Here is a 57671-nt window from a genome sequence, read left to right as displayed (position 1 = left end):
TGACGGCCGGGTGGCCGGCGGGCTCGAGGAGGAGTTCGGTGCCGTCGGGCTCGTCGGGCGAGACGACGGTCAGCCACCGGTCCTTCTCGCCCACCGGGACGTCGTGCTTCTTCACGAAGCCGAGGATCTCGGTGTAGAAGTGCTCGGCCTTGGCCTGGTCGTCGACGAAGACGCTGGTCAGATGAATCTTCATGGGGTGCTCTTCTCCGGTCCGGATGTGTCGGGCACGAGCCATCGCGCGGTGATCTGCCGCAGTGGGGCCGTGTTCAGGTCGTGGAACTTGTAGCGGCCCTCCCGCCTGGTCTCGACGAGCCCGGCGGCCTCCAGCACGGCGAGGTGCTGGGAGACCGCCTGGCGCGAGATGCCGAGCTGGTGCTTCATGCTCAGTCGGGAGCAGATCTCGAACAGTGTCTGTCCGGACTTCTCAGTGAGCTCGTCGAGGATGGTGCGGCGGGTGGGGTCGGCCAAGGCTTTGAAAAGGTCGTCGGCCACGACCACATGATAGGTAACTACTCACTTGCCTATCAAGCCGAGGTGCGTCTCGTAAAGCGCTCAGTCACATGCATGGTCACGGACGTCAACTGCCCGATCGACCCAACGTCGACTGGGGACCGGACGGCCGGCTGTACGTCTCCTGGGGCTCCTGGACCGGCTCGGGCACCTTCATGCACGTCCTGGACCAGTCCACCGGCAAGCTGTCCACCACCGACCACAACCTCTGGCGCATCGCCGTCAACATCGAGAACCCGACGATCATCCTCACACCGTGGTCGGCCGGTCCACCAGCGTCACGGGGCCGTACCTCGACCAGAACGGCACGGACATGGCCTTCCGGCGGCGGAACCACCGTCCTCACGGGCGCCTACCCCAAGGTGGCCGTCGGCGGTGCCGACGCCTACGACGACGGCACGTCGAAGTTCCTCGCCTACCACTACTACGACGGTGACAACTCCGGGCAGGAGACCCTCGACATCCGTCAGGTGACCTTCGCGAACGGCTGGCCCGTCATCGCCGGTCCGCTGGGCGCTGCGAACAACCACCTGCTCGGCAACTGCAACTCCGGCGCCTCAACCGCCGAGGGCGCGGTGGCCGTCCAGTCAACGTGCACCGGCGCCTCGCACCAGCTGTGGACGAAGACAGCGATGACCGGCGGCTACGTCACCTTCACCAACGTCAACAGCGGCAAGTGCCTCCAGGTCGCCGGGGCGTCCACCGCCAACGGCGCGGCCCTGGACCAGTCGACGTGCACCTCCGGCGCGAATCAGCAGTGGATGATCGTCTGAGGCTGCGCGGAGGCATTTCCTCACCGAGAGCGTGAAGAACCCGGGCGGACGAGGCGTGTCTCGGCCGCCCGGGCGAGCAGGAAGCGGCCGCCGACGAAGCCGAGGGACACCGCGACCGACTGCTGCGCCGGGAGACGTCCCTGCTGGTCGAACGGCTGGCGCGCCGTGACCCCGCCGACCACAAGTACATCGCCGGTTCAAAGCACATGTCTTCGAGGGCATGGCCGCCGTCGCCAGGACACGGCGGACTGGGCCCGCGAAGGGCAGCGCCTGCTCGCCACCCGGAAGTCGTCCGACAGCGACTGATCCCCCGGCGCCGCGTGGGGCTTCGGGTGTGCGCGTCGATCACGTCGCCGACGCAGGCGTGCAGCCACAGCGGCCTGCCCCCCACCCACCGTTGTGCCGGGGCGGGCCGGCCCGGCGAACGGCAGACCTCCTCAGCGGTCCGCTCGCAGGACGCGGCGGCGCAGCTCCGCGTACCACCGCGTCTCCGCCGCGGCCACCGCCGCCAGGATGACGACGACGCCGGCCAGGGCGGCCACCGGTGGACGACAGCCGCCGCCGGTACCCCGGCGAGGAACAGGCAAAGTGCCGTCAGCCGGAAGCCGCCCCACACCTTCAACATGATCCGGCCGAAGAGGAGCAGCCCGCCTACGTACAGGGCTGCACCGCCGCACAGTGCCCAGGCGTAGAAGGTGCCGAGCGAGTTGCCGTCGTCCGCGTGGGCGACCACTCCTTCGACGCCGAGGGCTGTCACGACGATGCCCGCCGTGATGGGGAAGTGGGCGTAGCCGTAGGCGTGGACGGCCAGGGTGAGGCGGGCCTGGCCGTGGGCCTTGTCCAGCTGGCGTTCGCCGATGTGGGTCGCCAGGTCGAAGTACAGCCACCACAGGCCCGTCGCGGTGGCGACGCCCAGGACGCCGGCGGCCAGCAGAGGAGTGCTGACCGGATGGCCGACGGAGCCCGCCCCCATCGCGAGCAGGGACTCGCCGATCGCGATGATGACGAACAGCTGGTGGCGCTCGGCGAAGTACGCGGCGCTGTGGATGCGCCAGCTGCCGCGGCGGGATGTGGCGTACACACCACCCCAGTCGACGGCGATGGCCGCCGCGAACAACGCCGTCTGCCACCGGCCTCCGACCACCGTGCCCGCGATCAGCAGGGCCGATCCGCCCAGGACCGGCGGCCAGGAGACGGCGATCTGCCGCATCAGGCCGTGGTCGCCGCGCGCGAGCCCGCTGTAGAGGAACAGATGCACGCTGCGGACGAACAGGTAGGCGCACGCCAGGACCAGGGGACCGTGCAGGCCGCCCGACAGGTCGTGCCATGACTCCGGGACCGCCAGCGCGACGACGAAGACGCCGGCCATCGCCAGGGCCATGCCCACGCGGACCACGGCGAGGTCGGTCCGGGCCTGGTTGCCCAGCCAGGCGTAGGCCGACCAGGAGAACCACACCAGGGCCAGGAGCAGCATCCCCCGCAGGGCGCCTGCGCCCGTGTGTTCATGGGCCATGTACTCGGTGATCTGGGTGAGTGTGAAGACGTAGACCAAGTCGAAGAACTACTCGAAGGTCGTGACCCGGCCGGTCCGGAGTGCGCTCAGCACGCCCGTCAGTGACCCGCTCCCGGATTGTCTGCCGTCCTCGTCCGTCTTTGCCATCCGCACGTCGTCGTTCCTCCGGGGCGGGTCGTGGTGTGGTCGTAGGGATCAAGCTGACCGCAGGGGCGGCTTCGGCAACGAGCGGTGGTCAGCAGGGTGACGAAGGGCCCGGTCCCAGCCGAGTGACGTGGGATCACCAGGTGGTGGCGACTGCCCGGAGGGCGGTCCAGTTGTCGCCTTCGCGGGCGTAGTCCATGGTCAGCCGCAGACGCCGGTCGGCGCGCGTGCCGTAGACCGTCGCGTCCGTGATGATCTGGCCCACGAGGTGTGCTTGTGACGAGGTCTTCCACCGCCTGCGTGACTCCATCGTGCGCGGCGAACTCGTCCCCGGCGAGAAGGTCAAGGACGGTGAACTCGCCGAGCGCCTCGGCCTCAGCCGCACCCCGGTGCGCGAGGCACTCGCCCGGCTCGCCGACATCGGCCTGGTCGAAGCCAAGCCCGGCGTCTACACCCGCATCACCACCCTCAGCCGCCGCGACGTCGAAAAGACCCTCGCCGTCCTGCGCTCCCTCGACCAACTCGCCATCGAGACGGCCGTGCCGGTCATGACCGAGCAGGACCTGCAACACATGCGAGAGGCCAACCGCGACTTCGAACGGGCCGTCGCCGCCAACGACACCGCCGCCGCACTCGCCGCCGACGACCGCTTCCACGCCGTCCCCATCACGGCCGCCGACAACCCCGTGCTCAGCCGGATCGTCGAGCAACTCCACCCGCAGATCCACCGCATCCTCTACCGCAAGTTCTCCACCCTGCTCGGCGGCCGCAACACCATCGAACACCACGACCAGCTCATCGACGTCTGCGCCGGCGGCGACGCCCGCGCCGCAGCCGAACTCTCCGGACACCGCTGGTCCGAACTCGGCGGAGACATCAACCAGCTCTTCGACACCAACCAGTTCGCCGAGGCAGCCATCGGTTAGGACGCCAGTCTCCGCCGGCGATGGCCGGGCTCCGTACGGACAACGCGATTGCCGGAGCGTCCCCAACGAAGGCCCGACCGGAATCCGGTCGGGCCTTCGTTTGCCCAGCTGGGCGGCTGCGGAGGACGCGTCGGCGGCGAGGTCACGGTTACCCGGATGCCTGCCGACGGCGCCCACAGCGCCCGATGACACCGAGCTCGGTGTCCGACATCCGCCCTGTGATCATCGTGGCCCTGGCACCGAGACCTTCGGCGGGTCGGCGATCCGGCGGTCCTCGGCGCGGTCCCGGCCTTCGTCCTGATCGCCTCCGCGGAGCCGCTGTCCAGCGTGGTCGCGGGCAACGCGGTCTGCGGTGCGCCGGGTGCGCTGCTGATGTCCGCGACGCTGCTGTCGTCCGCGCCGACGCTGATCCCGATTACCCGCGTCGGCAGACATCCTGGTCCGTCCGGCGTCTCACCAGGGTTCGGGAACGTCGGACAGGGCGCGCGGGTGGATGCAGGAGGGGGCAACGACGGTTGGCTCTCGGACTGGTGGCATCTGCTGCGGAACCTGTCCGCCGCGGTGGAGGAGACCTGCCACCAGCACCGCGTGGTTGCGCAGGCCCCTGACGGGCCGTACCGCACTGGACATCGCGCATCGGCTGTCCACCATTCACGATGCCGACCAGATCCCTCGTCATCGACGAGGGGCGGATCCACGGGGGATCCACGACCAGTTGCTCACCGGCGGTGAGCTCTACGACGAGTTGTACCGCACGCGGTTCGCCCAGCAGCTGGACCTCGGCGCCGAACCGGTCAAAAGTACGGTCGCCGACAACGGGAACCGTGCTTTGGGTTGGTGCTGGGAAGGACGTGGTCTTCCAGGATGAGGTCATGCCAAATGCAGACTCTCCTCCGGCATTTCATGCAGAGGGCTTGACGAAGAAATACGGTCGCCGCGGCAAGCCGGCCCTGAGCGACGTGAACCTCGCTATCCCCTCCGGCCGTGTCATCGGTTTGGTCGGCCCGAACGGAGCCGGCAAATCGACTCTGCTGCATCTGGCCTGCGGGCTGATCGAGCCGACGTCCGGCTCGTTGACCGTGCTGGGGTCACGTCCGGCGGCGAACGCGTCACATCTGGCCCGGGTGGGGTTCGTCGCGCAGAGCACTCCGGTGTACAGCTCGTTCACCGTGGCCGAGCACATGAAGCTCGGCGCGAAGATGAACCCGGCGTGGGACCCCGCCCTGGCCGAGCGGCGTATCCGCCAGGTGGGGCTGAACCCCGCGCAGAGGGCGGGGCAGCTCTCGGGTGGCCAGCGCGCGCAGCTGGCGCTGACCATCGCGGCGGCCAAGCGGCCCGAGCTGCTGATCTTCGACGAGCCGGCGGCGGCGCTGGACCCGCTGGCCCGCAAGGGGTTCCTGCAGAACCTGATGGAGTTCGTGCTTGAGCTCGGCGCCAGCGCCGTGCTGTCCTCGCACCTGCTCGGCGACATCGAGCAGGTCTGCGACTACCTCATCGTGCTGTGTGACTCGCGGGTGCAGGTCGCCGGCGAGACCCGGGATCTGCTGGCCGGGCACGCGCGACTCGTCGCACCTCGCGGCGAGTTCGACCGGCTGCCCGCCGGAGTCGAGGTGATCTCGATGGAGCACAGCGGCGAGCACAGCAGCGCGGTCGTCCGCACCGACGCCTCGCCCGCGTCACTGCCGTACCCGGTCGAGCCCGTCTCGCTCGAAGAACTCGTCCTCGGTTATATGACCCGGGCGGCCGCGGTGCCCGCCGCCCGGGTCGAGGCCGCGGCCTGGGGGTCGCCGCGATGATGTGGCTGAACTGGCGGCAGTTCCGCGTCCAGGCGCTGGTCGGCGTCGGCGCGCTGGCCATTATTGCCGCGTATTTGGTGTACTTCGGCGCGGACATCCGCGATGGCTACGACGTCTACCAAGCCCATTGCCAGGGCGTGGCCGACTGTGCCCAGGCAAGGAGCCAGTTCCTCAGCGCCTACAAGAACACGCTGTTGTTCCTCGCGGCGGGGCTCGGTCTGATCCCCGTCGTCCTCGGCACGTTCTGGGGCGCGCCGCTGATCGCCCGGGAGCTCGAGAACGGCACCCACCGGCTGGTGTGGAACCAGAGCATCACCCGCCCGCGCTGGCTCCTCACCAAGGTCCTGCTCGTCGGCCTGGCCGCCATGTTCCTCACAGGCGCGTCCGCGGCCCTGCTCACCTGGGCGGCCCACCCGTTCGACGGGGTCATCAAGAGCGAGTTCAGCACCTTCGAGTTCGGCGCGCGCAACATCGCCCCGATCGGCCATGCCGCGCTGGCCCTCACTTTCGGCACCGTCGTCGGGCTCCTGCTGCGCCGGAGCCTGCCCGCGATGGCTGTGACGTTCGTCGTTTTCCTCGCCTTCCAGTTCTTCTTCCCCAACGTGGTGCGGCCCAGCCTCATGCCGGCGGAGAGGGCCACGTTGCCGATGACAGCCGAGGCCATCAACGAGGCGCAGAGCCTGGGCAGCATCGGTGGTGGCTCCGTCATCAGCGGGGTGAAGATCCCGGGCGCGCCCGACGCGTGGATCGCCGAGACGAGCCCGCTGCGCACCGCGAACGGCAAGGCCCTCGACGGGACGAAGTTCAACGACTGTATCGACGCTCCGCCCAAGACCGGCGCGGGCGGCACGTTCGGTGACGCGGCGGTGTGCCTCGCCAAGTACGATCTCCATGTCGACATCCGCTATCACCCCCGCAGCCGCTATTGGGCGTTCCAATGGCTGGAGACCGCGATCTACCTGACACTCAGCGGGATCCTCACCGCGTTCGGCCTGTGGCGGATCCGACGCAGGGTGAGCTGACCCCCGTCTCAACCGGCGCTGTCCGGGGGCCGCCGGGACTTTCCTGGCGGCGCCCCTCATGCGCGAACGGGGCCTGCTGTCACTGCCCCGCGCGCCAACTCAACCCGACTGTGCGGGAACTGGCGGTCGTGCTGAGGGAGTGAGCGGTTTACTCGGAGGTGCTCTCGACGATGCGGTTCTCCCAGGCCCAGACGGCGATCTCGGTCCGGTTGCGCAGCCCGAGCTTGGTCTGGATCCCCGACAGGTGACTCTTGACCGTGCTGAGCGAGATGAACAGCTCGGCGGCGATCTCCTGGTTGGTGCGGCCGCGTGCGATGGCCCGCACGACCTCAAGCGCGCGTCCGGACAGCGGTGGCGACTGACCAGCGCGGCCGCGGGGCGCCGCCTCGGCCTCGTTCAGGTGCTTCAGCAGCCGGAGGGTGACCGACGGCGAGACCAGCGCCTCGCCGTTGTAGGCGGCGCGGACTGCTTCGATGAGCAGGGCGGGTCCGGCGTCCTTGAGGACGAACCCCACCGCACCGCCACGCAGTGCCCCGTACACGTACTCGTCGAGGTCGAAGGTGGTGACCACGATGACCTGTATCGGATCGGTCACCCCCGGGCCGGCCAGCGCGCGGGTGACGTCGATGCCGTCGAGCTTGGGCATCCTGATGTCCACCAGGCACACATCCGGCCGTAGCCGCCTGGCCAGCGCGATCGCCTCGGCGCCGTCCTCGGCTTCCCCGATGACGGCGATGTCGGGCTGGTCCTCCAGGATCAGCCGCAGGCCGCGGCGGATCATCGCCTGGTCGTCGGCGAGCAGGACCTTGATGGTCATCCGGGCTCCCTGGTGGGGACGGGCAGGGTCGCCCGCACGGACCAGCCGGCGCCGGGCCGGGGACCGGCGCACAGCGAGCCGCCGAGCGTCTCGACGCGTTCGCGCATACCGACCAGACCGTACCCCCCGCGGTGATGGGGCCGGGCGGAGTGCGGCGGGGCGTCGTCGGCGACCTCGACGGTGACGGCCTCGGTGTCACGGCCGACGGTGACGTCGATGGAGCGGGCGTGTCGCGCGTGCCGCAGGACGTTCGTCAGCGCCTCCTGGACGACGCGGTACACGGTGCTGCTCACCTCCGGCGGCCAGTCCGTGTCGTCGTCGGGCACGCTCAGACGGACCTGCGGGCCCTGGCGGCTGAAGCGCTCGACCAGCGTCCTCAGCCCCTCCGGCCCGGGCGAGACGGGCGCCGCATCGTCGGTGTCGCGCAGCAGCCCGACGACACGGCGCATCGCGGCCATGGCTTCGGACCCGGCGCTCTCGATCTCGGTCAGCGAGTCCGACACCTTCTCCGGGGCCCGCCGCGCGACGATATGGGCGGCCTGCGCCTGAATCAGCATCCCTGTGATGTGGTGGGCCACGATGTCGTGCAATTCCCGGGCGAGCTCCAGCCGTTCAGCCCGGCGCACCTCTTCGGCGGCGGCTTGCGCCCGGCCGTCGAACATGCGCAGCGCCAGCCCGATGCCGACGGCGGCCAGCCAGGCCGCGGCGGCGATGGCCGGAACCGCCGACGGCGGCCGGACGGCGAACTGGGCGGCGATCACCAGCAGCCCGGCGCCCGCGATGGCCCCGGCCCGCACCGTCGGCAACGCCCTGACCGCGGATCCGGTGAGCACGGCCAGGCCCAGGGCGACGGCGGGTCCGAGCCCGGCGGGAAACCGGGTGCCCGGCAGCAGCGGGACGAGGACCGCCAGCGCGGTTACGACGAGGCCCGCGGCAGCCGTCCAGGTTCGCTCCCGATGGCGCATCAGCGCGAGGGCGCACACCAGCACGGCGGTGGCGGCGCCGGGGGCCCAGGACGCGGCCCCCCAGGTCTGCGCGAGGGCGAAGGACTGGATGGCGATCGCCGCGAGAAACGCGACACCGAGCCCGACGGTGGAGACGGCCCCGACCCATCGCTCCGGAATCACGTTGATCAGATTACCGAATCCTCGCCCGCGATCCGCGCCGTTCGGCGGAGCCTCGGGCGGGGTGACGGGCGGCTCCGCGGTCCTTGCGGCGGGCTGGGCGGCGCCCACCGCGTCCACCAGATCTGCGGCCACACTACGACCGCGGGAGGTTCGCCCAAGGCCCGTGCGGTGCCGGGGCGTTGACGTTCTGCTTGCGGTCGAGGCCGCGCAATACCGGCCCCATCACGAGGGCGGCGACCATCCCCATGGTGGCCAGGTTCGTCACGCCGCTCCATCCGGAGAACCAGGCGACCCCGGTCACCACGACGCCGCCCACGGCGATCCCGGCGGCCGGTCCCATCGGCAGCGTCCTGATCGCGGAGCCAACGAGCACCGACAGGGCCAGCGCCGTGATGGGCGCGGGCTCCTGCGGCAGCTCCTTTCCGGTGATCAGGGACACCACGACGGCGACGACCGTCACGGCCATGCCCGCGACCGCGGTCAGTACCTTCTGCCGCTCGCGCATCAACGCGAGGCCGCCCACGATGACTGAGACGGCGGAGCCGGACACCCAAGACACGCCACCCCAGCTGTCCATGAGCATGAATCGCGACGGGCGACCTGGCCACTGCCGAGACCTACCTTGAGGGTGATCTGCGTGGCTGGGCCGGGAAGTTCGGCAAACCGATCATCATGAGCGAGTACGGAGCGACACCCCTGCGGCCACCCGCTGCCACAGCCGCACGCCGGGGATGCCCCCGCCGTAGCCGGTGCCCAGGGCGTCCCGGCACTCGACGGCGCCCTGAACCAGACGCTCGACCATGGCCCTCGGCCGGGGATCGTCCGTCACCGCGCTCATGAGAGCGGCGCCCGACAACGCGTGCCCGACGGTGTGGCCGTCGAGACCGGAGCTCTCCCAGTTGCCGTAGGACTCGGCAACCGGCGGTAGGCCGACCTCGCGCCGCAAGGGCGCGAGCAGCCGGTCGGCGTCGAGGGACAGCAGCTAGTCGAGGGCGGTGGCCCGCGCGTCCAGGAACGGGCCCGGAAGTAGGCGTACCGCGTTGCGGGGGAGTGCCTGCATGACTGCTTGTTTCGTTAGTTCGAACGCTTCGCCCCTGCGGGGAAGCGGCGTCGTGGTGCAAGGCCCCCGTGTCACCGGTCAGGCCCTGCGAGAGGGAGGATGGGGGCCTCAAGGGCTTCGTCGCGGTCGCACACGAGGGTGTCTCCGCTCATCCGCAGGCGGGCGACCTGGATCGAGCTCCGGCGGTCGTCGTGGCCGCTGTGGTGTCCGGGGCCGTCGTCGGATCGCCTGGGGTGTGAGAAATAGAAGATGAACGCGCCGAGTTCGCTGGTGACGACATCGGCGTGGTAGCCGTACCCCCCGTCGTCCGGGCCCTGCCCGGGACGATCGAGGATGAGCCCTCGCGGTTCCCATGTCTCCAGGTCCCGTGAGTGAAGAACCCGCTGTCCATGCCATTCGTCGATGAGCATCCAGTAGCTGCCGCCGAACTCGAAGACGTTCGGGCCTTCGTGCTTCGAGCACTCGACGGCGGGCCCCCGGACGGTCCACCGCGCCAGATCGTCGCTGTCCGCCGCGTAGGTGTGCGAGTGATCGGCCTCGTCCTTGTACCACATGCGGTAGCCGCCTGTGGGGAGCCGCAGGACGCAGGCGTCGATCACTCTCTCGGACGAGAGCGACAAGGTGGAACGGTAGGTCCATGAGAAGAGGTCGTTGCTCGTGTAGTGACGGATCACGCGTGCATGGCCCGCCCACTGGGTCGGAACACCGCGGATCACGCTGACGAACATGTGGTACTCGGTTCCGTCGTCGACGATCTCAGGCGCCCAGTAGGTATGCCGCCCGGGCTCGATGTCCAGCCCCTCGGCGATTCCCCGGTACAGCCAGCTGGCTCCGCCGTCCGCGGAGGACGCGATCCCGATGTCGGTCCCGTGTACCCAGCTCACGTCGTTCATCGGCGGCGCGTCGGCGCGTCGGCTCGTGTAGAACATCCACCACTCGCCGGCCTGCCGGTTCCAGATGACAGTGGGGTCGGTCGCGCCGTCGTGCATGGGGTCTCGGAACAGAGGTCGGGCAACGGTTGTCATCGGTTCTTCCCAGGCGTGAGTGTGTTGGTGCCGCATGCGGGCCCATGAGCCGGTGTCCGCGACGTGGACGACGGCGGTGTCAGCGGCCCATGGGCAGTCGGTACGTCGGAGTGGTCAGTCCTGCCGGCCCGTCAGCCGGATCATGTTCCAGGAGAGCGGTTCGAGTTCGGCGTGGAGGACGCCGTCGGTGACGGTGGTGCCGGTGGCGGGGTGCGGGGTGACCCGGTCGGGCCGGTCCGCGGTGTTGGTGGCCTCCGGGTCGCTGTCGGCCAGGACCAGGTGCTCCGCCACGGTGTGGGCGCCGACGCCGCGCAGGTCGATTTCCAGAGGCAAAGCCTCTGTCTGGCCGCGGTTGACCGCGAAGACGGTGATGTCGCCGGTCTCGTCGTCCATGACGGCGGTGGCGTGCAGCAGCGGTACGTCACCGAAGCGGGCGGTGGGGTACGTGGGGCTGTCCACGTCGACGCGCAGCACCCGGCCGCGCCCGTACGCCGACGCCTGGGCGAAGGGGAAGAAGGTGGTCTGCCGCCAGGCGGGCCCGCCCGGCTCGGTCATGATCGGCGCGATGACGTTGACGAGCTGGGCCAGGGAGGCGGCGGTCACCCGGTCGGCGTGTCGCAGCAGGGCGATGAGCAGCGAGCCGAAGACCACGGCGTCGGTGACGGTGTAGACGTCCTCCAGCAGGCGCGGTGCCTGCTGCCAGTCCTCGACCTGGTGGGGGTTGGGCCGCTTCTGGTACCAGACGTTCCATTCGTCGAAGGAGAGGTTGATCCGCTTCTTCTCCTTGAGCCGCGCCCGGACGTGGTCGCAGGTGGCGACGACCGACTCGATGAAGTGCTCCATGTCGACGGCGGAGGCCAGGAAGGAGTCGCGGTCGCCGTCGGTCTCCTCGTAGTAGGCGTGCAGCGAGATGTGGTCGACCAGGTCGTACGCGGCTTCCAGGACGGTCGCCTCCCAGGAGCCGAAGGTCGGCATGGAGGACGCCGAACTGCCGCAGGCGACCAGTTCCAGGCCGGGGTCGATCATTCTCATGGCGCGGGCGGTCTCGGCGGCGAGCCGTCCGTACTCCTCCGCCGTCTTGTGCCCGGTCTGCCAGGGCCCGTCCATCTCGTTGCCCAGGCACCACATCTTGATGCCGTACGGCTCCTTGGCGCCGTGGGCGGCACGGCGGTCGGACAGCTCGGTGCCGCCCGGGTGGTTGCTGTACTCCAGCAGCCGCAGGGCGTCCTCCACCCCGCGGGTGCCGAGGTTGACGGCCATCATGGGTTCCGTGCCGGTCTTGGCGCAGAAGTCCATGAACTCCCCGAGGCCGAACTCGTTGGTCTCGGTGCTCTTCCAGGCGAGGTCCAGCCGGACCGGGCGTTCCTCGCGCGGGCCGACGGAGTCCTCCCAGCGGTAGCCGGAGACGAAGTTGCCGCCCGGGTAGCGCACGGTGGTGACGCCCAGCTCCCGGATCAGCTCCAGAACGTCCCGGCGCAGACCGTCGGCGTCGGCCTGCGGGTGGCCGGGCTCGTAGATGCCGGTGTAGACGCAGCGGCCCAGGTGCTCGACGAACGATCCGTACAGCCGGGGGTGGACGGCGCCGATGCCGAACGCTGAGTCGAGGGTGAAGCGTGCGGGGGTGGTGGGGCGGGACATGACTGCCTTTCGTTGGCTGTTTTCAGGCTGTCCGGCGTTCGGGGACGAGTCCGTTCGAGCCGAAGCGGGGGTCTGGGGGATCTGGGGGCGCAGCCCCCTGGGCGGAGGCCGGGGCGGCAGGCCCCGGCGACGGGAGGGGCAGGGGTGGCGGGGCGGAAAGGGACCGAAGCGGCCGTGTCAGAGGACGAGCGCGCAGACCACCGACGGAACGGACATCGCCGGGCCCGCCTGCCGCAGCGCCCCGTCGTCCAGGACACGCAGCGCGACGAGCGTCCCGCTGTGCTGGTTGGCGACCAGCAGATGATCGTCCGCGTAGGCCAGGCCGCGCGGCCACGTACCGCAGGCGGACATCTCGTCGATCGGTTCCAGTGTTGTGCCGGTGACCCGGAACGCGGCCACCGTGTCCGCGCCCCGATTGGTCACCCACACGAAACGGCCGCAGGGCGAGGCGACGATGCCGCCCGGCTGGTTGGTGACGTCCCGGACCGCTGTGGCGGGCACTGAGGAGAGGCCCGTCAGGGTGCCCGTACCGGCGTCGTACCGGTGGCAGGTGACGGTCGAGGACAGTTCGTCCGCGCTGAACACCAGCTCACCGCCAGGAGCGAAGGCGAGGTGGCGAGGACCGGACCCCGTGCGCAGCCGGTTCACGGCGACCCGCTCCAGGGTGCCGGTCCGGGTGTCGAGCCGGTAGGTGAAGACCGTGTCCGCGCCCAGGTCGGTGGCCAGGACGAAGCGGCCCGCCGGGTCGACGAGCACCTGGTGGGCGTGGCTGCCCTCCTGCCGGCCGGCGACCGGGCCCGCCCCTTCGTGGACGGCGACATCGGTCAGCTCCACCGGACGCCCGTCCGTGTCGAGGCGGTGCACGGCCACGCTGCCGGGCGCCGTGTCGCTGCCGTAGTTGGCGGTCAGCAGCCAGCCCCTGTCCGGGTGGACGGTGAGGTGGCACGGGTTGGCGCCGCCGCTGCTCAACGGGCCGTCCAACAGGGACAGTTGGCCGTCGCCGTGCCGGACCAGGGCGCTGACGGTGCCTGGATCGGTCTCGTTCGTGCTGTAGACGACGTCGAGCGAGGGATGCGCCGCCAGGAAGGACGCCCCGTTGACGCGCAGCGGCGGCACTCCGGTGTCGTGAGCCAGGCGGCCGGTGCCCGGGGTGAGTCTCAGGGCGGCGATCCCGGCGCCGTCCCCGCCGGACTCGGGTGTGTAGGAGCCGGTGAGGACAGCGACCTCATCGGCGGAGGAACGCGTGGGCATGGGTGTGTTCCCTGGAATTCTGTGAGCAGGTGGGTACTTGAGCGGAAGCAGTGCTGGGAAGGGCTCAGCGCACGATGTCGTCGTAGTGCTCCAGCAGCCCCAGTTCGGAGCGTCGGGGCAGGCCTTCCCAATCTCCGGTGGTGCTCACCGCGAAGGCGCCGAGCAGGGCCGCCGTCCGCAGCCGCCGCTCCGGGGGCTCACCCGCGAGCAGTTCGGCGAGGTACCCGGCGGCGAACGCGTCTCCCGCTCCCACCGAGTCGAGCTTGGTGACGGGCACGGCGGGCTGCCGGTACGACCGTCCGTCGAGGAGGGCGTACGCGCCCTCGGCGCCGAGTTTGATCACGGCTCCCGAGGGGCCGAGGTCGCAGATGCCCTTGGCGAGCTCCTCCGGTTCGTCGGCGTCGGGAGCCATGAGCCTGCCTTCGTGCGCTCCCGCGAAGACCAGGTCGCTTCTGCGCAGCAGCGGCAGCAGCGTGCACCCGGCCTCCTGCTCGTTCCACAGCAGCGATCGGAAGTTGATGTCCAGTGAGACCGGTACGCCGGCGTCGACGGCGATGTCCACCGCCCGGGTGACGGCACCGGCCGGACCTTCGCCCAGTGCCGGGGTGATCCCGGTGATGTGCAGGACCGCCGCGCCGGCGACGAGGTCCTCGGGGATGTCGTCGGCGGACAGCCGGGCCCCCGCCGTGTGGGTGCGGTAGTAGCGCGTACGGCTGTGCGTGGCCGTACGGCGTTCGCGCAGCAATAGCGAGGTGGGGGCGGGGTCGCGGGCGGCGGCCGTGGTGACGCCTTCCGCGCGCAGTTCGCGGAGGATGAGGTCGCCGAGTGCGTCGTCGCTGACACGGCCGATCCAGGTGGCTGCCCCGCCGAGCCGGCTGACGCCCACGGCGACGTTCGACTCCGCTCCGGCGAGCCCGAGACGCAGGTCGGAGCCCAGGGCCAGCGGGCCGGTGTCCGACGCGGCCAGGACCGCGAGGACCTCGCCGACAGTCACCAAGTAGCGTTGTTGGCAAGGGCCGTTCACGGACCCACCTCCTGATGACTGGACGCGGCCCGGATCGCGTCGAGCAGCGTGCGGGTCCTCTCCGTGAGGGCGTCCAGGGTCTCTGTCGCCGGGTTCCGGTCCGCTCCCCGCAGCAGCGGCGAACCGATGCCCACTGCGAGGGCGCCCGCGTCGAGGTAGTCGCGCGCCTGGTCGACGCCGACCCCGCCGACGGCGATGAGCGGGACGTCCGGCAGCGGCGCCCGCAGCTGCCGCAGGTGGGCGGGGCCGCCGGTGCTCGCCGGGAAAAGCTTGACGGCGGCGGCACCCGCCCGCCAGGCGGTGGACACCTCGGTGGGTGTCCAGGCGCCCGGGTAGAACGGGATGCCCCTGCCGACGGCGTCGCGGATCACGTCGGTGTCCACGGCCGGGGCCACCAGGAACTCGGCCCCGGCCGCGAGCGCTTCCCGGGCCTGCTCGGTGGTGATCACCGTGCCGGCGCCGACCGCAACCTCGGGCCCGAGCTCGTCCCGGATGGCGGCCAGAGCGTCGAGGGCACCCGATGTGGTGAGGGTGACCTCCAGGCAGGTGATGCCACCGTCCGCGAGGGCCCGGGCCACGGCGGGCAGTCCCGTCGCGTCGGCCGACCGGAGGATGGCCATGACCCGGGTCCCGCTCAGCTGCGGGGTGAGTGTGGGACGCTCCGTCAAGACCTCACCGCCGCGGACGACGTGCCGGAGCGCTGGGTAGTGGTCATGCGAAGTTCCTTTGCAAGGTGGTGCGTTGGTAAACAGCGTTACTTGAGTCCGGAGGTGGAGATCCCGGCTACGAAGCCGCGCTGCAGGATCAGGAAGAGCGCCAGCACGGGCACGACGTACATCACGGTGCCTGCCGCGACGAGGTTGCTGAGCTGGGCGCCATGCGCGTTGACGTAGCCGGTGGTGAGCTGGACAGCGAGGGTGGTGCGGCTGGTGTCCAGCAGCAGCGCGGGCGCGATCCAGTCGCCCCACGTCCAGCTGAAGGACAGGATCAGGCTGGCGGCGATGACCGGCCACGACTGGGGCAGGAAGATCCGCCAGAAGATCCGGATCTGCCCGCATCCGTCGACGATCGCCGCCTCCTCCAGTTCCTTGGGCATGTTGCTGAAGAACTGCCGGAACAGGAAGATCAGATACGGTGCGCCGCACAGCCCCCACAGCACCCACGGCATATAGGTGTTCAGCAGGTTGACCTTGGCGAACAGCAGGTAGGTCGGGATGAGGGTGATGACCTGCGGCAGCATCATCGTCGACAGCAGCACACCGAAGATCACCCGCTTTCCCGGCGCTTCGAGCCGGGCGAAACCGTACCCGGCCCAGGCTGAGGCGAGTGTCGCCAGGACCGAGTAGATGACGGCGATCGTCAGGGAGTTGCGGGCGTAGCCGAAGTAGTCCCAACTGGTCAGCGCCTCTACGAAGTTCCCGGGGCTCGGATGGTGCGGCCACCAGTGGATGGGGAAGGCGCGCAGCTCCGACGGGTCCTTGAACGCGGTGATCACGAGCCAGGCGAACGGGCTGAGCAGCAGGACGAGGACGCTCACCAGGAGCATGTAGACGACACTGCGCCGGGGGAGCACCATCACGCGCCTCCGATCGTGCGGGTCTTGGTCTTCACGCGCTCCGGTTCCACGGAGTAGAAGACCGCGCCCTTGCTGAGTTTGAAGACGAGGAAGGTGACGGCGACGATGATCAGGAAGAGCACCCACAGCAGGGCGGAGGCGTAGCCGTAACGGCCGTCGACGAGGTACTGGTTGAGGACGTGGATCATGATGAAGGAGTTGCTCTCCGGGACTGATCCGAGGCCCTTCGGGGTGGGGTCGAGCGAGATGAGCAGCGGTGCGAAGGTCTGCAGCGCGGCGATGATCCCGGTGACGACCTGGAAGAAGAGGACGGGGGAGAGCAGCGGCAGGGTGATCCGGGTGAAGGACTGCCATGGGCTGGCGCCGTCCACCCGGGCCGCCTCGTGCAGTTCCTTGGGGATGTCCTGCAGTCCCGCCAGTGAGATGATCATGACGTTGCCCACGCCCCACAGGGTCAGGACCATCAGCACCCAGCGGGCGTAGGGATCCGCCAGCCACGCGAGCCCGTTGATGCCGAAGAGGTCCAGAAGGCCGTTGGCCGACCCCGAGTCACGATCGAAGATCATCTTGAAGGCGAGGGCGGCACCGACCGGCGGCACCACGGCGGGCAGGTACAACAGCGTGCGGAACAGGCCGCGGCCCCGTATCGGCTGGTTCACCAGTACCGCCAGGAACAGCCCCGCCACGATTGTCAGCGGAACGGTCATCGCGGTGAACACCCCGGTGCGGGCCAGGGAGTGCAGCGTCTCCGAGTCGGAGAAGACCTCCATGTAGTTGTCCAGGCCCACGAAGCGGGAGTTGTTCGACAGTCCGTCGGAGTTGGTGAAGCTCAGCCACAGGGCGTAGCCGAGCGGATAGGCCGTCAGTGCCAGAAACCCCAGCACCCAGGGACCGGCGAAGGCATAGAAGGCCCAGGCCCTGCGCGTCGTCAGCGAGCGCCGCCGGCGCGGCGGCGGTGAGGCCGCCACGCCGGCCGGGCGCTTGGCACCCGGCCCGGCAGTCGTCTCGGTGAGCTGTCCGGTGCTCACCCCACCAGCTCCTTGCCCTTGGCGAGCTGGTCGTTCATCTGCTTGTTCAGCTCGTCCGCGACCTTGCCCGCGGAGGTGCCGGACTTGACCGCACCCGGCAGCACCTTGCTGATCACTCCGTCCAGGGATGCGATCTGGGCGTACGGGGTGAAGGTCAGGGCCGAGAAGTGGGCGAGCTCCTGCTCCTGCACCTTGAAGGCCTGCTTCTGGTACGGCTTGTCCTGCGGCATCTTCGCGCGCAGCGACTTCAGGGTGGGAATGCCCCAGCCGCCGGCGGCCCGGCCCTGGGCGGGCTCTCCACCGAAGAACCACTCGAAGAACTTCCAGGCAGCGTCCTTGTTCTTGGCGTCCCTGGGCATCCAGAAGCCGGTGGCGCCGAAGCAGGGGCTGACGCGGTTGCCGCCCAGCTGGGGCGCGGGGGCGAGGCGCGAGACCTCGGCGACCTTGGGATCGCCGGAGATGGCTCCGCCGAACCAGTAGCCGTCGGTGGCCATCGCCATCCGTCCCGCCTGGAAGGTCGGCCAGTCCCAGCCGTCCGGGTTCGGGTTGACGACGCTCGGGCCGATGTCGGCCTTCGTGTAGTCCAGGTACCACCGCAGCGCCTTGAGCGCCTCGGGGGACGAGAAGTCCACCGAGGCCAGGTCCTCGGCGAACAGGCTGCCGCCGGCAGACGCGGTCATGCCCATCATCTGGGAGAAGGAGCCGAGTCCCGTGGCGTTCAGGCCGTACACCTTCACCTTGCCCAGCCGGCGCTTGGTCAGGCGCTTGCCGAGGTCCAGCCACTCGTCGTGGGAGAGCGGCTCGGTCTCGCTGGGCAGGTCCAGCTTCGCGGCCTCGAACATGTCGGTGCGGTACCAGAACATCTGGTCCTGCGAGTAGTCCTTGGCCATGCCGTAGCGAGGGCCCGCGCCCTGCTTGCTGCCGTCGTAACGCCACAGGTCGTTGACCGGGTCGAGGTCGGAGGGCTTGAGCACTGCGCTCTTGGCGAAGTACGGGTCAAGGTCGGTCATCAGGCTGCGCGCGGCGAAGTACGGGGTTTCCAGAGCACCGAGCCCGCGCACCAAGTCCGGCGGGGTCTTGCCGGCCAGCATGGCGTTGAGCTTGGTGGGGTCGGTCTTGAGGAGCCTGATCTTCACGCCCAGTGCCTGCTGGGCGGCCTTGATGTCGAAGTCCTCCTTTTCGCACATGACCGTGAGCGTCGTGCTGCCGCTCTTCGAATCGCCGCCGCCCGAGCCGTCGTCGACGGAAGCGGCGCAGCCGGACAGCGCGGCGGCGCCGAGCGCGGCACCGGAGAAGGTGAGGAAACGACGTCTGTCGAGAGACCCTGTGGTCGGGACGGACATAAGTGGACAGCCTTTCGTGCGGGACGATGGGGAATGCGGAGTTGCCGCGGGGAGGGGCGGCAAAGGGGCACGGGGGAGGGGCGTGGGGACGGATCGGGCGGGAAGCGCCGGGCTCACTCAGCCCTGGCGCGAGATGTCCCGGACCGGGCGGGCACACGGCTGTCGTGCACGAGTGTCGGCACCGCATCGTCCGACCGCGACTACGACGGTGGTCGCGTCCGCGGTGACCCTCCCGGGGCGCCTCGTAGCGCACCCCGCCCATGGCCGGTATCCGGCGTTGACATTGCTGCGTTCAAATGGACCGGTTTCTACGGCTCTGCACAGACGTATCGCTTATTTCCGTCTGAGGAAACCGGTTGACTCGAACTTCGGCGAACGTTAGGTTCCAGCGCCAGAAGGTGTCAAGAGGTCGCCAAGAGATCAGAACGCGCCACCGCCGCACATGCCGAGCGGCCCCTGGCGCCGACCGGGAAGGAGGACCCACATGCCGGAACAGCCCGTGAGGGCGAGGCTGGTGGACGTGGCGGAGAAGGCCGGAGTCTCCAAGGCCACCGTGTCCAAGCTGCTCAACGGCCGGCAGGACCTGTCCGTGCGGCCGGAGACACGCCGACGCGTCCTTGAGGCCGCCGAGGCACTCGGCTACCGGCCTCATTCCGGGGCCCGGGCGCTGGCCGGCGCCAGCACGCATGTACTGGCCCTGCTGGTCCCCGCCCTCGGCAACCCCACGTACGTCACCATCGCTCGCGGCGCCTACCAGCGCGCCCGTCAGCTCGGCTATCTCTCCCTGCTGGCCGAGGACTTCGACGGGCAGGAAGCCGACGACTCCTTCAACGACCTGGTGCAGGAGGGCAGGGTCGACGGGCTGCTCATCGCCTCGGCCCGCCCCGGCCACCCCCTGCTGGACACCCTGAGCCGCAGCCCGGTCCCCCACGTCTTCCTCAACCGCTCCGTGCCGGGATCCGGCCGCAACATCACGATGGACGTCGCCCGCTCCAGCGTGACCGCGCTCGACCACCTGCACCGCCTCGGTCACCGCGCGGTCGGCCACATCGCGGGTCCGCCCGGGATCACGCCCAGCGAGGTCCGCAAGGAGACGTTCCTGCGCCACGCCGACGTACTCGGGCTGGATGCGGCTCCGGTTGCCTCCGGGGACTTCACCGAGGACGGCGGCGGCTTCGCGGCGCGGGAACTGCTGCGCCCTACCGACGGTGGCGAGCGCCCGCCGGTCACCGCCCTCTACACCAGCTCGCTCGCCCAGGCGATCGGTGCCATGGCCGCGATCCGGGAGCTCGGCCTGAGGATCCCGGAGGACGTCTCCGTGGTCGGCAATGACGACCTGCCCATGGCCGCGCACCTCCATCCTCCGCTGACCACCGTGGCGATGCCCCTGTACGAGCTGGGGACCGCGGCCGTGGACGCCCTGGTGGCCACCATCGAGGGCACCCCGGTGGGAGACGTCGTCGTACCGACCGAGCCGCGGCTGGTGCTGCGCGGCTCCACGGCCGGACCGGGACCAGGAGGAACGCCATGACCGTCACCGCCGCACCGGCACGTTTCACGGGCCGTACGGCCCTGCTCACCGCGGCCGCCTCCGGCATCGGGGCGGCCACCGCCCGCCGGTTGGCGGCGGAGGGAGCGTCCGTCCTCGTCACCGACGTGGACGCCAAGGCCGCCCATCGCGTCGCCGAGGAGATCCGCGCCGCAGGAGGGCGGGCGCGGGACCAGCGCCTCGACGTCACCTCGCCGGGTCAGTGGACCGCGGCCGTCGCCGAGGCGGAGTCCTGGACCGGGCGCCTAGACGTGCTGCACCTCAACGCCGGCCGCAACCTGCCCGGCGCGGCACACGAACTCGACGACGCCGCCTGGCACGACCAGCTGCGGCTCTGCCTCGACTCCGTCTTCTACGGTGTCCGGGCCACTGTGCCCCTGCTCAGGACGGCCAGGGGCGCGGTGGTGATCACCTCGTCCGTGCACGCGGTCATCGGCTTCAAGGGCTTCCCCGCGTACGCGGCGGCCAAGGGCGGGATCGACGCCCTCGTACGACAGCTCGCCGTCGAGTACGCCGGGCAGATCAGGTTCAACTCCGTCCTGCCCGGGGCCGTGGCCACCGCCCTGTGGGCCGAGGCACCCCCGGAATACAAGGCGCAGACCATCGCACGCACCCCCGTCGGCCGACTCGGGGCCCCCGAGGACATCGCCGCCGCCGTGGCCTTCTTCGCCTCCGAGGACGCCTCCTTCATCACCGGCCAGAACCTCCTCGTGGACGGTGGCCGCAGCATCAGCTCCCAGGAGTAGTCCGCCCGCCCGTTCCCGGTGGGACCCCTGCCCGCTCCAGGCACGACCCGGCCTCCGCATCCCAGTGGGCCGCGTCCGCAGGCGTCCCGTCCAGCAGACCCTTCCTCACAGCTCGCCTCTCTTCCCCGTTGCGGGCAGCTCCTCTCACCCGCCCCAACCGCACCGACTCACCCGCCCGCTGTCTCGCCCAGGCCCGCCCAGCGGTACACAGCACAAGACCCGGAGGTCCACCCCAATGAAGATCACTGGATACGAGCTCTTCCTCGTCGAACCGCGCTGGCTCTTCCTGCGCGTCGACACCGACGAGGGCATCTCCGGCTGGGGCGAGCCCATAGTCGAGGGCAAGGCCCAGACCGTCGCCCGCTGTGTCGAGGAGATGTTCGACTACCTGGTCGGCCAGGACCCGGCACGGATCGAGGAGCACTGGCAGGTGCTCGCCAAGAGCGGCTTCTACCGCGGCGGCGTCGTCCTGAACAGCGCCCTGGCCGGCATCGACCAGGCGCTGTGGGACATCGCGGGCAAGACCCACGGCGTCCCGGTCCACCAGCTCCTCGGCGGCCACGTGCGCGACCGGGTGCGCGTCTACGGCTGGGTCGGCGGCGAAACCCCCGAGGAACTGGCCGAGTCGGCGGCCGCGCAGGTCGCCAAGGGCATGACGGCGGTCAAGCTGAACCCCTGCGGCCAGCTGGAGCCGCTCGCCACGCCCGCCGCGATCAACGCCATCGTGGACGGGGTGACCGCGGTCCGCGAGGCCATCGGGCCGGAGCGCGACCTGGCGCTGGACTTCCACGGCCGGTTCAGCGGGGCGATGTCCCGCCGCGTCCTGCCCCTGCTGGAGCCGCTCCTGCCGCTCTTCGTCGAAGAGCCCGTGCTGCCGGAGTTCTCCCAGGACCTCGGCGCCGTGGTGCGCTCCACCTCCATCCCCATCGCCACCGGCGAACGGCTCTACTCCCGCTGGGACTTCCGCTCCGTGCTCTCCGACGGCATCGCCGTGGCCCAGCCCGACATCAGCCACGCCGGCGGAATCTCCGAGTCCCGCCGGATCGCCGCGATGGCCGAGGCGTACGACGTCCTGGTGGCCCCGCACTGCCCGCTCGGCCCGATCGCCCTCGCGGCCAGTCTGCAACTCGACTTCGCGATCCCCAACTTCCTCATCCAGGAACAGGCGCTGGGCATCGGCTACGGCGACAGCAGCGGACTGCTGGACTACCTCGCCGACACGACGCCCTTCACATTCCGCGACGGCTACATCGACCGCCCGACCGCACCCGGTCTCGGCATCACCATCGACGAGGACGCGGTCCGGGCCGCCGCCGAACGCGGCCATCGCTGGCGCAATCCGGTCTGGCGCAACACGGACGGCTCACTGGCCTCCTGGTAGTTCGGGACAGGCCCGCCCGGACGGTCACGTGAAGCCGAGTCCGGCCCCGGGGGGTCCGCCCATCAGGTCCCGGGACCGCGGTCGAGGACGCTGCGAGAAGGCCGGTCGCCGGCACACACATGAGGGGAGGGGGTGCGTCGACGGTGTCCTGTCGCCGAACTCGTCTGCGACTACAGGCCGTTCGAGGCCGATGCCACTGACTACGTGCGTCCCGGACACGATTTTCGGATCATGATCGGGGTGACGAGGCGAGAATGCCGAGAGCTGCGCTGCGCAGGAGGTTGGTGACGGCAGCAGCGTGGGCGTCGCGGTGGAGCTCGCCGCCACCCGAGAGGACGAAGGCGTCCTCGTACGCCGGGAGGCCCGGTCGCTGATGGTGTCGTTCGCCTTCGAGCGCACCCCCGTGAGCCAGTCTTCGGTGAACAGCAGCTGTTCGATCGCGGCGGTGGGCACCGTGGTGCCGGTCGTGGTGATGACGTCCTACATGCCCGTGCCGAGGTCCATCAGGCGCGCATCGAACTCGACAGCACGCCGGGCAAGGGCACGCGCGCCGACGTGGTCTTCCCGGTCCTGCGGGAGCAGGCGTCCGCGCCCGCTTGAGAGAACGAGTGGGCGACGGGAACGCGCGTTTCCCTCGGCGATCAGGGAACTCCGGAGGGCCGGGCGGCCGCCCGCGTTCGGCAATGCCGGGTCGGCGTCGGCTAGGGCCTGTCGTTTGGATCACCGGGCGGAACTTGGTAGTGGTCCAGTTGGAGCAGTGAGAGTTGCTGACGCTCGGGCCTGCGGGATGCGATGTGCAGGTGGCTGGGAAACTGAGCGTCGATGGGCTTCGCCGTATCGCTCGTCGCCGTCACGCTCGGCGGCGTCGACACCACGGCCGATCGACGGCGCCCAGGTTTGAGGGCCGGGACCGGATGCAGTGGGTCGGTCTGATCGCGGTCAGCCTGCCGGGGCTCGCCGCTCTGGGCGCGCTGCTGTTCACCTGGATGCAGGTCGGACAAGCCAGCAAGGAACTACGCATCTCCGAGCACGGACAGATCACCAGCCGGTTCAACGCCGCGGTCGATAATTTGGGATCGCAGTCCCTGGACATCCGACTGGGCGGCATCTACGCCCTGCAGCGCATCATGCAGGACTCCGCCCGCGACCATCCGACGGTCGTTTCCGTACTGGCCGCGTTCGCACAACGGCACGCCGGGTCGAGCGCCGACAGCCTGAAAGAACCGCAGGTGATTCCCACTGTGGAGCCGGATGTCCAGTCGAGCGCAGACAGCCTGAAAGAACCGCGTGACCCCGAGGAAATTCCCACTCCGGAGGCGGATGTCCGGGCAGCGATCGCCACGCTGGCCCATCGCCGCCCCGACCGCGACAGAGGCACGGTCATCGACCTGAGCAAAACCGACCTGCGTGGCCTCCGCTTCACTGAAAGGGCACCCATCAAGCTCCCCGGGGTGGATCTGACCGACGCGGATCTCCGCGCGGCCTCTCTGATCGGCGCGGACCTGCACAAGGCGACGTTGCACAAGGCGAACCTGGAACTTGCTGACCTCGATAGGGCGAATCTCCGGGGTGCGGATATGAGTGGGGCAAGCCTCCCCAGAACGTCCCTAGTGGGCGCGGATCTTCGCCGAGCGGACATGGGATGTGCGGAGGAATCGTTCGACGTGGAGACCGGCGACCTGCTAGGGCGATACAACTGTGTGGACCTGCAGTACGCCTCGCTTGAGGATGCGGATCTTCGAAATGCCAAGATCAGCGACGCGGACCTTCGCAACGCGTTGTTGGCCAGCGCAGATCTTCGTGGCGCGGACCTTGCTCGCTCGAACCTGAGCAACGCGGACCTGACAAATGCGGACTTCCGTGGCGCCAAGCTGACCGATGCGAAACTGAAGGGCGCCAAGCGGACCGGCGCGCGGGGGCTCCCGCAGGAGGGCTAGGGCGTTTCGTTTGATCATTGGGCGGACCAGAGGAAGATGCCCGCGACGTGCAGTCCTGCCAGGTAAATGGTCGCGGTCTTCTCGTAGCGGGTGGCGATTCCGCGCCACTGCTTCAAGCGGTTGATGCACCGCTCGACCGTGTTGCGCTGCTTGTAAGCCTCTCGGTCGAAAGCGGGTGGTCTGCCGCCTCGGCTGCCGCGACGCAGTCGGTGGCCCCGCTGGTCCGCCGGAACGGGGATCACCGCCCGGATACCGCGCTTGCGCAAGTGCTCACGGATGGCGCGCGATGAGTACGCCTTGTCGGCCAGGACCACGTCCGGCCTGGTGCGGGGCCGTCCGCGTCGACGGGGAACGCGCAAGCCCGCCATCACGTGCGCGAAGGCGGGCGCGTCGCCGGCCTGTCCGGCGGTGAGAACGAAGGCGAGGGGCCGGCAGTGGGCATCGGCTGCGAGGTGAACCTTCGTGGTCAGTCCGCCCCGGGACCGGCCGATGGCATGGTCGTCCGGCTCCCCGGCCGGGGCCCCCTTTTGCGGGCCCCGGCTGCGTGCTGGTGGGCACGCACGATCGTGGAGTCCACCGAGACAGCCCAGTTCAGGTCCTCGTCGGCGTCCGCCTGGGCCATGAGCGCGGTGAACACCCGCTCCCAGGTTCCGTCGACGGCCCACATACGAAGCCGGTTGTAGACACCCCGCCAGTTGCCGTACTTCTCGGGCAAGTGGACCCACTGCGATCCGGTCTGGAACTTCCAGGCGATCGCATCGATCACCTCGCGGTGGTCCCGCCACCGGCCACCCCGCTTCGGCGTCCGGTCAGGGAGCAACGGCTCGATCCGCGCCCACTGCGCGTCAGCAGGCCCTGGATCTCGCGGCCCGATCCGGGGGCAGGCGGGGGCTTGTGCGGCTTTGTCGAACCGGTTCGCCGGAAGCTAGCACCGACGAAAACGCGCCAGCAATACCTCCGACACGGATTGAACAGTGGTTTCCCGGAAGTGTGCGCGAAGTGTTGACAGCCGCTCCGACCGCTCCTAACTTCCCTCCCAGCGAACCGGTTCGACAACCGACTCGCTCTCGAACCGGTTCGATGAAGGAGTGGCCGTGAACATCGGTGAGATCGCCAAGCGGGCCGGTGTCTCGCGGAGCACCGTGTCCTACGCCCTCAGCGGCAAGCGCTCGGTCTCGGAGGAGACCCGTCGCAAGATCCAACAGGTCATCGACGAACTGGGCTACCGGCCCAACGCGAGCGCCCGGGCCCTGGCCAACGGCCGGACCAGCACCCTCGGTCTGGTCTTCCCGCCGGCCGGCAACCACTACACCGGAATGCAGCTGGACTTCATCGGCAGCGTGGTGGAGGCCGCGGCGGCCTACGACTACGACGTGCTGCTCTCGCCGAGCGGCGTGGACAGCGACCGCTCGTTCCAGCGGCTGCTGGGCGAGCGGCGGGTCGACGGCGCGATCCTGATGGAGATCAGGCTCCAGGACGACCGGGTCGACCACCTCGTCGCTGAGAACTTCCCCGCCGTCTGCATCGGCCGCACCGCGCACCCGGACGGCGACTGGTGGGTCGGGCTGGATCACACCGCGCTGGTGGAGGCGTGCGTCCACCACCTCGCAGACCTGGGGCATCGCAGGATCGCCTTCGTGAACCGACCCGAGCACCTGCTGCGCGCCGGCTACGAGTCGGCACACCGTGGCCTCGACGGCTTCACCAAGGCCGCGGCCGAGCGCGGGCTCACCGTACGCACGTACTGCTGCGGCGACGACGCTCCCTCGGGGCAGGCATGCCTCGAACGGATCCTGCACGACGACCCGGCCACCACGGCGCTGGTCACCCTGAACGAGGCCGCGCTCGGCGGTCTGTACCGGGGCCTGGCCGTGGCGGGCCGCCACGTACCGCGCGATTTCTCCGTCACGGGGGTCGTGGCCGGTCGGTGGGCGGAGACGGTGACCCCGCAGCTCACCGCGGCGGACGTACCGGCGGAGCAGATGGGGCGCCTCGCCGTCGAACTGCTCGTCGAGCGGCTCGACCACCCCGACGCGACCCCCCGCCACCACCTCCTTGCGCCGCCCATCTCCCTGCGCGCCAGTACCGGCCCCGCGCACCCCGGTTCCGGCTCCGTCGCCTGATCCACTCCCGCACAAACCGCCGTTCTTTCACCGGGCCACTCGCCCGGCCGCCTCCCGCCCGCTTCCGCGGCATGCCCGTCTTCGGCATGCCTTGCCGAGATCAAAAGGAACGCACCATGAACAGAACCACCGGACGGCGGCTCACCGCCGCGACACTGACCGTCGTCGCCCTCGCCACCGGTATCACCGCATGCTCGTCCGACGGCAGCTCGTCCGCGAAGGGCGAGGACAGCGGGACCTACACCATCTGGGACCCCTACCCGCAGTTCGCCAAGGACTCGGCGTGGGCCAAGCTGCTGGACGGCTGCGGCAGCGAGGCCGGCGTGAAGATCAAGCGGACCGCGTTCGACACCAGCGACCTGACGAACAAGGCACTCCTCGCGGCACAGCAGGACAACTCGCCGGACGTGCTCATCGTCGACAACCCCGTGGTGTCGACCCTGGCGGAGGCCGGAGTCCTCACCACCACGGACGACACCGAGCTGGACACCTCGAAGGCCGACCCCAACCTGCTCGCGGCCGGCCAGTCGGGCGGGAAGACGTACGGCACCCCGATCGGCGCCAACACCCTCGCCCTCTACTACAACAAGGACGTCCTCAAGGCCGCGGGCGTCGACGTCGCCTCGATCAAGGACTGGAAGTCGCTGACGGCGGCGCTGGACAAGGTGAAGAAGGCGGGTAAGAAGGGCATCACCTTCTCCGCGATCGGCACCGAGGAGGGCAGCTTCCAGTTCCTGCCGTGGTTCTGGGGCTCGGGCGCGAAGCTCACCGAACTCGACTCCACCCAGGCCGCTTCGGCGCTGTCGCTGTGGACCGACTGGCTGAAGAAGGGCTACGCGCCCAACTCGGTCATCAACAACACCCAGACCACCAGCTGGCAGGAGTTCGCGAGCGGCGACTACGCCTTCGCCGAGAACGGCACCTGGCAGCTCGCCAACGCCGAGAAGGCCGGCTTCGACTACGGCGTCCTGCCCATACCGGCCTCCGGCGGGGGCAACGCCGCGGCCCCGACCGGCGGCGAGTTCGTCACCGTCCCGGTCCAGGGCGACACCGGCCGCTACGCCACCGCGCAGAAGCTGGTGACCTGCCTGACCAGCACCGAGAACCTCTACGCCACCGACACCACCCTGTCCTACGTGGCCCCCACCGCCGAGGTCCAGGACAAGCAGATCGCGGCCAACGCCGAGTTGAAGCCCTGGGTCGAGGCGGTCAAGGCGGCCAAGGGACGCACCAGCGACGACCTCGGCACCAAGTACCCCAAGATCTCCGAGCAGATGTGGAAGGCGGTCCAGTCGTCTCTCAGCGGGGCCAAGTCACCGAAGGAAGCCCTCACTTCGGCGCAGAGCGCGGTCGAGTGACGTGGGCCCGATGAAACAGACGACGCACCCGCCCGAACGCCGGCGCGTGCTCGACCGGAAGGGGGCGGCCGCAGCCGCCCCGCTCCCGGCCCGCCCCGCGCCACGGCTCCGCCGCCCGGCCTCCCGACAGTGGGCGGCCTGGGCCTTCCTCACCCCTGTCACCCTCTACCTCATCCTCTTCTACGCCTATCCGCTGTACCGCAACCTCGACCTGAGCCTGCGCAACTACACCGTCCGTTCCTTCGTCCAGGGCGACGCGCCCTTCACCGGCCTCGCCAACTACCGGACCCTCTTCGACGACCCGACATTCGGCCCGGCACTGGTGCACACCGTGGTGTTCACCGCCGTCTGCCTGTTCTTCCAGTACGCCATCGGCCTGGCCCTGGCGGTCTTCTTCAACCAGCACTTCCGGCTCTCAGCGACCCTGCGCGCCCTGTTCCTCGTACCGTGGCTGCTGCCGCTGATCGTGTCGGCCTCCACCTGGTCGTGGATGCTCAACAGCGAATCGGGCGTCGTCAACGCCGCGCTGAACGCCGTCGGCATCGACTCGGTGAGCTGGTTGACCTCACCGTCGTGGTCACTCACCTCGGTGATCATCGCCAACATCTGGATCGGCGTCCCGTTCAACCTGGTCGTGCTCTACAGCGGCCTGCAGTCGATCCCCAGCAGCCTCTACGAAGCGGCCGCCCTCGACGGCGCGAACGCCTGGCAGCGCTTCTGGCACATCACCTTCCCGCTGCTGCGTCCGGTCTCCGCCATCACCCTGCTACTGGGGCTCGTCTACACGCTCAAGGTCTTCGACATCATCTGGATCATGACCAAGGGCGGCCCGGCCGACTCGTCCACCACCTTCGCCACCTGGTCCTACCGGCTCGGCTTCGGCAACCTGCTGCCCGCCTTCGGCCCCGGCGCGGCCGTCGGGAACCTGCTCGTCGTCGCCGCTCTCGCCTTCGGTCTGGTGTATCTGAGGGTCCAGCGAAAGCAGGCACTGTCGTGACCGGAACCGCCATGGACCGACGCAACCGTACGTGGTGGAAGACGGCTTCGGGCCTCCTGCTGACCGCGGTCATGCTCTTCCCGGTCTACTGGATGCTCAACGTGTCCTTCACCCGCGACCAGGACATGCGCAAGAGCCCGCCGGGTCTGTTCCCCGCGCACGGCACTCTGGAGGGCTACCGGGCCGTCCTGGACCAGCAGTTGCCCTATCTCGGTACCAGCCTCGTCATCGGCCTGGGCACCGTCGTCCTCACGGTGGCGCTGGCCGCACCCGCCGGCTACGCGCTGGCCAAACTGCGCCCGCGCGGCGGCGGTGTGCTCAGCTTCCTCTTCCTGGTCGCCCAGATGATCCCCGGCATCATCATGGCGATGGGCTTCTACGCCATTTATCTCAGCCTCGGACTGCTCCAGTCGGTGCCCGGCCTGATCGTCGCCGACTCCACGCTGGCCGTCCCCTTCGCGGTGCTGATCTTCACGGCTTTCATGTCCGGCATCCCCGGCGAACTGCTCCAGGCGGCGAAGACGGACGGAGCAGGGCCCCTGCGCACGTTCTGGTCGATCGTGCTGCCCATGAGCCGCAACGCCGTCGTCACCGTGTCGCTGTTCGCGTTCCTGTGGTCCTGGTCGGACTTCGTCTTCGCCAGCACACTCGCGGGCGGCGGCGCACACGAGCCGATCACCCTCGGCATCTACCAGTACATCGGCAACAACAATCAGGAGTGGAACGCCATCATGGCCACCGCCGTCGTGGCCTCGCTGCCCGCCGCGGTGATCCTCGTCCCCGCCCAGCGTTACGTCGCCGCCGGCGTGACCGCCGGAGCCGTGAAGGACTGACCTCCTCCGGCAGACGACTGATGACCCCTGCTCAAGAAACGAGTAATCCCTCATGACCGCCGCACCGTCCGGCCCGGCCTTCTCCCTGCACGACATCCCGTTCAGCACACACGGTTCCTGGTTCGACATCTCCCCGGTCCTGGCGGAGAAGACGTACGCCGAAGACCTTCACCTGGTCTCCCACCAGAACGGTATGCACGGGGTCCTGCGCTTCGTACCGCTCGACGCCACGACGGGCGTCCGGGCCGAGACCCGAGTCTCGGCGACACCGAGTCTGCTCACCTGGAACCACGAGAGCGGGCGCATCGACCTCGCCTACCAGGCGCCGGACACCGTACGCCTGCGCGGGGCAGGGCCGGGCCTGCACATCGGCGCGGCGGCACAGACCCTGACGCCGTTCACGGGCACCTACTTCTTCCGCGACCCGGCGGACGGAGCGCATGTGTTCACCTCGTACGAGACCGGGCGCCGCTACCGGGTCACCGCCCTGTCGGGTGTCGTGCGTGAGACCTCCGGCAGCCAGGCCCTGGGCAGTGCCGACCGCGGCCTGACGATCACCGCGGACGCCGGCGGAACCTGGGAAGCCGCCATCGAGGAGTTCGACACCGGACGCCGCCCCTACCTCGCCGGGACGACGTTCGGCGAGGTCGTAGCGGCGGCGGAGCGGGCCTTCGCCGCCTTCGCCGACGCGGTGGCCCCCTGGCGCTCCTCCCGTACGCCGGCCGCCGAACTCGCCGCGTACGTCCTGTGGTCGGCGACGGTCGACCCGGCGGGACTCGTCACCCGGCCGGCGGTGCTGATGTCCAAGCACTGGATGGACAAGGTCTGGAGCTGGGACCACTGCTTCAACGCCCTCGCCCTGGCGCCGGGAACGCCCGCGCTGGCGTGGGACCAGTTCTCGCTGCCGTTCGACCACCAGGACGAGAGCGGGGCCCTGCCCGACTCGGTGACCCACTCGGAGGTCCTGCACAACTTCGTCAAACCCCCCATCCACGGCTGGACCCTCTCCCACCTGCGCAGACGCCTGCCTGAACCCCTCGACTGCATCGAACTCGCCGACACCTACGACCGGTTGAGACGCTGGACGGACTTCTGGCTCACCGTGCGCCGCGCACCGGACGCCGCCCTGCCCCACTACCAGCACGGCAACGACAGTGGCTGGGACAACGCCACGACCTTCGACCCCGAGCGCGTGGTCGTCACCGCCGACCTGGCCGCGTTCCTCGTCCTGCAACTGCGCGAACTCGCCGCCCTGGCAACGGAACTCGGTCGCACCGACGACGCCCGCGACTGGACGCGCACCGCGGAGGCGACCCAGGCGGCCCTGCTCGACGAGCTGTGGACGGGGGAGCGGTTCGTCGCCCGGGGCGCCGACGGCGGCGACACCTGGAGCAGCTCCAGCCTGCTCGACCTGATGCCCATCGCGTTGGGCGAGCATCTGCCCGAGAACGTCGCAAAGACCCTGGCCGCCCGGATCGAGGCCCACCTGACCCCGTATGGACTGGCCACCGAACTGCCCACCTCACCGCACTACCGCCCCGACGGCTACTGGCGCGGCCCCATCTGGGCACCCGCCACCGTCCTCGTCGAGGACGGCCTGCGCCGCGCCGGCCACCACCGCCTCGCCGACGAGATCAGCGCCCGCTTCCGGGCCCTGTGCGAAACACACGGCTTCGCCGAGAACTTCGACGCCCTCACCGGCACCGGTCTGCGCGACCGCGCCTACACCTGGACCGCCAGCGGATACCTTCTCCTCGCCGAGGCGTACGAACTCCGGCATGCCGCACCTGCCGTACCGACTGGAGGATGAGAGACGACGTGGACGCGGCGGCCCCACCCACTCGGTCGGCGTGGGGCCGGGCGGGCCCGAGATCGTAGGCGAAGATCACTGCCTGGACGCGCGAGCGATGGAGCGGACAAGGCGGGCTCGCGCAGCGGTGTGGCCGGGGCGCCGGCGCGGCCGGTGTTGATGCGACCGGCACCGGCAGTGCGTGGCTGCCGGTGCCGAACTGCGGGTGCTGTTACGGATGCGTTCCAACCTCTTGACGCGCGGCGTATGACTGCGTAGACATGACAGCGCAGTCATACGGCTGAGATCATCGGAGATCCAGCAAGCGGCCATCAGGAGATGCCATGACGCGACCGGTAGGACGGGGCGGGAGTTCCGCCGCGCCGCGCAGTGTGGATGTGGCCCGGCTGGCGGGGGTGTCGCAGAAGACGGTGTCGCGGGTCTTCAACGACGAGCAGTACGTCTCCGCCGAAGTACGCCGACGTGTGCTCGAAGCCGCTGAAGAGCTCGGCTACCGGCTGAACAACGCGGCCCGGGCGCTGGCCTCCGGACGGACGCGTTCCATCGGTGTGGTGACGCTGGGAACGGCCTTGTACGGGCCCGCCTCCCTGCTCATGGGCATCGAGCGGGCCGCCCGGGACACGGGATACGCGCTCCGTGTCGTCAACACGCTGGAAGGCGACCCGGGCGGTATAGCCGGTGCCGTGGAGTCACTGCTCGAACAGGGCGTGGACGGCATCGTCATCTCCGAGCCGATCGACGAGGGCATCGACGAAGGAGAAGTCTCCATCCATGTCGACGTCCCGGTCCTCGTCCTCGGCGCGCCACCCGCCTTCGCCGGGCCCCGGGTGGTGACCGCAGGCGTCGGCGCCGACCTGCTCGCACGGGCCGCCACCGAGCATCTGCTCGACCTGGGACACGTGACCGTTCATCATCTGGCCGGCCCACGGCGGTGGTTCGCCGCCAGGGACCGGCTGGAGGGATGGCGAGCGGCACTGGCGGCACACGGCAGAGATGAACCGCCTGTCGTCGAGGGCGACTGGTCGGCCTCGTCGGGGTACGCGGCAGGCCGCGAACTGGCCTCCGACCACGACGTGACCGCGGTGTTCGCCGCGAACGACGACATGGCCATCGGTCTGGTCCGCGCGCTGACGGAAGCCGGCCGGCGCGTGCCGGACGACGTGAGCGTCGTCGGCTTCGACGACATCCCGGTCGCCGCCTACGTGAACCCTCCCTTGACCACGGTGCGTCAGCCCTTCGACGCCGTGGCGCAAACGGGACTCAAGCTCCTCGTGCATGCCATCGAGAACCCGCACGCAGAACCTTTACTGGCGAGCGACCCACCGGTCGAGCTCGTCGTCCGCACCTCGACCGCGCCCCCGCCGCCCCAGACGATCCCGGGACGTGAGCGACGCGTGACCTCCCGTCCCCGTGGCGGCCCCCACGAACCTCCGCACTCGGACCAAGGTCCACCCACCCGCCTCTGATCAGCGCAGACCGGCCCGAGACACACCGCCCGTGGCCGGGCCATGATCCCGGGGCAGGTCGCCGCACCAGCAACTGCTCGGTTCGTTCGGTTCTGTCCCCACCGACCGCGCTCCCGCCGCCCCGGACGAAGACCTCGGGGCGCGGGCGGCGCTCTGTCAGCGGCCCCTGAGTCAGGGCGCCGCACCGTTCTCCGCTCCGTGCCACACCCTTACGGCAGAGGCCCCGCATCGGGCCGGCTCGCGTGGCGTGCGCCGGTCGCAGTCCGCGAGGACGTGCACCCGAACGTGCCGACCTCGATGCCCCAGATGCCTCAGTAGCCGCAGCCACGCTTCCCCTCTTTCCCTCCTCATCCCTGATCCGCGCGCCGTCGCCAGGCGCGCCGTCGCCTTCGCCCATGGCGGGAGTTCACCATGCCCAGATCCTTCACCAGCCACGCCCACATAGGCCGTCGGACCCTTCTCACCGCCGCGGGAGCCGTGTCGCTGAGCACCGCGCTGTCCGCGTGCGGCGGTGGCGGCACCGGCGGTTCCTCCGCTTCCGCCAAGCCGGTCAGCCAGGCCGACATCGACAAGGCGATGAAGACGCCGACCGAGCTGACGTTCTGGACGTGGGTCCCGGACATCCAGCAGGAGGTCGCGCTCTTCCAGAAGAAGTACCCGGCCATCAAGGTCAAGGTCGTCAACGCCGGCCAGGGCGTCGCGCACTACACGAAGCTGCGCACGGCGCTCAAGGCCGGCAAGGGCGCGCCGGACGTGGTGCAGATCGAGTACCAGGCCATCCCGACGTTCACGATCACGGACAGCCTGCTGGACCTGCGACCGTACGGCGCCGCCGAGTTGAAGGACACGTTCGTCGACTGGACGTGGGGACAGGTCAGCGGCCCGAACGGCGAGGTCTGGGCGATACCGCAGGACACCGGCCCGATGGGCATGCTGTACCGGCAGGACATCTTCGACGAGTACGGGATCGAACCGCCGAAGACCTGGGACGAGTTCGCCGCCGCGGCCCGTAAGCTCCACAAGGCCAACCCGAGGATCTACCTGACCAACCTCGCGGGGAACGAGGCCGCCGCGTGGCACGGTTTGCTCTGGCAGGCGGGTGCCGAGCCGTACGCGACCTCCGGCAAGGGCAACGTCTCCGTCAACGTCAACGACGAGACGTCCAGGAAGCTCGCGGCGTACTGGGGCGGGCTCGCGCAGGACGGAGTCATCAGCGCCGACCCGGACTTCACCGACGCCTGGTACGCCGGCCTCAACCAGGGCAAGTACGCCACCTGGCTCACCGCGGCCTGGGGGCCGGTCTTCCTCTCCGGTTCGGCCAAGTCCACCGCGGGCAAGTGGCGGGCGGCCCCGCTGCCGCAGTGGGACGCCGCCAAGCCGAGCTCGGGCAACTGGGGCGGCTCGACGAGCGCGGTCGTCAAGGCGACCGAGAACCCGATCGCGGCGGCGCAGTTCGCACAGTTCCTCAACAGCGACCCCGCCAGCGCGAAGCTCTTCGCCACCAAGCAGTCCTTCTTCCCGGCGACGAAGTCGCTGCTCGCGGACCCCGGTTTCGTCGGTGACGCGCCCGCCTTCTACGGCGGTCAGAAGGTCAACCAGGTGTTCGCGGACGTCAGTGGCACGGTCAGTCCCGACTTCCAGTGGCCGCCGTTCCTCGACCAGGTGGTGACGGACTGGACCGAGACCGTCGGCAAGTCCCTCGCCAAGAAGTCCGACACCGTCGGTGCGCTGGACCAGTGGCAGAAGCGGATCACGACATACGCCAAGAGCCAGGGCTTCACCGTCAAGGGTGCCCCATGACGAATCAAGTCCTCCGTGGCGGCCGCCGCCCGGGCGGTACGGCAGGACCGCTCTTCGTCGCACCGTTCATGGTGCTCTTCCTCCTGCTCTTCCTCGCCCCGCTCGCCTATGCCGCCTACATCAGCCTGTTCCAGGAGAGGCTCATCGGCGGGACGGCGTTCGTCGGCCTCGACAACTATGTGACGGCCGTCAAGGACCCGCTGCTGCGGGAAGGCGTTCTGCGGGTCGCGACGTTCTTCGTGGTCCAGGTCCCTCTGATGCTGGTCCTGGCGCTGCTCTTCGCGCTCGCACTCGACAGCGGCCTGCTGCGGCTCGCGCGCGTGATCCGGCTGGGCATCTTCGTCCCGTACGCCGTCCCCAGCGTGGTCGCCACGCTCATGTGGGGCTACCTCTACGGGCCGGACTTCGGCCCCTTCGCCCAACTGAGCGAGAAGCTGGACCTGCCGGCCTGGCACTTCCTCAGCGACGGCTGGATGCTCGGCAGCCTGGCGAACATCGTGACCTGGGAGTTCGTCGGCTACAACATGATCATCCTGTACGCCGCGCTGCGGACCATCCCCGATGAGCTGTACGAGGCGGCCGCGCTGGACGGGGCGGGGTCCTGGCGGATCGCCTGGTCGATCAAGATTCCCGCGCTGAGGCCGGCGCTGATGCTCACGCTGCTGTTCTCCGTGATCGGCAGCTTCCAGCTGTTCAACGAGCCGAAGCTGCTCCAGAGCATCGCCCCGGACGTCATCGACAGTTCGTACACCGCCAACCTCTACGCCTACACGCTCGCCTTCACCGGCCAGCAGGTCAACTACGCGGCGGCGGTCTCCTTCCTCCTGGGCCTGGTCATCGTGGTCGTCTCCTACGCCGTCCTGCTCACCGCGAACCGCAGGAGGACGTCGTGACCACCACAACCCCCACGGCCACGACCCCGAAGGCCCCGGGCACCACGACGAAGCGCCGGATACCCGCGGCCCGGTACCGGCGCCGGTCATCGGCCCGTCGCCGCAGCACCCCGCTGACGATCGTCATGCTGGCCGCCCTGGCCTACTTCCTCCTGCCGCTGCTGTGGCTGCTCGTCGCCACGACCAAGAGCACCCAGGATCTGATCAACACGTTCGGGCTGTGGTTCTCCCGCGCCCCGCAACTGCTGACGAACATCCGCCAGACCCTCACCCACGACGACGGAATCTTCCTGCACTGGCTGCTCAACACCGTCCTGTACGCGGTCGGCAGCGCGCTCGGGGCCGCGCTCCTGGCGGCCGCGGCGGGGTACGGCTTCGCCAAGTTCCGGTTCCGCGGCAACAACGCCGCCTTCAACCTCGTACTCGGCGCCATCATGGTCCCGACCACCGCCCTGGCCATCCCGACCTATCTGCTCTTCGCGAAGGTGGAGCTGGTCAACACCCCTTGGGCCATCGTCCTGCCCTCGCTCGTCAGCCCCTTCGGCCTGTACCTCATGCGTATCTACGCGCAGGACGCCGTCCCGGACAGCCTCCTGGAGGCCGCCCGCATGGACGGCGCGGGGGAGGCCCGGATCTTCTTCCGGATCGCCCTGCGGTTGCTGGCGCCGGGCCTGGTCACCGTCGTGCTCTTCACGCTCGTCGCGACCTGGAACAACTACTTCCTGCCGCTGATCATGCTCAACGACCCGAGCCTGTACCCCATCACGGTCGGGCTCTCCTCCTGGGCCGCCCAGGCCCAGAACGGCGGGGCCGGCGCCAGCAGCGACATGCTCGCGCTCGTCGTGACCGGATCCCTGCTCTCGATCATTCCGCTCGTCATCGCCTTCCTCCTGCTCCAGCGGTACTGGCAGAGCGGCCTGGCCACCGGCGGCGTCAAGCAGTAACACCCGCACTCGCTCTTCTCTGGAGGTTCCTTCATGGCGGTTCTGCCCGCCCGTGTCCTCTTCGGCGCCGCGTACTACCACGAGTACACGCCCGCCTACGATCCCGGGTCGCAGCCCGACGAACGGCTGAAGACCGACCTCGACCTGATGGCCGAGGCGAAGTTCACCGTGATCAGGGTCGGCGAATCGGTCTGGGCGACCTGGGAGCCCGAGAACGGACGGTTCGACCTCGACTGGCTCCAGCCGGTGCTCGACGGCGCCCACGAACGCGGCATCTCCGTCATCCTCGGCACGCCGACGTACGCCGTACCCCCGTGGCTTGCCCGCCAGTACCCGGAGATCACGGGGGAGCACGCCACCGGGCGGCGCCTCGGCTGGGGCGCCCGCCAGGAGGCCGACTTCACCCACCCCGCGTTCCGGTTCCACGCCGAGCGGGTGATCCGCAAGATGGCCGCCCGGTACGCCGACCACCCGGCGGTCATCGGGTGGCAGGTGGACAACGAGCCGGGCCTGCACCTCTTCCACAACCACGGTGTCTTCCAGCGTTTCGTGGACCACCTGCGCGAGAAGTACGGCGACGTAGAGACCCTCAACCGTGAATGGGGCCTGGTCTACTGGTCCCACCGCCTCTCGACCTGGGCCGATCTGTGGACGCCGGACGGCAACGCCCAGCCCCAGTACGACGTCGCATGGCGGGAGTTCCAATCCCGACAGGTCACCGAGTTCATCGGCTGGCAGGCCGACATCGTCCGCGAGTACGCCCGGCCCGAGCACTTCGTCACCACCTGCATCTCCTACACCCGCCGCGGGGTGGAGGACGACGAGATGACGGACCGCCTCGACATCGCCTCGGGCAACCCGTACTACGACATGCAGGACGGCCTCGCGCTGCCCGACCCGACGCCCGAGGACCACGAGCAGATCTGGAAGACCACCGGCGTCTGGGCGATGTACCAGACCGCGGACTGGATGTTCTCCTCGCGCCAGGAGCCGTTCCTGGTCACCGAGACCAACGCGAACTCCATCGGTTTCCCGTGGGACAACCGCCCCGGATACGACGGCCAGTGGCGGCAGACCGCGTGGGCGCACATCGCGCGCGGGGCGCGGATGATCGAGTACTGGCAGTGGCAGACACTGCGGTTCGGCGCGGAGACCTACTGGGGCGGAGTCCTCCCGCACAGCGGCCAACCAGGCCGCACGTACGCCGAAATCGCCCGCCTGGGTGAGGAGTTCGAGGCCGCCGGCCCGCTCGTCGCGGGCCTCGAACCGGACGCCGACATCGCGATGGTCTACTCGATGCCGAGCAAGTGGCTGATGCAGAAGTACCCGCCCCTCGCGACCCCCGACGGCGAACCTGACCCCGCCGCCTACCACCGGTTCTTCGACCCCTTCTACCGCGGCGCCTTCGACGCCGGCCGCCAGGTGCGGATCATCCACGCCCGGCAGCTGCACGACCCGCGCGGCGAACGGGAGGGCACGACCCCGCGGGAGGCCGCACGACGCCACCCCGTCCTCGTCGCCCCCGCCCTGTACGTCGTCGACGACACGACGGTCGACTGGCTGGAAGCCTACGCCCGCGCGGGCGGCCATCTCGTCCTCGGCCCGCGCACCGCGTACGCCGACCACGAGGCCCGGGCACGCCACGAGCCGGCACCGGGACGGCTGGTCGAGGCCGCGGGCGTCCACTACGACGAGTTCAGCAACCTGTCGCACGACGTCCCGCTCCGTGCCGTACCCGACAGCCCGCTCCAACTGCCGGCGAACGCGACCGCGACACGCTGGATCGACGGCCTGACCGTCACCGATGCCGAGGTGCTCGTCGCGTACGACCACCCGCACTTCGGGCGCTGGCCCGCGGTCACCACCCGCCGCCACGGTGCCGGCCGCGTCACCTGCGTCGGCACCGTCCCCGGCCGCGACCTCGCCCAGGCGCTGGCCGCCTGGATGGCACCGGCCTCCCGCAGCGCGTGGCGGGACCTCCCGGCGTCCGTCACGGCGACGACCGGCACGTCTCCCGACGGCCGCCGCGTCCACATCGTCCACAACTGGAGCTGGGAGCCCGCGAGCGTCCCCGCCCCGGTGGGCCTCTCCGACACCCTCAACGGCACGTCCGTCCCCGCTGGCACGGCGCTGGACCTCGGCGCCTGGGACGTACGCGTGCTCGTTCAGCCGAACACCTGAGCATCCGAGCTTCACCAAAGGAGGAATTATGCAAGGAAGAAGGCTGGGGAAGGCGCTGGGGACCTTCATCGCGACGTCCGCGATGCTGGCCATACCCGCGTCCGGTGCGCAGGCGTACAACCCGACGGGCGGGATCCTCTACCAGCTCGGAAGCGAACCGTGCCTCAAAGGGCGGGGCAACTGCGCGATCTACCCGAAGTCGGCGCAGCTGCCGAGCGGGCGTCTGGTCGCGTCGTTCGAGAAGTCCACGGTCGTGACGGAGACGGGCAGCGCCGACAAGCAGACTCTCCCGGTCTACAAGAGCGACGATCACGGAACGACCTGGCAGCCGCTGTCGGAGGTCAAGGCTCCGGCGTACCTCTCCACTGACGCCAAGTACGCGAAGTACACGAGCAACTGGACGAATCCGTACCTCTACACGCTTCCGCAGGACGTCGGGAACCTGAAACAGGGCACGCTGCTCCTCGCGAGTGTCGTGTCGGGCGACGACCACTACTACAAGGAGCACAAGGCGGCCGCCCCGAACTGGACGCCGTCCAACGACGGAGACCGCAGCGACATGGCGATCGCCCTGTACTCCAGCATCGACGAAGGCGCGACGTGGAAGGTCGTCAACGTCATCGCGACCGGCGGCTGGCAGGGCGGCAGCGCGGGCGCGGTCGGGCAGAACATCGCGGGCGCGAACACGAACAAGCAGGTGGATCCCCTCTGGGAGCCGTACCTGATGGTCTACAAGGGCAAGCTCGTCTGCTACTACTCGGACGAGAACGACTACCTCGGCTTCGACCCGGCCACCGGCGTCCCCACACTGGACCCCGCGAACGACACCGCCCCGGATTCCCATGGCCAGATCCTCGTCCACAAGACCTGGGACGGCCGCAGCGCGAACTGGAACGGCCCCGTCGTCGATGTCGCCGGCCTGACCCAGGACATGGGCGGCGGCAAGACGGAGATCGGCGGTGGCCGACCGGGCATGACGAACGTCGTCCGGACGACGGACGGCAAGTGGATGCTCCCCTTCGAGTACTGGGGCGGCGGAGCCAACACCAGGTACGTGATCGCGGACAGCCCGTTGGAGTTCTACCGAGGCTCCCGCACAGGCACGGACGTCGCTTCTCTGCCGGTCGACTCCGGTTCCCGTCCTCTCGCGAGAGGCGGCAGTCCGGTGATCATCAGGCTTCCCGGAGGGCGCCTGGTCTACAACGCCGCCGGCAGCGGCAACGTCTGGGTCAACGAGAGCGGACGCAGCGACGGCGTCTGGAAGGAGTACCAGACGACCTCGCGGGCCGGCTACAGCCGCAACCTGCAGTACGTCGAGGGCACCGGCCGCATCGCGATACTCAACAACCAGGGCACGTCGACGCTCGCCTACGCCGAGGTCGATCTCGGCCACTCGGACGGTGCCTACTACCAGCTGGTCAACCGCAAGACCGACCAGGTGATCGGCACCGGGAACAACACCAACGACGCGAACATCGGCAACGGAGACGTTCCCGACGTCGTCCTGGAGGACCCCGGTTCGGCGTCGAACCCGGACACCCAGTACTGGCACGTGATGACCGAGCCGAACGGCGGCAAGACTCTGCTGAACAAGTCGGGCGGCCGCGCGGCAGCCATCTGGACCGGCAACGCGACGGTCGGCCAGAGGATCGGCCAGTGGGTCGACAACAGCGCCACCGGCAGCTGGAACCTCATCAAGACCGAGGACGGCTTCTACAAATTGCAGTCGGTCAAGAACCCGGACCTGTACCTGACCGGCGCGACCGACGGGGCGCCGCTCACCTTGCAGAACGCGGTCGGGGACGGCTCCCAGGAGTGGGAGCTCGTCAAGTAGGTCCGGCCTCCGAGTGCCTGGCGGAGGCCAAGCGCTCGGCGAACCCGACGACCAGGACCAGCAGAGGACCTGAGATGTGTTGGGGGCGAGTCAGCCCCCAACACGATCGGCTCAGCGCTGAGGCCGGTCGTCGGGCGCGCGAGCTCAGGCCTGCTTCTGGCCGAAGCCGGCGGCCGCGGCTCTGCGGCGCCGCAGGGGTAGGCGTTGACGGCCCGTCGGTCGGCAGTACGGCGGCGGCGCTCAGCTCGGCGACGGTGATCTCCCGGATGTCGGCCAGAACAGGATCGCACCGCCGTCGACCGGGGGGCGCGCCGCATGATGACTGGGGATCAGGTGCCTACGAACTCAGCCCTCTGCCGCAGCCACGCGTTGTGAGCGACGAAGTCAGGATCCGTGAGGCCCCGACACGGATCGACACGGTGGAGCAGCGCGCGTCGTACCTATCAGCGTCGGATGGTTCCGGCCTGATCACCACGGCCAACTGCGGCAGGCCCATGTGTGGCGCGATGTACTCGTTCGCGTCCGCCACCCATGTCGTGGCCCACACCAGATCGCACGGTAGGGCCGCCAGCCGGGATCCGTGGCCGGGATTGATCCTGTCCAGCGGGCGTACGGGACCGGTCACGGCATCTCGACAGCCGCTCACCTCGGACGGGCCTGACTCGCTGGGACGGGGCCGGCAAACGACTGCTGCCGTCCGCCACTCCGAGACCGGAGTACCAGGCCCGACCACGAGATCTTCGCCAGAGGCGGAGTACGTGATCGCCCACAGGCGTGTGCGGGTTACCGGCGGACGCGGTGAGCGGCCGCCCGCCGGGCTGGAGACGACGTCGGACTGCTCCACCGTGTCGATCCGGATGCCGGTCACGGTGAAAGTCGAGGATAAGAGAACGGTCATGTTCGGCTACACGCACGGATACTCGGTGGCGCCGGTGCTGTTGCGGATGTAGCGCAGGTAGGCGCGATCGTCGTTGCGCGTGTTGTGCACGTAGTCGGCGACCCACTCCGGGAGCCGAGGTTCTGGTAGGACGTGGTGCCGTCCTGGAAGGCGGCTGTGGGACTGCCGCTGTTCCAGTTGCTTGCCGTGAGGTAGAAGCAGACACGGGGGGATAGGCGCATCCGTTGTACGAGTCGGCGGAGGCGGTGGGAGCCATGGCCAGGGCGGCCGAGGACAGGGCGGCGACCGCAGTGCTCACTACGGCGAGCCGGCTCTAATCGTTGTGTTCATGTCGTGTGATGCTGCAGGCGGAACGTCCGCCTCAGCAGTGCTCCTCCGGTCAACCCTCGCCCGCCGGTGTCGCTCATATCCCGCCAGATTGGAAGGGCTGCGTCGTCCCGCTGCAAGGGCCCGGCCGGCCCGCACCGTTCCCGCGTCAAGCGGCGAAAGAGCTCACCGCCTCCGGAAGCCCAGCCCACAAGGGCGGGCGGTGCACAACGCCGACGTCGTCATCCTCATCCACCGCGAAGACGCCTACGAGAAAGACTCACCCCGCGCCGGCGAAGCCGACCCCCGCGGCCGCCGAGGGAGAGCGGCGAGGTCGGTGACACCCTGCGGCCAGGCTGCGGTGAGGGCTTCGTGGGCGATCTCGACGGTGTCGTCGTCGAGGGTGAGCAGTCGGCCCGGACGAGCGCCTCCAGAACCTGGACGGTATCCCGGTGGCCGGTGGCCGGTGCTCTCCGGTTCCGCGCGCTCGCTGTGGACCACCACTGAACTGCGCGCCACGCCCGCGACGGTGGATCCCGCAGGCCTCGCTGACCTCGTTGCTGCCGCCGCGGAAGGGCGCACGCCTGAGCAGCCCGTCGTGCTGACCGGCTGACAACTGCGACGGTCCGGTGGCAGAGGGGCAGGTTGGGCGGCCAACGCCACTCCTGGTCCGCCTCCCACCGGCGATCGCGTCATACCCGGGCGATAGCGTCGGGCGCACAGCCCACGGCCTGGAAGTCGAGTTCACCGACGTCGAACACTTGGAGTTCGATCTCTGACCTGGCCGTGACGACGCGCGCTCCGACCGCAGGCCCTTTGTCGAGGCGCGGTAGTTGGCTCGGCGCGTCAGTTTGTCACCAAGATCGATCAGGCGCCGACCGTAGCGCGGGGAGCTTGGACTGAGCGCCTTCTAGGGCATTCCGGTGCCAGTTCCTGCATCACGGTGAGCGGCAGCGACGGATTGGCGGCCGCCGCTTCCACCACCTGCCAGTCGTCGTCGGTGAGGAGTTCGATGATGACCTGTGGCGGCAGGCCAGGTGGCCGACGGCTGTATGCCTGGCCTGTTGGTCCGCCAGGCCGGAGAGCAGTGCCGGGGCCTCGCATCACGGTGCTGGGCGATTTCGCGGAACGGCCGGTCGGTGTGGGGGACAGGTCGGAGATCGAGAGTGCGGCTGCGGCGAAGAAGGCGGACTTCTGCTCGTTGGAGAAGTCACGGACGCTCCTCTGTTCGGACCTGGCAGCCCGGGCCAGCGCTTGCTCGGCGTGCTGGATTGGCCAAGCTCTGTTGTGCAGGAGTGGCGCAGCGTCAGGATCTCCTGACGGTCGTCGAAGCCGCGTCCTGAGGAACGTGTACGTCTCTCCACGACCGGATGCCGGTCTCTCCTGTGCCGTGACGGCTTCGAGCCCTGCTTGGCCGGTCCGCGACGACTGCCGTCCAGGCCACGGGCTGGAGATCCCCGAAGGGCCGCGCTTGGGGTTAGGACAAGTTGTTGATCTTGCTGCGGACCTTGTCCACGATGGAGGCCGGGAGCGTCGCGTAGCCCTGGAAACTCAGGTCCTCCTGACCCTCCGTGCTGGCGATGTACGTCAGGAACGCCTTGGTGGCGGACCACGTCGCCGGCTTGTTGCCCTTGTCGCAGACGATCTCGTACGTGACCATGGCGATCGGGTAGGCGCCCGGGGCCTTGGTCGCGTAGTCGAGCTTGAGCACGAGGTCGTCATCGTCGTCGGCAACCTTGGAATCGGCGATCGCCTTGGAGGCCGTGAGGACACTGGCGTCGACCGGAGCGGGGGCGCCGGTGGCGATCGCGACCGTGGGAATGTCGCGGGCGATCGCGTAGGACAGCTCGACGTAGCCGATCGCACCCACGGTTTTCTTGACCTGTTCGACGAGGCCCGAGGAACCCTCGGCGGACTGGCCGCCCTGGGCCATCCACTCCTTGCTGTGCCCGTACGGCCAGGCGCTCGGTGCGGCGGCGCTCAGGTAGGAGGTGAAGTTGTCCGTCGTGCCGGAGGAATCGGAGCGGTGTGACGCCTGGATCGGTGTCGACGGCAGCTCGGTCCCAGGGTTGAGCTTCGCGATCGCCGGGTCGTCCCACTTCGTGATCTGCGAGTCGAAGACCTTGGCGAGTGTGGGGGCATCCAGGACCAACTTGCTGACCCCTGGCAGGTTGTAGGCGAGTGCGATCGGGCCGCCGAGCATCGGGAGGTGGACGGCCCGACCGTCGTTGGAGCAGACGCTCCCGGACTGGGTGACCTGGGCGGCGCTCAGTGCGGAGTCGGAACCCGCGAAGGCGGTTCTACCCTTCAGGAAATCGGCCTGGCCGGCACCGGAGCCGTTGCCTTCGTAGCTGATCCGGGTACCGGGGCAGGCCCGCATGTAGTTCTTGATCCAGAACTGCATCGCGAACTCCTGCGCAGTCGAGCCGGAAGCCGACACAGTGGCCGCCTTGCCGCACTTGACATCGCCGGCACCCGTGGTGGCGGGCGAGGCAGCCGTGGGCGATCTGCCGGAGGGGGAGTTGCCGTTCGAGCCGCAGGCCGTCAGGATCAGGGCGCCGCAGACAACCGCCGAGCCGACCGCCAGGGTGCGCAGCCCGCTCTTCCGCTGAAGCTTCACCTTTGGTGCTCCTTCCTGCAGACCGCCGTGGATCGGGTAGCGATCACGACCCTCACCTGTGAATAACCATAAGTGGCAAATGCTTCACTTTCGGTAATAAGACCTCCGATCTCGAGCGGCTACGCCGCCGGCCACCCGGATCGCCTAGCCTCGCCGTTTCGGTTGGGCGGGGCCGGTTGGGAGCGCCAAGAGCCGCTCGAGCCAGTCCCGCGTTCACCCCGATGCTCTTGCCTGAGCTGGCCAGGGCGTCGCTGCCCGTGTGGAGATTGCAGATGCAGTGAGCGGAGTGCGCGTTCTTGCCTCGTCGTCGCGGACCGCGAGCCGCCCGCGCTCGTGCCGCCGCCTCCAGGCCCAGGCGCTGAGGCTTGCTCTGCTTTCTGGCACCGGCGACCGTGACAGCTCGGCGTACCACCGACTGGCCGACGCCGGGCGGCCTGTCAGCAGCTCGACGCGGGCATGGTTCAGGGCGAGCCAACCCCAAGGCCGCGCGGTCCGGGCGGCGATCAGTTCGTCGTACCCCCGGCGCCCGACCTGCAGCGCCTCCGTTGGACGGATGGCTTTCGCCGGCGCCGGCACCAGTGGGGACAAGGAAGCCGCGGGGTGGGACAACAGGGACTGTTCGTCGGCCTCCCGGGTGCGTCGCACACGCCTGCTCCGCCCGCGCGACGGCTTCGGACGTCCGACCCGCCGCCAGAGCGACGCCCTTTCCCATGGCACCCCACGGCCAGGTACCGACGTCCGGTTCCTCGCCCACGCCGTCCGGCAGCTCGTCCTCCAGCAGCGTTGGCCCTTCCCCAGGCTGCTGGAGAAGGCGCGGACGACCCCTTCGACGACGCGTAGCACCGACGATTGGCGCTGACTAGGGCCCGGCGCTCTGGCCGCAGCGACCGCCCGCAGCGCAGGCTTGTGCGCCGTTGCCTTCCGTGCCGCCACGTGTACGCAGAGCACCTCTTGGCAGGAACGCATGGTGAAGACGCAGGACTCCTGGCGAGCAGCGGTCCGCAAGAATTGCATGGCTCGGTGGTCGGCAGGACGCTGGACAGATCAGCCCTGCGGCATCCGATGACGCGATGCCCGCGCAACCTCGTGCACCGTAGCGACTTGGCGAACAACCCGGCGGGAGACCGAGCGGCGGGTGATCGAGGGGACAGCCGTAGAAGGCCGAAGCCGGGGCATGACATCGGCACCTCCAGAGGAGATCACCATGGACAGTGCGACCTTGGATGCGATGCAGACCTCTCTGCGGGGGCCGGTCATAGGCCCGCAGGATCCCGAATATCTCCAGGCTCGCAGCATCTACAACGCAATGATCGACAAGCGTCCCGCCGCCATCGTGCGGTGCGCGGACGCCGCGGATGTCAGCGATGCGCTGAACTTCATCCGCGACAACGGCCTGGAACTCGCCGTCCGGGGTGGCGGGCACAGCGGTCCCGGCCTGTGCCTCGTGGACGACGGCGTCACCGTCGACCTGTCGCCGATGCGCTGGGTGCGGGTCGACCCCGCCGCGAGGACCGCCCAGGTGGGCGGCGGCAGCCAGCTCCGGGATCTCGACCACGCCACCCACGGCTTCGGCCTCGCGACTCCCACCGGCATCGTGTCGATGACCGGCGTGGGGGGGGGGGCCTGACCCTCGGCGGTGGCCATGGATACCTCACCCGCAAGTACGGTCTGACGGTGGACAACCTGCTGGCCGCGGACGTCGTGCTGGCCGACGGCAGCTTTGTCACCGCGAGCGAGACCGAGCACCCGGACCTGTTCTGGGCCCTGCGCGGTGGCGGCGGCAACTTCGGCATCGTGACCTCGTTCACCTACCGGCTGCACCCGGTGGACACCGTCGGGGTGGGAATCACCGTGTGGCCGGTCGACCACACCCGGGACGTGCTCACGTGGTACCGCGACTTCCTCCCGCAGGCCCCCGAGGACATCTATGGCTTCTTCACGCTCTTCACCATCCCGCCCGGCCCGCCCTTCCCCGAACCGCTCCACGGCCAGAAGGTGTGCGGCATCGTGTGGTGCCACACCGGTGACCCGGACCGTACCGAGGACGCCCTCGAGGTGGTGAACGAGCCCGCGCCGCCCGCCTTCCACTTCACGGCACCGATGCCCTATCCCGCGTTGCAGAGCATGTTCGACGAGCTGATCCCCACCGGGTACCAGTGGTACTGGCGCGGCGACTTCTTCGACCGTATCCCGGACCTCGCCGTGGACGTGCACCTCAAGTACGGCGAGAACCTCCCCACCCCGCTGTCGCTGGTGCACCTCTACCCGGTCGACGCGGCCGCCCACCGGGTGGCCCCGGAAGACACCGCCTGGAGCTACCGGGACGCCGTCTGGTCCGGCGTCTTCGCCGGCGTCGACCCTGACCCTGCCAACGCCGAGACCGTCAAGCAATGGTGTGTCAACTACTGGGAGGAGATGCACCCCTACTCGATGGGCGGCTCATACGTGAACTTCATGGGGCAGGGTGAGGACCAGGAGCGGGTCCGGGCCACCTACCGCGACCATTACGACCGGCTCGCACAGGTCAAGCGGACGTACGACCCGGACAACCTCTTCCACGCCAACCAGAACATCAGGCCGGCCCAGCAGCACTGACTGCCGGGACCTTGCAGTCCGCGTCCATGGTGCTTCGAGGTGCGGCGGTCCCTGCGCGCCGCTGGTGGAGCTCTGCGTGAGGCGCCGGCGTCCGCCGACACATGGCTGAGAAGGAGATCAGTGAGCTGCACCCATTCCAGGAAGTGGGCAGTGCGTTCCTTCCGGATCAGCGGCGGTCCGCCGAAGGCAGAAATGCTCCAGTGACGTGATCACCTCCAACAGATTGCCCGGGTCGCACTTCGTCTGACCGCTGACAGCCGTTCGTAGTTCCCGCCGTAGCCCTCCCACAGGAGCTGCTCCAGGTTCTGCTCCGAGTCGGCATGACGGTCCCAGGCGCCCTCGATGCCGTACAGGTGGGGCCCCACGGTTGGCGAAGGCGCCGCGGCGGCGTGTTCGGTCAGGCAGCAGAGAGGCTCGGTGACCTCAAGAGCGGCAGCAGCGCGCGCTCCCCCTCCTCGGCCGTGTCCTCACGGGCACCGGTGGACACGAGGTTGTCGCAGCAACCCGTGTCGCCCGACAGGGCGAGCCCGGCGATGCCCGTCGCCGAGACCACCCCCACGGGTGCGGTGAGCCGGTATCGCTGGGTCGCGCGGTCGAGGTCTGCCAGGGTGCAGCCGCCTTGGACGCGGACGGTGAAACCCTCGGGGCCGACGTGTCGGTGCCCGTCATCCCCGACAGGTCGACGACCGGTCCGCCGTCGCAGACGGCATGGTCGGCCGCTCCGTGGCCGCGCACCGCGGGCGGCAGCCCGTTGTCACTGGCAAAGTTAACCGAGGCGACCAAGTCGTCGTCACCGCGGCGCCGTGCCACGAGCGACCACAGACGCCGGTCGATCACGCGGCTCCAGAGCGCTCGCGCCGACTCGTGGTCCGGTCCTGGGGCAGGATGAGACACCCGTGCAGCCGCGCAGCCGTGCGGCAAAGCGGTCCAGGAGCGGCGCGGCCGCCCGCGACCGCCGGGCTTCCCGTGCTGCTCCCCACTGATCCGGGCACGCCGGTACGGGGGGAGCTTGCAGCGGCGGTCACCCTTGCGGGTGAGCATGGGGAACCCACTCGACCAGGGCGCGAGGCAGGTCGAGTGCGGCAGGACAGGGAACCAACGAACCCCCTCGGCCGGTGAGTTGAGACGTCGAACATCGCTCATTGACTGGCGCTCGACCACGTACCGGTAGGTGCCAGAGCTGTGGGGCAACCGAACGGGGGAGCCCCGCATGCACGCTGCCGGTCCAGGCTTGAGCCTGGTTCCATGAGCATCCGCCCGTGGGTGATTGTCGAGGCTCCGGACAGTCGTGGTCTTCGCCAGGTCATCGTAGGCAGCGAGACCGTAGGCAGTGCCTGGTCACTGGGCGAGCTGCGAAAGATGCTCGATCGCCTCGGTTACCCGGAAAACATGGATATGGAGGACCCGGCATCCGTGTGTTGGCGTGGAGGGGACAGCAGGACATGGCCCGACCGCGCTGGGCGAAGGCGCACGACCATTGTGCTGATGATGGCGGGAATGCTCGCATCCATGGCCCTCAATACAGTAATCGGATGGCCGGACGCAACCGGCGCGCTGACTTTTGCGCAACGAATAAGTGGGGCTCTGTTCGTCTTGTCCGGTGCGGTGCAGGGTGCGGCGGCAATCGCGGTGCTCGACTACTGGGGGAGACGACAGTTCAACAGCTCCGGGGCGGTCGTCCTGCTTGGAGCGCTTGTTGCGTTGGCCACGGACAGCCTTCTGCTGTTCATGTGGTTCGAAGAAACGGAATACACGCCCTACCTGCTGGCATTCATGCCCCTCTGGTGCTGGTCCCTGTGGGCGCTCTGGCTCCTCGTCCGCGAGAAGTCGTGGCAGAGAATACCGCGACCCAAGACATTTGCAGCCGGGGTGGTCGCTACAGCTCTCCTGACTGCCGTGAGCCTGGCGTATTCCACCATGTACCAACCCGCAGCAGCTCCCATGCATTTCATCCTGAAGGCAGAATTTGGCAGGGCGCGGGCCGACCACAGACTCCCGTTCGTTCACGTCCCGCTGAAGCTCTACATGAAAAACGCCGGAGGGATTCCGGTTTACATCATCAACAATGACTACACGGTCTATGGCAGAAATGCCAAATATTCCGAGAAAGGGGAGTGGCTGGAAGAGTGGAGAAGGAGTCTGGATGAGAAACGCGAGGAGGACGCCCATCGTTACGTTGACAAGCTGAAATACACCCCGATAAGCAGCGATCGTTTCTATCGTCCTGGTAACTGGCTTGACGTCGGACAGGAATACGCTATGGAGCGCGCGCTCCAGATCCCGAGAAGTACCGAGTTCGACACGATGAATATCGTCTTGCAGATCACATACATGAGGAAGGATCGGGGGAAGCTTGACGTAGCTCAATTTCGACGCGCGCATCGTTCGTGGAACAAGGATGAAGGCCGGTACTATTGTGCTCCTGCAAGGTGTGGGGAAGAGCTGTATTACCACGGCAGGGTGCGGCACAACAACAACCTCATCAACGTGACGCGCAGGCCGCGATACGTGACGGCAATTTGGTCTCCCGAGAAACGGCCCATCTATTCTATTTCATCATTCCACTTCGAAGGTCCGGTAGCTCGTTCGGAAGAAAAGAGGGACGTGAATAGATATGGCGCTTCGACGGCTTACGCTGATTCTGAGGTGGCCGTCACGGAATTGCTGAGTTCCTCCGGAGCCGACGGGGTCTGATGTCCTGTCTACACCGTCGCTTCAGCCATCTGGGGCCAGGTCCCTGCTTTGATCCCCTGCTGGTCGAGGTGTCGAGCCGACTGCAGGCAGTGAAGACCCGGAGTGCCAACAGTGCTGAACAGTTCGCTTGCCGGCACGAACTCGGCGAGCTTGGTTATGAGCCGTGCGACTTCAAATGGGGCATTGTCGTACTTGTTGTTCTGCAACTGGGCCAGGACGTCGAGGGAGCCGGTTCCGGATTCTTTGGCCTTCCAGTAATCCTTTACCCCTTCGGTGTCCCAGTCTGCGGGAGTCAGTTCTTGCAGGCCCCCGATGAGAACTTGCTCGGGGACGGAATCAAACACGGCATTGGTGCAGACTTCAGATGCCTTGCCGAGCGGTACGTCCGGTAGTCCCTGGGCGGAGACGGTCTCCTCCAGCTTCTCCTTCATCCGAGCGATCTCCTCGTCCAATGCTTCCTGCGCTTTGGCCCGGTCCTCCTCCGACACCCTGGGGTCGCCAGCTTCTTGCAGCGACGAACTGGCCTCATCCGTGGTCTCCGCGAGGCCTTTCCGCTCCCCATCATGAGTCTCCGGGTCGCTGATTGTGGCCGACGCGACGCCCATCGGTACCGCGTACCGGACACTCCGCTCCATGTCGCTGCTTCCCTTCAAGTTCGCGCCGTGGCTCCGCCTCAGGACGTAGTTCACCTGATTCACGATGTTGATCAGATGTACCCGCAGTTCCTGCGGCGTCGTCAGGTCGCCGATCATGTCCAGGGCGGATGTCGACCTCTGCACAGTCAGGATGGTCATGGCCCGGTCCTCGGGCGGTACGCTCGGGTCACTGCCCACCTCCAGGGCGGAAGTCACCTGTTTCACGATCCCGATCAACTCTTCCCGCAGATCATCAGGTGTCCTTGGATCATCGATCGTTTCCAGTGTGGAAACGATCTCTTTTGCGCTCCTGATGACCCCGTCCCTCTCTTGCGGCGACGTCTCCGGGTCCTCCACCTCCTGCAGGGTGGTGATCAATTGCGTCACGCTCGGCGCTAGTTCCTCAGGGGCCTCTGTCAATTTCTGGCTCAGATCTACAGTTACGTCTTCAATTTCTTCGTTCTGTTCCATGGCGGGCTCGGACACCGTTTGGTCCGGCTCTTCTTCGGGCTCGGGTGACTGATCAGTGTCCGGCGTGTCATCCGGCTCCTGCGTATTGCCCGTTGGTGTGGGTGTGGGTGTGGGCGTGGGGGTAGGGGTTGTCGGTGCCGGCGTAGTGTTCGCCGTTGGCGATGGAGGCGGTGTGGGCGTAGGAGGCGTTGTCTGAGCGGGTACGTCAGCCGTTATCTCGTCGCTGGTGTGAGGTACTGCCATGACATTTGTCAGCCCTGCCGGCAACGCAAGCGCTGTAGCCAGGACAGATGCGCTGACCGTGCGGGAAACATGTCGCCGGGTGGTTCTGGCCATGATGGTTCCAGATGCGCTTTGCGTTGTGCTGCTTGGTCCAACGCGGACTCGGCCCTTTTGCGGGCGGCGCTGCAGAGAGATTGAGATCCGGCTCGGACAACGCGAAGCCGGTATAAATCCACTCTTCACCCGCACAGCGCGGCCCGCAACGCGAACGCCTCGCCTCGGGGCAGGGCGGACCGCTGCGCTACTGGATCCGGACGATCAGGTGAAGCCACGCTCGTGGAGCGCACGACACGCTTCACCATGCTTCTGCACCTGCCACGAATGGACGGCTACGGCGTCGAGCCACGGATCAAGAACGGCCCGGCGCTGGCCGGCCGCGGCGCCGAAGCCGTGAACGACGCGATCGCCGGCACGATCACCACGATGCCCGGGCAGCTGCGCCGCTCGCTGACCTGGGACCCCGGCAAGGAGCTGGCCCAGCATGCCCAACTCCGCATCGACACTGGGCTGCAGGTCTACTTCGCCGACCCGCACCGCCCTTGGCAGCGAGGCACGAACGAGACCAATGGACTGCTGCGTCAGTACTTTCCCAAGGGCACCGACTTGTCGCGATCGCAGGCCGACGCACTCGAGGCCGTTGCTCTCGCACTCAACAACAGGCCCCGCAAAACCCTCGGTTGGAAGACACCCGTCGAAGCCCTGAACGGGCATCTACCATCGGTCCAGGAAGCGAGTGTTGCGACGACCGGTTGAGTCCGGGCAATACGTCTCCATCCGCTACGCCGACCGGCTGGCCGAGATCGGCGCCGCCGCGTCGGTCGGCTCCGCCGTGGACAGCCACGACAACGCCATGGCCGAGGCCCTCAACGGCACCTTCGAGGCCGAGCTGGTCGAGATGCAAGGCACTTGGAATGACTTGGACCAGGTCGAGCGGGCGATCTTCCAGTGGGTCACCTGGTACAACGAGGAACGGCTCCACTCCGCCCTCGACCACGCACCGCCCGCCGAGCCCGAACGCGACTGGTGGCGACAACAGGAGGCCCCCGAAGTCCGCCTGAAACAAGATCAGCGGACTCTACGAGACTCGGGGCGGCTCGGGTCGGAACATCGGTGTGCGGAGCTGAGGGGTCGGGCGATGAGTGCGGTCAACTTGGCATGGGTGGCCCAGGCGGACACCGAGCTCGCTCATGTCGTGGTGCCGCGGTCGGTTGTGTGGCGGTGCCGAGGCCGCCTCGGCCCCGGCTGGCGGCCGGGGCTGGGGCGATTCGGCACGATGGCATCGACGACGCAGATGAGAACGGGGCCCGCCCCTCGCCGGGTCGGTGCTTCTTGTAGGTCGTGACCATCCTGCCGAACAGCGGCCCGTCGACCAGGCTCCGGACGACGACGTCACGATCGGGACCGGACCAGGATTCTGTTCGGACGTCAGGGATGCCCTGGGGTTTCCTTCGGGCGACTGCGTTGGGCCGGTGTCACCGCACGGTACCTTGCGCTTGTTCCGTCGTTCGCCGCCGGTCGCAGGCACTCGATGAGGTAGTCGCCGGTGTCGGGGTCCACGGTCACGCCGTGCGTCTCGCTGCGGAATCCGGGGAAGTGGCGGTCGAACGATTCCAGGGCGGTGAAGTAGCGCAGCAGAGGGCCGTCGGGGGCGCCGACGCTCTCGCCGGGCATGAGGACGGGGATGCCGGGCGGCGTGATGGTGACCATGGCGGCGGCCACCTGGCCCGGCACGTCGACCAGGCGTACGCGATGCGTGCCGCCGCGGATCAGCCGCTGATAGCACAGCTGCGGCGGGGCGACGGGTTCCGGCAACTGCCGGAAGGCGGTGTCCAGGAGGTCGACGAGGCGGGCCGAGCGCAGATGGTCGTGCATGCCCTGGCACAGTTCGCGCAGGGTCTGGCCGGTGTAGCGCTTGGGGTGCTCGGCGACCAGCGCGGGCAGCACGCGGTCGAGGGGGGCGTCCTCGTCGTAGAGGGCCTTGAAGTCCATCAGGGCGTCGAGGAGCGTGCCCCACTTGCCCTTGGTGATGCCCATGGAGAACAGCACGAGCGTGGTGTAGCTGTCGGTCTTCTCCACGACGATGTGACGGGTGGCCAAGTAAGCGGTGAGCACCCGTGCCGGGATGCCCCACTCGGCTGTCTCACCGGTCGCATCGATGCCCGGACAGGTCAGGGTGACCTTGATCGGGTCGAGCATGCAGTAGCCGTCGGTCAGTGCGGGGAACCCGTGCCAGGAGGCGCCGGGTTCCAGGTGCCAGCAGGACGGCTCCGTGCGCAGCAGGTCGGCAGGTGCCTCGTCGAACGGCAGTCGCGTGCCGGTGCCCGGGTCGGTGACCGTCTCGGGTTGCCACACGCCGAAGAACCATGGCGGCCGGTCGCCGGCCTCCTCGATACGGCGCCGGATGCGCACCATCTCCTGGCGGAACCGGACTGCCTCGGTCACGGCCTCGTCGACCAGCCAGCGGCCCTGCGGACCGTCCATCATCGCGGTCGCCACGTCCAGCGAGGCGATCATCGGATAGAGCGGGGACGTGGTGCCGTGCATCATCAGCGTCTCGTTGAACCGGTCGTGTTCGACGGGCGCCCTGGGAGCGAGCCTGACGTGGACCATGGCACTCTGCGAGAGCGCGGCGAGCAGCTTGTGGGTCGACTGGGTCGCGAAGACCGTCGGCCGGTCAGGGCCGGGGAAGGTGTCCTCGTCCACCGACATGCCGTACCGGCCCGCGTAGAGCGGGTGGAAGCGGGCGTACGCGAACCACGCCTCGTCGAAGTGCAGCCGAGGAGTGCTGGGGGCGAACGCCCGCGCCGTCACCGAGGCGTCGTAACACAGGCCGTCATAGGTCGAGTTGGTGAAGACGGCGTACTGGGCGTCCGGCGACAGGGCCTGCCCGGTCAGCGGGTTCGCCGCGATCCGCGCGGCGACCGCGTCCGCCGCGAGTTCCGCCGGAGGCAGTGGTCCGGCCAGGCCGTAGCCGTTGCGGGTGGGGATCAGAAAGACCGGGCGCGCGCCGGACACGACCAGCCCGTGCAGCACCGACTTGTGGCAGTTGCGGTCCACCAGCGCGATCTCGTCGCGGGTGACGCTGAAGTGACCGACCACACGGTTGCAGGTGGAGTCTCCGTGCAATACGAAGTAGGTGAGGTCGGCGCCGAAGACCCGGGCCGCGTTGCGCTCCGCCTCGCCGATCGGTCCGGTGTGCTCGAACAGCGAGCCGAGTTCCTCGACGGAGATCGACAGGTCGCTGCGCAACAGCCGTTCTCCGAAGTAGTCGTGGAAGGCCCGCCCCGCGGGCGACTTCAGCAAGGCGACACCACCGGAGTGGGCCGGTGTATGCCAGGAGTACTCGTGCGCGTCGTCGAAACGGCGCAGCGCCCGGAAGAAGGGCGGCAGGACGGCTTCTCGGTACGTACGGGCGGCGGTGATGATCCGGCCGGCGATGAAGCCGGGGGTGTCCTCCAGCGGCCACACGTATCCCACGATCAGTTCCGACACCCACAGCGGCAGATCGCGTACGCCGTCGTCCGTCATGACCAGGAAGACCGGCAGATCCTGGAACCGTCGGCCGATCGAGCGCAGCACCGTCGCACCCCCCGGCTCGCCGTCCCCGCCCCCTTCGCCCGGAAGGTCCCAGGCGACCAGCGCCGCGGTCAGCCCCGCCTCTGTCCTTAACACCGCTTCGGCGTCGGCCGCACCGACCGCCCACCGGACGTCGAACCCCTGCGCTTCGATCGCCTCAACGATTCCCACCCACTGCTCTGAGCCGACCCCCTTGTCCCGAGGATGCTCCCGCACCGCGACCAGAATCCTGCTGTCCGCCATGAGACCCCCTTCCCGGCGGCCCGTACCGCCCCGGCTCAGTCTCCGAGAGACCCGATCGGGCTCGGGGGCGCGCAGCCGTAAACCACCCGCACGACGGAAAGACAGCCGCTACTGCCGGCACGGCCCGGGGCTGCAGTGGTCATCGGTGCCGAGGGAGGCGGAGGTCATGGCAGGCGCCGGCACACAGTGAGTGGTTCCTTGCCTTCACCCAGGCCCTGGCAGCCGGCCGCACCTGCCCACCCCGCCTGCCGAGGACCCGGGCCCCTTCTCCCTCGCAGGCCTGGACCAGGTCCGGTCACTGCTGCGCGAGACCGGGTTCACCGAACCGTCCTTTCGAAGCCCTCAGCGCGCCCATGCGCTTCGGCGACGACGCCGAGCAGGCGTTCCGGTTCATCGCCGGACTGCTCTGATGAGTCAGGGGGCGCCGTCAGCCGGCGTTCCCGCACTTGCCCCGGACCACAGGGTTCGGGCCTGTCAGCTTCCCCTTAGTTCGTCCAGGACCAGGCGGTAGAGCTTCGCCCACACCCTGGTCTTCGACCACTCCGTGAAGCGCCGGTGAGCCGTCACTCCCGACGGCCCGAAGGAGGCCGACGGCAACTGCTGCCACGTGCAGTCGGAGGTGGCCACGGACACGATCGCAGCCAGGACTTCCCGGTCACCACCCGCTGGAACATGCGTGGCCGACCCCGGAGCCGACGGGGTCGGCCACAGAACGAGGTCACCCGTTACTGACCTCCCGCGCCACACGCTCCAGTCGGCTCCGGTGGCCTTCCCACCATGCCTGGTCGCCTGGTGGCATGTTGTCGTTGCCCTGCAGGTACCCTACGGTCCCGTCGATGAGCTCGCGCACGATGTCGGCGTGGCCGGCGTGCCGCTGGGTATCGGAGATCACGCGCACCAGGATGTGGTGCAGTGTCACCTCTCGGCGTTCCTCCGGCCACCACGGTACGTGACCGATCGCGTCGAGTGTCAGCGCCGTGATCGTGCTGTTGGAGTGCTCCCAAGCCTGGTGATACAGCCCCACGATCTCTTCACGCGACTCGTCCGCAGTGGCCCACATCTCCGAGTTGGGTTCTGCCTCCTCCGTATACCACCAGGGCGGCGGCTCCTCGTCGAAGAACGGCCGCCCGAACGTGTCGCCGAAGTACCCCAGCTCCACGCTGGCGACATGTTTGACCAGCCCCAACAGGTTCGTGCCCGTGGGCGTCAGCGGACGGCGGATGTCGTGTTCCGAGAGCCCATCGAGCTTCCACAAAAGAGCGTCACGCGCGTCTTGCAGGTATCGGAGAAGGTCCGCCTTCGGGTTCGGTTCGATCATGCCGGGCAGTCTTCCACCCGGCACTGACAGCCCGGCTCCACAGAACAGCGAGCGACGCGCAAGCCTGGGCCTCGACCGCCTCGACCGCCTCGACCGCCTCGACCGCCGCCAGCGGGGCCGCCATGTGCTCGAGCGAGGTGAACTGCCGACCGCTCCAGAACGAGTCGCGGATGTAGGACATGGGCCGCTCGCCCCCGGTCTGTCCTTCGGATGCGAAGCTCTGGCCGGACCGACCAACGTGCCGTAGTGGGAGGCGAGTTCGGCGTACAACTTGTTGATCTTTGGGTCGTAGAGGTCCGGCTCGTTCATGCCGGTCTGGCGGGAGCCGCCCGGTAGGCCATCGGCGGTTCGCCGACCCGCGCGGTGAAGCGGCGGGCGAGCGCGGCGCGGGACACCCCCGACTTGGCCGCCAGCTCCGCGACCGTCCACGGGTGGGCCGGATCATCGTGGAGCAGGCGCAGCGCCTGGCCGACCACCGGGTCGGCCAGCGGGCGGTACCACGGGCGGCGCGTGCGCCCCGGAGCGGTCGAACCAGATCCACAGCGTGGTGACGAGCATCAGGTCCAGCATCCGGTCACGCATCACCTGCTTGCCGGGACGGCGGGGGTCGCCGACGACCTCCGCCGTCCCGGCAACCCCCGCTTCCCCGGCGATCGAAGGAGCTCTGGAACTGGTCGCCGTCGTCTCCGATGCCCAGCGCCGCAACTGGCGGGAAGCCCGTCGGTGCCTGGAGCAGCTGGCCCTCCCGCTCGCCCGGAACGCGGGGGAGGGCAACGTCCAGTGGACGGTGTTCGGACCCACCAACGTGGCGCTGCACGCGATGAGTATCGAGATGCTCGCCGGCGAGGCGACCGAAGGACTGCGCGTGGCCGATCAGGTCGATGCCCTCGCCGAGCGCCTCCAGCTCGCCGACGGCCCACTGCGGGCCGTCGGACCCTACGCCGTCGACGTCAGACAGGGCTGATCGTCAGGTTTCCGTTGGTGTGAACGAGACGTACTCCCTTGGTGGTTGTGCATTCCGCGGGGTTGTGAGGGCCGACGGTCTCGAACAGAGTGCTGTGTCCAACAAAGTCGCCTGCGATCACTGTGCCCACCTCCGTCGTGACGATGTTGCCGCCCACGATCGTGGCGGTCCGGAGGTAGCTGATCGTGCTGAACCCGTGGGTGCCGCCGTTCCAGTCGATGCCGAACTCACCATCAGCCGGCCTGAGGAGATCGGCGCAGGAACGAACCGCGTCGAACTGCGCGCCGTACGAACCAGCGGTGATCCCCTGACCGCTGGTGTCCGTGCACGGCTCAAGATTGCCGTTCACCGTGACATGAACCGTCCGCGGAGTGATCTGCAGGCCGGGACTGTAGCGGACATCCGTCGACGAGGCACAGGAGAGGGCGGCGATGTCGGCCGCTGCCGATGGTCCTGGGAAGAGGAAGATGCCGACGAGTCCGGCCACCGTGGCGGCGGCAGTGAGCATGCGCCTGCATCTGGCGATCGCTGGGAACATGGGAATCTCTCCTAGGGCCTGTGTGACGTCGTGATCAATCTTGCTGACCCGGATCCGCATGGAAGGCGGATCCGGTAGGAAGTCGGTCGTGACGCGTAGGCAACTC

General features: G+C 68.8%; 46 protein-coding genes and 5 pseudogenes (1 of these 51 running past the window's edge). 25 read left to right on the top strand and 26 right to left on the bottom strand.

Annotated features, from left to right (window positions below; genetic code table 11):
• Positions 1–193, bottom strand: partial view of a VOC family protein gene (locus ABT063_RS02890; protein ID WP_351055289.1) — the start only. Its footprint begins 200 nt before the window's first position; 193 of the gene's 393 nt are visible here — the first part of the coding sequence; its start codon is at positions 191–193; its stop codon lies off the left edge, out of view.
• A complete protein-coding gene (locus ABT063_RS02885) occupies positions 190–492 on the bottom strand; it encodes an ArsR/SmtB family transcription factor (protein WP_351055288.1) in 303 nt (100 codons plus the stop codon). The genes ABT063_RS02890 and ABT063_RS02885 overlap by 4 nt, the downstream gene beginning before the upstream one ends.
• Before the next feature lie 68 nt (positions 493–560).
• Between ABT063_RS02885 and ABT063_RS02880 the strand changes: the two genes are divergently transcribed.
• Entirely contained in the window at positions 561–1283 is a 723-nt protein-coding gene (locus ABT063_RS02880; protein ID WP_351055287.1) for an RICIN domain-containing protein, read from the top strand.
• Here the strand turns inward: ABT063_RS02880 and ABT063_RS02875 are convergent.
• The gene (locus ABT063_RS02875; protein ID WP_351055286.1) at positions 1174–2835 is read right to left on the bottom strand and encodes a low temperature requirement protein A; all 1662 of its coding nucleotides are present in this window, start codon (positions 2833–2835) and stop codon (positions 1174–1176) included. The genes ABT063_RS02880 and ABT063_RS02875 overlap by 110 nt on opposite strands.
• 241 nt (positions 2836–3076) lie before the next feature.
• Positions 3077–3205 carry a hypothetical protein gene (locus ABT063_RS02870; protein ID WP_351055285.1) on the bottom strand — a complete coding sequence of 43 codons (129 nt, stop codon included), beginning with the start codon at positions 3203–3205 and terminating at the stop codon, positions 3077–3079.
• Here ABT063_RS02870 and ABT063_RS02865 point away from each other — a divergent pair.
• The 3 genes from ABT063_RS02865 (at position 3192) to ABT063_RS02855 (ending at position 6684) form a co-directional block, all read left to right on the top strand.
• The gene (locus tag ABT063_RS02865; protein ID WP_351055283.1) at positions 3192–3866 is read left to right on the top strand and encodes a GntR family transcriptional regulator; all 675 of its coding nucleotides are present in this window, start codon (positions 3192–3194) and stop codon (positions 3864–3866) included. The two genes, ABT063_RS02870 and ABT063_RS02865, sit on opposite strands and share 14 nt — an antisense overlap.
• A gap of 914 nt (positions 3867–4780) precedes the next feature.
• Positions 4781–5662, top strand: a complete 882-nt coding sequence (locus ABT063_RS02860; RefSeq protein WP_351055282.1) for an ABC transporter ATP-binding protein — start codon at positions 4781–4783, stop codon at positions 5660–5662.
• On the top strand, positions 5659–6684 hold the full coding sequence (locus ABT063_RS02855) for an ABC-2 membrane transporter-related protein (protein WP_351055281.1): 1026 nt from the start codon (positions 5659–5661) through the stop codon (positions 6682–6684). The genes ABT063_RS02860 and ABT063_RS02855 overlap by 4 nt, the downstream gene beginning before the upstream one ends.
• 148 nt (positions 6685–6832) lie before the next feature.
• Here ABT063_RS02855 and ABT063_RS02850 read toward each other — a convergent pair whose 3' ends face one another.
• The 12 genes from ABT063_RS02850 to ABT063_RS02795 form a co-directional block, all read right to left on the bottom strand.
• Positions 6833–7501, bottom strand: a complete 669-nt coding sequence (locus ABT063_RS02850) for a response regulator (protein WP_351055280.1) — start codon at positions 7499–7501, stop codon at positions 6833–6835.
• A complete protein-coding gene (locus tag ABT063_RS02845; RefSeq protein ID WP_351055279.1) occupies positions 7498–8760 on the bottom strand; it encodes a sensor histidine kinase in 1263 nt (420 codons plus the stop codon). The genes ABT063_RS02850 and ABT063_RS02845 overlap by 4 nt, the downstream gene beginning before the upstream one ends.
• Position 8761: 1 nt before the next feature.
• Entirely contained in the window at positions 8762–9178 is a 417-nt protein-coding gene (locus ABT063_RS02840) for a metal transporter (protein WP_351055278.1), read from the bottom strand.
• 120 nt (positions 9179–9298) lie between these two features.
• Complete coding sequence (locus ABT063_RS02835) at positions 9299–9607, bottom strand: beta-L-arabinofuranosidase domain-containing protein (protein WP_351055702.1); 309 nt, start codon at positions 9605–9607, stop codon at positions 9299–9301.
• 152 nt (positions 9608–9759) lie between these two features.
• The gene (locus ABT063_RS02830) at positions 9760–10677 is read right to left on the bottom strand and encodes a glycoside hydrolase family protein (RefSeq protein ID WP_351055277.1); all 918 of its coding nucleotides are present in this window, start codon (positions 10675–10677) and stop codon (positions 9760–9762) included.
• 150 nt (positions 10678–10827) lie between these two features.
• Complete coding sequence (gene arfA / locus ABT063_RS02825; protein ID WP_351055276.1) at positions 10828–12351, bottom strand: arabinosylfuranosidase ArfA; 1524 nt, start codon at positions 12349–12351, stop codon at positions 10828–10830.
• A gap of 177 nt (positions 12352–12528) precedes the next feature.
• The gene (locus ABT063_RS02820) at positions 12529–13602 is read right to left on the bottom strand and encodes a lactonase family protein (protein ID WP_351055275.1); all 1074 of its coding nucleotides are present in this window, start codon (positions 13600–13602) and stop codon (positions 12529–12531) included.
• A 64-nt stretch (positions 13603–13666) separates the two neighbouring features.
• Positions 13667–14626, bottom strand: coding sequence for a sugar kinase (locus ABT063_RS02815; RefSeq protein WP_351055274.1), 960 nt, complete (start codon positions 14624–14626; stop codon positions 13667–13669).
• Positions 14623–15294, bottom strand: coding sequence for a bifunctional 4-hydroxy-2-oxoglutarate aldolase/2-dehydro-3-deoxy-phosphogluconate aldolase (locus ABT063_RS02810; protein ID WP_351055273.1), 672 nt, complete (start codon positions 15292–15294; stop codon positions 14623–14625). The genes ABT063_RS02815 and ABT063_RS02810 overlap by 4 nt, the downstream gene beginning before the upstream one ends.
• Positions 15295–15380: 86 nt before the next feature.
• Entirely contained in the window at positions 15381–16202 is an 822-nt protein-coding gene (locus ABT063_RS02805) for a carbohydrate ABC transporter permease (RefSeq protein ID WP_351055272.1), read from the bottom strand.
• The gene (locus ABT063_RS02800; protein WP_351055271.1) at positions 16202–17230 is read right to left on the bottom strand and encodes a carbohydrate ABC transporter permease; all 1029 of its coding nucleotides are present in this window, start codon (positions 17228–17230) and stop codon (positions 16202–16204) included. The genes ABT063_RS02805 and ABT063_RS02800 overlap by 1 nt, the downstream gene beginning before the upstream one ends.
• Positions 17227–18573 (bottom strand): extracellular solute-binding protein, encoded by a 1347-nt coding sequence (locus ABT063_RS02795; protein ID WP_351055270.1) that lies wholly within the window; start codon positions 18571–18573, stop codon positions 17227–17229. Before ABT063_RS02795 ends, ABT063_RS02800 begins: the two co-directional genes overlap by 4 nt.
• Before the next feature lie 484 nt (positions 18574–19057).
• Between ABT063_RS02795 and ABT063_RS02790 the strand changes: the two genes are divergently transcribed.
• The 4 genes from ABT063_RS02790 (at position 19058) to ABT063_RS02775 (ending at position 24186) form a co-directional block, all read left to right on the top strand.
• Complete coding sequence (locus ABT063_RS02790; protein ID WP_351055269.1) at positions 19058–20104, top strand: LacI family DNA-binding transcriptional regulator; 1047 nt, start codon at positions 19058–19060, stop codon at positions 20102–20104.
• Positions 20101–20868: an SDR family NAD(P)-dependent oxidoreductase gene (locus tag ABT063_RS02785; RefSeq protein ID WP_351055268.1), complete on the top strand. Its 768-nt coding sequence runs from the start codon at positions 20101–20103 to the stop codon at positions 20866–20868. Before ABT063_RS02790 ends, ABT063_RS02785 begins: the two co-directional genes overlap by 4 nt.
• A gap of 235 nt (positions 20869–21103) precedes the next feature.
• Positions 21104–22249, top strand: a complete 1146-nt coding sequence (gene dgoD, locus ABT063_RS02780; RefSeq protein WP_351055267.1) for a galactonate dehydratase — start codon at positions 21104–21106, stop codon at positions 22247–22249.
• A 914-nt stretch (positions 22250–23163) separates the two neighbouring features.
• Positions 23164–24186 carry a pentapeptide repeat-containing protein gene (locus ABT063_RS02775; protein ID WP_351055266.1) on the top strand — a complete coding sequence of 341 codons (1023 nt, stop codon included), beginning with the start codon at positions 23164–23166 and terminating at the stop codon, positions 24184–24186.
• Positions 24187–24200: 14 nt separating this feature from the next.
• Here ABT063_RS02775 and ABT063_RS02770 read toward each other — a convergent pair.
• Positions 24201–25060 (bottom strand): IS5 family transposase gene (locus tag ABT063_RS02770; RefSeq protein WP_502990748.1). Its coding sequence is split into 2 segments (ribosomal slippage): positions 24201–24715 and positions 24715–25060, totalling 861 coding nucleotides; the frame shifts between segments, so codons are not numbered across the junction.
• Positions 25061–25280: 220 nt separating this feature from the next.
• Between ABT063_RS02770 and ABT063_RS02765 the strand changes: the two genes are divergently transcribed.
• The 11 genes from ABT063_RS02765 to ABT063_RS02715 all read left to right on the top strand — a co-directional run bounded on the left by ABT063_RS02765 (position 25281) and on the right by ABT063_RS02715 (position 40425).
• Positions 25281–26309: a LacI family DNA-binding transcriptional regulator gene (locus tag ABT063_RS02765; protein WP_351055265.1), complete on the top strand. Its 1029-nt coding sequence runs from the start codon at positions 25281–25283 to the stop codon at positions 26307–26309.
• Between the two features lie 116 nt (positions 26310–26425).
• Positions 26426–27667: a sugar ABC transporter substrate-binding protein gene (locus tag ABT063_RS02760; protein ID WP_351055264.1), complete on the top strand. Its 1242-nt coding sequence runs from the start codon at positions 26426–26428 to the stop codon at positions 27665–27667.
• Between the two features lie 10 nt (positions 27668–27677).
• The gene (locus ABT063_RS02755) at positions 27678–28664 is read left to right on the top strand and encodes a carbohydrate ABC transporter permease (protein ID WP_351055263.1); all 987 of its coding nucleotides are present in this window, start codon (positions 27678–27680) and stop codon (positions 28662–28664) included.
• Positions 28665–28675: 11 nt separating this feature from the next.
• Positions 28676–29497, top strand: a complete 822-nt coding sequence (locus ABT063_RS02750; protein ID WP_351055701.1) for a carbohydrate ABC transporter permease — start codon at positions 28676–28678, stop codon at positions 29495–29497.
• A gap of 52 nt (positions 29498–29549) precedes the next feature.
• The gene (locus ABT063_RS02745; RefSeq protein WP_351055262.1) at positions 29550–31307 is read left to right on the top strand and encodes an MGH1-like glycoside hydrolase domain-containing protein; all 1758 of its coding nucleotides are present in this window, start codon (positions 29550–29552) and stop codon (positions 31305–31307) included.
• Between the two features lie 323 nt (positions 31308–31630).
• Positions 31631–32773, top strand: a complete 1143-nt coding sequence (locus ABT063_RS02740) for a LacI family DNA-binding transcriptional regulator (RefSeq protein WP_351055261.1) — start codon at positions 31631–31633, stop codon at positions 32771–32773.
• Positions 32774–33184: 411 nt separating this feature from the next.
• Positions 33185–34573: an ABC transporter substrate-binding protein gene (locus tag ABT063_RS02735; protein WP_351055260.1), complete on the top strand. Its 1389-nt coding sequence runs from the start codon at positions 33185–33187 to the stop codon at positions 34571–34573.
• A complete protein-coding gene (locus ABT063_RS02730) occupies positions 34570–35466 on the top strand; it encodes a carbohydrate ABC transporter permease (RefSeq protein ID WP_351055259.1) in 897 nt (298 codons plus the stop codon). Before ABT063_RS02735 ends, ABT063_RS02730 begins: the two co-directional genes overlap by 4 nt.
• Positions 35463–36410 (top strand): carbohydrate ABC transporter permease, encoded by a 948-nt coding sequence (locus tag ABT063_RS02725; protein ID WP_502990736.1) that lies wholly within the window; start codon positions 35463–35465, stop codon positions 36408–36410. The genes ABT063_RS02730 and ABT063_RS02725 overlap by 4 nt, the downstream gene beginning before the upstream one ends.
• 33 nt (positions 36411–36443) lie before the next feature.
• On the top strand, positions 36444–38591 hold the full coding sequence (locus ABT063_RS02720) for a beta-galactosidase (protein WP_351055258.1): 2148 nt from the start codon (positions 36444–36446) through the stop codon (positions 38589–38591).
• Between the two features lie 28 nt (positions 38592–38619).
• Positions 38620–40425 (top strand): RICIN domain-containing protein, encoded by a 1806-nt coding sequence (locus ABT063_RS02715; protein ID WP_351055257.1) that lies wholly within the window; start codon positions 38620–38622, stop codon positions 40423–40425.
• Between the two features lie 329 nt (positions 40426–40754).
• Here ABT063_RS02715 and ABT063_RS02710 read toward each other — a convergent pair.
• Positions 40755–41029, bottom strand: a pseudogene (locus ABT063_RS02710) (HAD domain-containing protein); the annotation flags it as partial.
• A 154-nt stretch (positions 41030–41183) separates the two neighbouring features.
• On the opposite strand from ABT063_RS02710, the gene ABT063_RS02705 reads away from it, so the two are divergent.
• Positions 41184–41375, top strand: coding sequence for a hypothetical protein (locus ABT063_RS02705; RefSeq protein WP_351055256.1), 192 nt, complete (start codon positions 41184–41186; stop codon positions 41373–41375).
• Positions 41376–43106: 1731 nt separating this feature from the next.
• Here ABT063_RS02705 and pstS read toward each other — a convergent pair.
• A complete protein-coding gene (pstS, locus tag ABT063_RS02700) occupies positions 43107–44249 on the bottom strand; it encodes a phosphate ABC transporter substrate-binding protein PstS (protein WP_351055255.1) in 1143 nt (380 codons plus the stop codon).
• Positions 44250–45453: 1204 nt separating this feature from the next.
• Between pstS and ABT063_RS02695 the strand changes: the two are divergent.
• Positions 45454–46844 (top strand): annotated as a pseudogene (locus ABT063_RS02695) (FAD-binding oxidoreductase).
• Positions 46845–47241: 397 nt separating this feature from the next.
• Here ABT063_RS02695 and ABT063_RS52150 read toward each other — a convergent pair.
• Complete coding sequence (locus ABT063_RS52150) at positions 47242–47403, bottom strand: hypothetical protein (protein ID WP_502990735.1); 162 nt, start codon at positions 47401–47403, stop codon at positions 47242–47244.
• A gap of 686 nt (positions 47404–48089) precedes the next feature.
• On the opposite strand from ABT063_RS52150, the gene ABT063_RS02685 reads away from it, so the two are divergent.
• On the top strand, positions 48090–49538 hold the full coding sequence (locus ABT063_RS02685) for a Yip1 family protein (protein WP_351055254.1): 1449 nt from the start codon (positions 48090–48092) through the stop codon (positions 49536–49538).
• A gap of 8 nt (positions 49539–49546) precedes the next feature.
• Here ABT063_RS02685 and ABT063_RS02680 read toward each other — a convergent pair whose 3' ends face one another.
• Positions 49547–50644 (bottom strand): hypothetical protein, encoded by a 1098-nt coding sequence (locus ABT063_RS02680; protein WP_351055253.1) that lies wholly within the window; start codon positions 50642–50644, stop codon positions 49547–49549.
• A 528-nt stretch (positions 50645–51172) separates the two neighbouring features.
• Here ABT063_RS02680 and ABT063_RS02675 point away from each other — a divergent pair.
• Positions 51173–51679, top strand: a pseudogene (locus tag ABT063_RS02675) (IS30 family transposase); the annotation flags it as partial.
• Complete coding sequence (locus ABT063_RS02670; RefSeq protein WP_351055252.1) at positions 51663–52268, top strand: integrase core domain-containing protein; 606 nt, start codon at positions 51663–51665, stop codon at positions 52266–52268. The pseudogene ABT063_RS02675 and the gene ABT063_RS02670, both read left to right, overlap by 17 nt.
• Before the next feature lie 83 nt (positions 52269–52351).
• Here ABT063_RS02670 and ABT063_RS02665 read toward each other — a convergent pair whose 3' ends face one another.
• From ABT063_RS02665 to ABT063_RS02645, 4 genes and pseudogenes are all read right to left on the bottom strand, one after another.
• Complete coding sequence (locus ABT063_RS02665; protein ID WP_351055251.1) at positions 52352–54745, bottom strand: Orn/Lys/Arg family decarboxylase; 2394 nt, start codon at positions 54743–54745, stop codon at positions 52352–52354.
• Between the two features lie 436 nt (positions 54746–55181).
• A pseudogene (locus tag ABT063_RS02660) lies at positions 55182–55492 on the bottom strand (transposase); the annotation flags it as partial.
• The gene (locus ABT063_RS02655) at positions 55464–56063 is read right to left on the bottom strand and encodes a DinB family protein (protein ID WP_351055250.1); all 600 of its coding nucleotides are present in this window, start codon (positions 56061–56063) and stop codon (positions 55464–55466) included. The gene ABT063_RS02655 and the pseudogene ABT063_RS02660, both read right to left, overlap by 29 nt.
• Positions 56064–56395: 332 nt before the next feature.
• Positions 56396–56663 (bottom strand): annotated as a pseudogene (locus ABT063_RS02645) (AraC family transcriptional regulator); the annotation flags it as partial.
• On the opposite strand from ABT063_RS02645, the gene ABT063_RS02640 reads away from it, so the two are divergent.
• Entirely contained in the window at positions 56611–57027 is a 417-nt protein-coding gene (locus ABT063_RS02640; protein WP_351055718.1) for a hypothetical protein, read from the top strand. The pseudogene ABT063_RS02645 and the gene ABT063_RS02640 overlap by 53 nt on opposite strands.
• Here the strand turns inward: ABT063_RS02640 and ABT063_RS02635 are convergent.
• Positions 57014–57671, bottom strand: a 658-nt coding sequence (locus ABT063_RS02635; protein WP_351055249.1) for a hypothetical protein, incomplete at its 5' end; no start/stop codon positions are given. The two genes, ABT063_RS02640 and ABT063_RS02635, sit on opposite strands and share 14 nt — an antisense overlap.

The organism is Streptomyces sp. NPDC002838 (assembly GCF_040295365.1).
Classification (GTDB): domain Bacteria; phylum Actinomycetota; class Actinomycetes; order Streptomycetales; family Streptomycetaceae; genus Streptomyces.
Note: the sequence above shows the minus strand (reverse complement) of the source record. Positions and strands in the feature narration are given on the sequence as shown.

Bases quoted from the DNA above. Each gene is read 5' to 3' on its own strand.
- ABT063_RS02880 (WP_351055287.1), top strand. From the start codon at position 561: ATGCATGGTCACGGACGTCAACTGCCCGATCGACCCAACGTCGACTGG.
- ABT063_RS02865 (WP_351055283.1), top strand. From the start codon at position 3,192: ATGATCTGGCCCACGAGGTGTGCTTGTGACGAGGTCTTCCACCGCCTG.
- ABT063_RS02855 (WP_351055281.1), top strand. From the start codon at position 5,659: ATGATGTGGCTGAACTGGCGGCAGTTCCGCGTCCAGGCGCTGGTCGGC.
- ABT063_RS02850 (WP_351055280.1), bottom strand. From the start codon at position 7,501: ATGACCATCAAGGTCCTGCTCGCCGACGACCAGGCGATGATCCGCCGC.
- ABT063_RS02830 (WP_351055277.1), bottom strand. From the start codon at position 10,677: ATGCACGACGGCGCGACCGACCCCACTGTCATCTGGAACCGGCAGGCC.
- arfA (WP_351055276.1), bottom strand. From the start codon at position 12,351: ATGTCCCGCCCCACCACCCCCGCACGCTTCACCCTCGACTCAGCGTTC.
- ABT063_RS02820 (WP_351055275.1), bottom strand. From the start codon at position 13,602: ATGCCCACGCGTTCCTCCGCCGATGAGGTCGCTGTCCTCACCGGCTCC.
- ABT063_RS02805 (WP_351055272.1), bottom strand. From the start codon at position 16,202: ATGGTGCTCCCCCGGCGCAGTGTCGTCTACATGCTCCTGGTGAGCGTC.
- ABT063_RS02795 (WP_351055270.1), bottom strand. From the start codon at position 18,573: ATGTCCGTCCCGACCACAGGGTCTCTCGACAGACGTCGTTTCCTCACC.
- ABT063_RS02790 (WP_351055269.1), top strand. From the start codon at position 19,058: ATGCCGGAACAGCCCGTGAGGGCGAGGCTGGTGGACGTGGCGGAGAAG.
- ABT063_RS02785 (WP_351055268.1), top strand. From the start codon at position 20,101: ATGACCGTCACCGCCGCACCGGCACGTTTCACGGGCCGTACGGCCCTG.
- dgoD (WP_351055267.1), top strand. From the start codon at position 21,104: ATGAAGATCACTGGATACGAGCTCTTCCTCGTCGAACCGCGCTGGCTC.
- ABT063_RS02775 (WP_351055266.1), top strand. From the start codon at position 23,164: ATGCAGTGGGTCGGTCTGATCGCGGTCAGCCTGCCGGGGCTCGCCGCT.
- ABT063_RS02760 (WP_351055264.1), top strand. From the start codon at position 26,426: ATGAACAGAACCACCGGACGGCGGCTCACCGCCGCGACACTGACCGTC.
- ABT063_RS02755 (WP_351055263.1), top strand. From the start codon at position 27,678: ATGAAACAGACGACGCACCCGCCCGAACGCCGGCGCGTGCTCGACCGG.
- ABT063_RS02750 (WP_351055701.1), top strand. From the start codon at position 28,676: ATGGACCGACGCAACCGTACGTGGTGGAAGACGGCTTCGGGCCTCCTG.
- ABT063_RS02745 (WP_351055262.1), top strand. From the start codon at position 29,550: ATGACCGCCGCACCGTCCGGCCCGGCCTTCTCCCTGCACGACATCCCG.
- ABT063_RS02740 (WP_351055261.1), top strand. From the start codon at position 31,631: ATGACGCGACCGGTAGGACGGGGCGGGAGTTCCGCCGCGCCGCGCAGT.
- ABT063_RS02735 (WP_351055260.1), top strand. From the start codon at position 33,185: ATGCCCAGATCCTTCACCAGCCACGCCCACATAGGCCGTCGGACCCTT.
- ABT063_RS02730 (WP_351055259.1), top strand. From the start codon at position 34,570: ATGACGAATCAAGTCCTCCGTGGCGGCCGCCGCCCGGGCGGTACGGCA.
- ABT063_RS02720 (WP_351055258.1), top strand. From the start codon at position 36,444: ATGGCGGTTCTGCCCGCCCGTGTCCTCTTCGGCGCCGCGTACTACCAC.
- ABT063_RS02715 (WP_351055257.1), top strand. From the start codon at position 38,620: ATGCAAGGAAGAAGGCTGGGGAAGGCGCTGGGGACCTTCATCGCGACG.
- ABT063_RS02685 (WP_351055254.1), top strand. From the start codon at position 48,090: ATGAGCATCCGCCCGTGGGTGATTGTCGAGGCTCCGGACAGTCGTGGT.
- ABT063_RS02680 (WP_351055253.1), bottom strand. From the start codon at position 50,644: ATGGAACAGAACGAAGAAATTGAAGACGTAACTGTAGATCTGAGCCAG.
- ABT063_RS02665 (WP_351055251.1), bottom strand. From the start codon at position 54,745: ATGGCGGACAGCAGGATTCTGGTCGCGGTGCGGGAGCATCCTCGGGAC.
- ABT063_RS02655 (WP_351055250.1), bottom strand. From the start codon at position 56,063: ATGATCGAACCGAACCCGAAGGCGGACCTTCTCCGATACCTGCAAGAC.